Below are 57,671 nucleotides of genomic sequence, written 5' to 3' on the forward strand. Positions count from 1 at the left end.
ACGGCACTACGTTCATAAATTCTAGTACCTGTCGCACGTGATCCTGTAAATGTAACGAAATGCGTATCTTTATGATCAACTAAGTAATCACCAATTTCTTTCGGATCACCAGGAACAAAGTTAACTACGCCTTTTGGTAATCCTGCTTCTTCTAAAATTTCCATTAATTTATAAGCGATATAAGGTGTATCCTCAGCAGGTTTCAATAACACTGTATTACCTGCCACAACTGGTGCTAAAGTTGTACCAGCCATAATCGCAAACGGGAAGTTCCACGGCGGAATTGTAACACCTGTACCAATTGATTTATAGAAATATTTATTGTGTTCACCTTCACGATCAAGTACTGGCTTACCTTGAGCCAAGTCCATCATTGAACGTGCATAGTATTCAATAAAATCAATACCTTCAGCTGCATCACCAACTGCTTCATCCCATGGCTTACCTGCTTCATAAACCATAATTGCTGCAATTTCCGCTTTTCGACGACGAATAATTGCCGAAACACGTAACATAAGCTCTGCACGATCATTTGCTGACCATGTTTTCCAAGATTTATAAGCTTCGTTTGCTGCTTTAAACGCATCTTCAACATCTTGTTTTGTTGCCTTTGATGCATTTGCAATCACTTGTGATGTGTCTGCAGGATTGATTGATTTAATTTTGTCATCTTTGAAAATCTTCTCTCCATTAATCACTAATGGTATGTCTTGACCTAATTCTTTTTCCACGTCTTTCAATGCTTTCTTAAACATATCCACATTTTCTTGGACTGAAAAATCGTAACCAGGTTCATTTTTAAATTCTACTACCATGTACACTTACCCCCTATAAATTTTGAAAGTGGTTTAACCCTTTGATTTAATGATATAACATCATTTAAACTCATTTTACTATGATTAAGGTTAGTTTTGCAATCGCTTTCATTTTTATACTTTATCACTTATTCTCAAGCATTTTGAAATTGATTGGTTACTTTTTAAAATTTATATGTGTCGCAACTGCTACTTTATCGTTTCGTCATTTAATGTTTCGGATGGTAGATCATTATCAATTTTACGAACGACTTTACAAGGGTTTCCAACCGCTAAGCTGTGTGGCGGAATATCTTTAGTGACAACACTACCAGCACCAATCACACTACCTTCTCCAATCGTCACCCCTGGTAGCACGGCTACATGACCGCCAAACCAAGTATTACTGCCAATATGAATGGGTCCGGCTTTTTCAAAACCTTCATTTCTATGATGAAAATTAAGTGGATGTGTCGCTGTGTAGAATCCACAATTAGGTCCTATAAAAACATTATCGCCAATTGTAATCTGTCCACCATCCATAAAATAACAATTGGTGTTTACATAGACATTTTTTCCTAGTTTAACGTTCCAACCATAATCTGTATCAAAAGGAATCGAAATACTTACATTGTCTGTTGTTGTTTGAAATAATTGATCAATTAATTCCTTTCTTTTATTTGTAGCACTCGGTCTTGTATGATTTAATTCAAAGCAAATATCTTTCGCTCGTGCACGTTCATTGATTAAGTCTTGATCAAAGTTTGCATCGTACCATTTTTCTGCTAACATTTTTTCTTTTTCAGTCATTACACCTTTCAACTCCTAATAACTTATTTACTTGTTTAAAAGTTAATCAAATAAACATTCGCCTATGCAACTAATACGCTATAACATTATGAAATCATGACCTTATCACCCTTATCTATACAATTCTCGCATCAAATACTGCTAAAGTAGTAGATAAATTCAATACTACAGACGCATTCATTTTTTAATCTATTAACGTACAATGTGAGTAAGAGAAATATAAAGGAGTATGATAGCGATGAGAATATTAATTACAGGCACAGTTGCTATCTTAATCATTTTAGGTTTGGTCAAAACGATACAAGATTACGAAATGACAAACGACACGAGTCGTCAGTTGTCAGACAACAAAGATGATGATAAAGTCATCCATCTTAATAATTTTAAAAATTTACATGCGAAAGAATTTAACCCATCTGATTTCTTTTAAGTCACCTAAGAATTGCAAATCCAGAAGTCATTTAAGTTTTACCTTTCATTCATACATCCTTTAATATTAATTACGACTTCTTTTATATAGATGCTAAATAGAGAGATTGTTGTGCAATGTTTGCACGGCAATCTCTCTTTTTCTTTTTAAAATTGGTAAAAGTAAAACGCAACGATTGACTTATATACCTATAGGGGGTACATTAGACGTGTAACAATGAATCACAGGGAGGCAATAATGTGGCTAATACGAAAAAAACAACATTAGATATCACTGGTATGACTTGTGCCGCATGTTCAAATCGTATCGAAAAGAAACTGAATAAACTTGATGACGTTAATGCCCAAGTGAATTTAACTACAGAGAAAGCAACTGTTGAGTATAACCCTAATCAACATGATGTCCAAGAATTTATTAATACGATTCAACATTTAGGTTACGGTGTCGCTGTAGAAACTGTCGAATTAGACATTACAGGTATGACTTGTGCTGCATGCTCAAGCCGTATTGAAAAAGTGTTAAATAAAATGGACGGCGTTCAAAATGCAACGGTCAATTTAACAACAGAGCAAGCTAAAGTTGACTATTATCCTGAAGAAACAGATGCTGATAAACTTGTCACTCGCATTCAAAAATTAGGTTATGACGCGTCTATTAAAGATAACAATAAAGATCAAACGTCACGCAAAGCGGAAGCGCTACAACATAAATTGATTAAGCTTATCATATCAACAGTATTATCTTTACCACTATTAATGTTAATGTTTGTGCATCTTTTCAATATGCATATACCAGCACTATTTACGAATCCATGGTTCCAATTTATTTTAGCTACACCTGTACAATTTATTATTGGATGGCAATTTTATGTAGGTGCTTATAAAAACTTAAGAAATGGTGGCGCCAATATGGATGTACTTGTTGCTGTTGGTACAAGTGCAGCATATTTTTACAGTATTTATGAAATGGTTCGTTGGCTAAATGGCTCAACAACGCAACCGCATTTATACTTTGAAACAAGCGCCGTACTAATTACCTTAATCTTATTCGGTAAGTATTTAGAAGCTCGAGCGAAGTCTCAAACAACCAATGCGCTTGGCGAATTATTAAGTTTACAAGCTAAAGAAGCACGCATTTTAAAAGATGGTAATGAAGTGATGATTCCTCTAAATGAAGTACATGTTGGAGATACACTTATCGTTAAGCCAGGTGAAAAGATACCTGTTGATGGCAAAATTATTAAAGGTATGACTGCCATCGACGAATCTATGTTAACAGGTGAATCTATTCCTGTTGAGAAGAATGTTGATGATACTGTAATTGGTTCAACGATGAACAAAAACGGTACTATTACTATGACAGCAACAAAAGTTGGCGGGGACACTGCGTTGGCAAATATTATTAAAGTTGTCGAAGAAGCTCAAAGTTCTAAAGCGCCGATTCAACGATTGGCAGATATTATTTCTGGTTATTTCGTTCCTATCGTTGTTGGTATCGCACTATTAACATTTATCGTGTGGATTACTTTAGTTACACCAGGTACATTTGAACCTGCACTTGTTGCGAGTATTTCCGTTCTCGTCATTGCTTGTCCATGCGCATTGGGACTTGCTACACCAACTTCTATTATGGTAGGTACTGGTCGCGCTGCTGAAAATGGTATTTTATTTAAAGGTGGCGAGTTTGTTGAACGCACACATCAAATTGATACCATCGTTTTAGATAAGACGGGTACCATTACAAATGGTCGTCCAGTCGTGACAGATTATCATGGTGACAATCAAACGCTACAACTACTTGCTACTGCTGAAAAAGATTCTGAACACCCATTGGCAGAAGCCATTGTCAATTATGCAAAAGAAAAGCAATTAATATTAACTGAGACAACAACATTTAAAGCAGTACCTGGCCATGGTATTGAAGCAACGATTGATCATCACCATATATTGGTTGGTAACCGTAAATTAATGGCTGACAATGATATTAGCTTGCCGAAGCATATTTCTGATGATTTAACACATTATGAACGAGATGGTAAAACTGCTATGCTCATTGCTGTTAATTATTCATTAACTGGTATCATCGCAGTGGCAGATACTGTAAAAGATCATGCCAAAGATGCTATAAAACAATTGCATGATATGGGCATTGAAGTTGCCATGTTAACTGGCGATAATAAAAACACTGCTCAAGCCATTGCAAAACAAGTAGGCATAGATACTGTTATTGCAGATATTTTACCAGAAGAAAAAGCTGCACAAATTACGAAACTACAGCAACAAGGTAAGAAGGTTGCGATGGTTGGTGACGGTGTAAATGATGCACCTGCATTAGTTAAAGCTGATATCGGTATCGCCATTGGTACAGGTACAGAAGTTGCCATTGAAGCAGCTGATATTACTATTCTTGGTGGCGACTTGATGCTTATTCCTAAAGCCATTTATGCAAGTAAAGCAACCATTCGTAATATTCGTCAAAATCTATTTTGGGCATTCGGCTATAATATTGCCGGTATCCCTATAGCTGCATTGGGCTTACTTGCGCCATGGGTTGCTGGTGCTGCAATGGCACTAAGTTCAGTAAGTGTTGTCACAAACGCACTTAGATTGAAAAAGATGCGATTAGAACCACGCCGTAAAGATGCCTAGATTCCTTAATAATGAAGGATTCGTTGGTGATTCTGAGATAGGCTAGTGATTGGCTCTATAATGTCGCGGTTTACAGTTGGATCTTCGCTCCAACTGCATAAGAGCCACTAATTATTATAAATAATAAGTGGCTCTAAAAGGAGGTGAATGCTATGTCACAAGAAATTTTAAATGTTGAAGGTATGAGCTGTGGTCACTGCAAAAGTGCTGTTGAATCTGCATTAAATAATATTGACGGTGTCACTTCAGCTGACGTTAACCTTGAAAATGGTCAAGTAAGTGTTCAATATGATGACAGTAAAGTTGCTGTATCTCAAATGAAAGACGCAATTGAAGATCAAGGTTACGATGTCGTTTAATTAGGCAATATTCAACGTCATCAACACCAAATTAAAAAATCGAACTGATGAGAATCCCAACAATCCAAATTATCTCATCAGTTCGATTTTTAATTTACTCGTAACCTAGTATCTCCAGTCTGCAATACATCTAATGTTGCATCTAATGCATCGACAATTAGATTTTTAACTGCAGCTTCAGTATAAAACGCAATATGTGGTGTTAATATGACATCTTCCCTGTCAATCAACGATTCTAACAATGGATCGTTCAGTGTTTTGCCCCTTTGATCACTTGGGAAAAGTTTGCGTTCAAATTCATACGTATCAAGTGCTGCACCTTTAATCACACCATTGTCTAATGCGTCTAATAACGCCTTAGTATCTACTAAAGAACCTCTCGCACAATTGACAAATACTGCGCCCTTTTTAAAATGTTTAAATAATTCAGCATTAAATAGGTAATGATTATATTTCGTTGCAGGTACATGTAATGTCACGATATCAGCACCTTCAACCGCTTCCTCAATCGTATCTTTGTAATCGACATACGTTGCAATTTTAGCATTAGGAAACGGGTCGTATGCGACCACATCACTTTGATAACCATTGGCAAATATATCGGCTACTACACGGCCAATTCGACCTGTACCAATAACAGCTACTTTTAAATCTTTAATGGATTTCGATAAAATAGTAGGTTCCCATCTAAAATCATGCTCTCGCACTTTCGTTTGAATTTGATTAAAATGACGAACCACATTAATAGCCTGGTTCACAGCAAACTCCGCAATTGAATTCGGAGAGTATGACGGCACATTTGACACAATCAAGTTATACTTGTTTGCTAACTCCAAATCATATGTATCAAATCCAGCACTACGTTGTGCGATTTGTTTAATACCTAGTTCATTTAATCGTTTATAAACATGCTCTGATAATGGTATTTGTTGTGATAGCGATAAGCCATCATAACCAGCGACACCTTCAACATTGTCATCAGTTAATGCTTCTTTAGTAATATCTACCTCAACATGATGTTTCTCTGCCCACGCCTTGATATAAGGCATATCTTCATCACGTACACTCATGATTTTAATTTTTGTCATTTTAACATCACCCTTAACTTTATTATTCATATAAATATGCTAGTTCTGTTAATCTTATTGCAGCTTCGTCTAATTTCTGGTCATCTAACGCCAATGAAATTCTCACGTAACGATTACCATTCTCTCCAAATGGTTTCCCTGGAGCAACAAGTATTGACTTCTCTTGCACTAAAAATTGCTCAAATTGCTCGCTGTCATAACCAGGCGGTGTTTCCAACCATACATATATGCCACCTTTAGCATGAACAAATGGCAAATCAGCTTTTGCAAGCATGGCTTCGAATCGGTCACGACGTGTTTTAAATACATTGCTTTGTTCTTCTAAAAAATCATCATAATGATTCAAAGCATATATTGCGGCATCTTGTAATGCACCAAACATCCCAGCATTTGTGTGCGTTTGGTACTTTTTCAAAGCTTGAATCATATCTTTATTACCAACTGCAAAACCGACTCTAAAACCTGACATGTTATAACCTTTAGACAAGGAATAAATTTCAATCGCAACATCTTTCCCATTTTCCGAAGCAAGTATACTAGGATTTTTAGCGTCGAAACCGAAAGCACCATAAGCAAAATCATGCACGATTTTAGTGTCTGTATCTTTAAATTTAGCTATCGCTTCATCAAAAACTTCTTTCGTAGCTGTCGATCCAGTTGGATTATTTGGATACGTTAAATAAATGAGTTTTGTTTTATCTATTATTTGTGAATCAACTTTGGACCAATCTGGCAAATAATGTGGCGGTTCTAAATTAAGCGGGACAGGCTTGCCATCAGCTAAAAGTACACCTGCTAAATAATCCGTGTAGCCTGGATCAGGTAGTAATACATAGTCTCCTGGATTGATAACACATGTTGGTACTGCCACTAATCCATTTTTTGTACCATATAAAATGCATACTTCATCTTCTTTATCTAACGTCACATTATATTGTCTTTGATAAAAATCTACAATAGCTTGCTTGAACGCTTCTTTACCATGAAAAGCACCATATTTTTGATTTTCAGGAATAGTTAGTGCTTTTTGAAAATGATCAATAATACCTTGTGGCGTGGGCCCATCAGGGATCCCAACTGCCATATTAATTAATGGCAATGGTCCATGTTCGATTTTACGTCCCATCGTTTTCCCGAAATAACTATCAGGGATATTTGCTAATTTGTTAGAGATCATCAAATTCCTCCTCTATCATTAAACATAGCCTGGGCGACTATCATAATCCTAACAACTTGTATCACTCTCATTTAGATGGTTACAATGACATCGCCATTCACCGTTATGTTCAACAGAACTTATGACACACGTTGTATTGAATGAATTTATTTTCATTTTAGGTAGGTACATTATTATTGTCAATATTAGGAATTTTCAGATTAATATGCACTCAATCGTTATGATTTAACTGTCATGCATATCCGCATGCGCAACCAGTTAGATATGCTTATATAAAGTATAACGCCCATCAAGGTACGTATTCAAACGTGAACCTTAACAGGCGTCATTCATTGTTAAATAAAACTTCTTAAGCACATACTTATTTCACTATGCCTTTTACGTTCCCCTTATACTTTTCTCACATCTTTCTCTTAGACTACTCCCTTATACGCCCCGCTCAATATCTTTAATCATTTCATCTACAGTTATTTTCGCACTCGTTAAGACAATAGGAACGCCTGCACCTGGATGCGTACTTGCACCTGCAAAATATAAATCTTTATAATCTCGCGATACATTTTGTGGACGATAATAATTACTTTGCGCTAAAGTTGGCATTAAACCGAATGCCGAACCAAATTTCGCATGATACGTTTGCTCAAAATCATTTGGCGTAAAGATTGTTTCTGAAACAATATGCGATTTTATATCTTCAAATACTTCAATCGTTGCTAATTTACGATAAATAATTTCCTTTATTTGTTGCGTCAAAGCTTCATCTGACCAATCGATTCCGCTACCTGTTTTAAGTTCCGGCGTCGGCATTAGCACATAAATACCAGTTTTGCCTTCTGGCGCAAGTGATTTATCAGCGACCGCTGGTACATACACATAAATAGAAGGATCATATGATAAACGTCCCTCAAATATTTCTTCAATATTGCCTCTAAAGTCATCTGAAAAAATAACATTATGAAGTCTCACTTGATCTGTCACATCAATATCTATACCGATATACATTAAAAATGCTGAACAAGAGTAATCTAAGTCTGCAATTTTATGTGGTGGATACTTTTTAATAGGTGCAAAATCTGGCATTAATGATTCCGCAACACTAGGGAAATCAGCCGTACATAAAATTTTATCAAATTTTCTTATGTCACCATTCACTTTTATCGCATCGGCCCGTTTGAATTTAGGATCAATAATAATTTGCTCAATTTCAGCATTTAGTTCAATATTAACGCCTAAGTCTTTATTTAATTGCGCTAGCCCTTGAGCCATGCCATACATACCGCCTTTAATAAAATGCACACCAAACATCATTTCAATCATAGGAATAATTGAATATAGTGACGGGCCTCGTTTTGGATCAATTCCTATGTATAACGTTTGAAACGCTAAAAGCTTTTGTATCTTTTCGTTATCAATATAATGTTCAATTAGCTGATCTGCATGATTTAACGTTTTTAACTTAGCACCTTGCACAAGTGACGTCATATTATAAAAGTCACTCGGTTTGCGATACGTTCTTTCTAAGAAATAGCGACGTGCAATTTCATATTTTTTATAAACATCCGTTAAAAAGGACATAAAACCATGCGTTGAACCAGGTTCTATACTTTCTAGCATTTGCTGTAATTCAGCTAAATCTGTAGGCACCGTTATACGATCATCGCGGTCAAAATACACATCGTAAATATAACGTAATTGTCTCAATTCAATATAATCTTCATAATTTTTACCACACATTGTAAATACATCTTTATAAACATCTGGCATCATGACAATTGTGGGGCCCATATCAAATGTAAAGCCGTCTTTCTTTAATTGATTCATACGCCCGCCTACATTATTATTTTTTTCAAATATTATCACTTCATGACCTTGAGAAGCAATACGGGCTGCCGCTGCTAATCCTGTGACACCTGCACCAATTACTGCAATCTTCATTATTCAACCACCTATATTCTATGATATTTACTATTTATTTCATGAAACAACTTTGCTTTTTTCCACTTATCCACAAAAACACGTTCATGTAATGTATAGTTAGCCTGTCTCACTTCGTCCAGTATTTCAATATATATACGTGCTGCTAATTCTATGATTGGTTGTGCTTCAATACTAAATACTTTGATTTGATCCATAACATCTTGAAAATCTTTTTCTGCGATAGCTGCATAATATTCCCATAAGTCAATATAATGATTATTAACACCATTTTGGTACACTTCAGCAATATCAACTTCATATTGCTTTAATCGTTGCTTACTAAAATATACCCGTTCATTGTCAAAATCTTCACCGACATCTCTTAATATATTAATCAATTGCAACGATTCACCAAGTCTTCTTGCGACATCGTATGTCTGATGTGTTTCATGATCACTTAAAATCGGCGTCAATACTTCACCTACTGTACCAGCAACACCATAACAATATCCGAATAATTCAGCGTCCGTTTCAAACATTGTAAAATGTTGATCTTTATATACAGTATCAATGAGATTATAAAAAGATTGAAAGGCGATATTTTTATGTTGTGCAACATGCTGAAGCGCCATCATGATTCTACGATCACTTTGAAAGTGATGATGTTCATATGGGTATTTTTCAATAGATTGTATATCTTCTTTTATTTGATTTAAAAATTGAATATCGCCATAAACATCTATACTGTCATCAATTTTACGACACACAGCATAAATTGCCCAAACCGCTTTTCTTTGATCTTCTGGTAACAAGTCAAAAGCGTAAGAAAAGCTTTTTGAATGTTTCTTCATGATTTTATGACAATATTTAAAATTCATATCCATCATTGTCATACTAGTCCTCCTATATTGAAATGCCATTACCTTGATTTATTGTTCTTTAGATATAGAATATTGACGACCTTTCCATTCAACTACACCATAACGATGCGTTTGTTTCCAAGATTGGATGAAAATTTTAGTAAAAAACATAAATAACAATGGATGACATACCATTAATAAATTAGAAAATTGGCCGACCCTTCGATGCAGATAAATAAATTGTGTAGTATAGCTCAAGTAAAGTGCTACCATTTTTCTTACAGACATTTGGCGATATTTTAAACTAAGACATAGCCCTAAAATACTCGCTATAGAACCGAACAACCACAACACAATTGCTGTCATGATCTTAGGCTTTGTGCCACCTGCCCCAGTTGACAAATGCTTTGTCCATCCTTCTTGTAATGACTGAAATCCTTCTTGATACATGCGAAATGCAACAAATGGAAACCCTTCATAAACTGTTACGGGCAATGATTGTGAAGTATATGCACTTCCTAAAGCAAATCCTTCAATAATATGACGGTTTGCACTTTTATGACCTCCAGTTGCATAATAATCTTCTTTATTTGTTAATGTCACCGGTCCAAATGCATGCTGGTTAGTCCGACCGTCGTCTAAGGTAGAAAATACATTCATACCAACGACTGTCATTAAATTAAATATCGCTGAAAACCCTTCGTAGAAACGCTTTGTTATATGATAAGGCTGTACGCTTAACAATCCTTTTTCACCTTGTAATTGATGCTGATTAATCAACGTTTCAACAGCATCTTTCCTTAAGAAAGTTACATCAGCATCTACAAAGGCAATACGATTCGTACATGCATGCGTCACACCTTGATAACAAGCATGTGATTTCCCATACCATTTGCCGTCAGTATCATCAACAACATCTACTACAGTCGCACCATATGAACGTGCTACACGTGCTGTTTCATCTGTCGATCCGTCATTCATAACAATGACATCTACTGGAACTTGCTGTTGTATTATCGAATGTAGTAAATGACCTATTCTTTTTTCTTCGTTTCTAGCCGGAATAATAATTGTTAATGCTTTATGATTGAAGTTCAGCGTTTTCGCCTTTAGCTGATGTCTACGATTAAATATCAATGCACCACACGCCATAGACATGGTCACTATTACTGTTAATATTCGTGATAACCATTTCATAGATATCACTTCCTATTCTTCGCTTCTCGCGCGTTTATTTTGTCTGCGACTTGTTGCCCACTTAATGTAACCATTGGTATGCCACCACCAGGATTTACTGATCCACCTACAAAGTACAAGTTTTCAAAATACTGACTTTCTTTAGGAAATTTAAATCCTTTGTTTTTCTTTTTATCTGCTACAACACCATATATTGCACCACGATTAGAACGATAATTTTTTTCAATATCCTCCGGTGTCCAAACATCTTCATAAATAATGTGTTTTCTTAAATCAGTAAGTCCCATCTTTTCTAATTTATCCAAAATTTTATCCCTAAACTTCGCATAATCTTCAGTGGTAAAAGGCTGATCTTGAATATATGGAATATGTGGTAAGACTTTGATATTTTCATAACCTACTGGCGCTTGTGTGTGATCAGTTTTATTCGTATTTACTAGATAAATGGTCGGATCATCTGGCAATACCTTTTCATGAAAAACTTGTTGATAATTGAGATAAGCATTTTCCGTAAAAAAGAAATTATGATGTGCTAATTGCGGGTATTGGCAAGCAACACCTAAATGCATCACATATCCTGAGCTTGCCGGCTCAAATTCCCTCTCTAATTTGTTTAATCGTTGAGTATCAAGGTGAATTAAATATTTATAAGTAGGTATGACTTCCATATTTGAAATAATATAATCTGCCTTTACAAACTCACCTGTATCTAATCTGACACCCGTCACACGTCTTTGATATGTTTTAATATTGTCCACACGTGCACCTGTATGAATTGTGACACCTTCTTCACGCGCTAGCTTTTCCAAGGCATTGGCTAAATGATGGATTCCACCTTCTACATACCAAAGGCCTTGCTCTTGTTGCATATGGAATAACATAGATAATACAGCTGGCGCATCGTATGATGAAGAACCTACATATTTGATAAAATAGCCTAACATTTGTCGCAAGTATGGATTCGAGATACGCTTGTCTATGGCCTGTTGCATAGTATGTACATAATCATAATTAATAAGAGCATTTAATGGCCCATGAAATTTAATAATTTGAGATAGTGTATCTAAACCATAGTTAAAATACCCTTTTTCAGTAATACGATCGATTCGTCTTGTATAATTCAAATAATTTTGCAGTTCCTCTATATCCTGTTTCGACAATATCGCATTATGCTGACCTGTTTCTTTAATACCTTCATACAAATCGATAGTCGTTCCATCTGGAAAAAAGCTACGCCATTGATGTGGCAATCGCTTGATTGTAACGTAGTCTGACATTTGCTTCTTGCTATATTCGAATAATTTTTCAAAAATATAAGGCATCGTTAAAATAGATGGACCTAAATCAAAGCCAAAGCCATCTGATTCATGACGATTCACTTTGCCTCCTATATGATTATTTTGTTCATATAATGAGACCGAATAGCCACTTTGTGCCATTCGAATTGCTGCAGAAATCCCACCTAAGCCACCACCAATAACGATGATATGTTTAGTCATGACGTTCACCTCTTCGTTTTAATATGCGTAGTAACTGCGTTAATCTCGGTCGATTATAGCGTTGCACAATAATGATTGGAACATTAGCTATCATTGCATAGAAAATATTTATATACTTTACTAAACGAGGGCCTTTATTGAATATGATGACTGGAAGTATCGATATCCAATGAATCAACTCTGCCCTCTTTGTCTCTATAATCATTTTTTCAATTTCATCAGTATTGATTGTCATTAAATGACGCTGATCATATATATTTTGATTAAGCTGATGACCATCTAAAATCTTATGTTTCCATTTTCTTACGTAAAACCATTTGTTCCAAAATTTTCCATGCTTCTCAAAGTTAAATGATTTAAATATTATGTACTTCTGACGAAAATACTTATCAGGAATTCTTGTACCTAAATTTGCTATATTTAGTTGAACAATTAACCAATACATACTACAAAAAAATGCTGTTTTAATATATTTTTTCATGGTTTTCATCTAAATTGAATCACTCTCAATCATACTGACATAGTATAAATTATCACTTTATTACTTAGTTCCCTAAAGATCAGTGAATAAACCGCTCTCATTTATATTTATATAAAACAAAAACGCCAATACTCTCATGTTAGAGAATATTGACGTCATTTGATTTACATTTGATTAATGAATGAAATTATATGAACCTGCTTGGTTTGCTGAAATTGTACGAGACGTAACCACACCAGCACCATGTCCATAGTTCATTTCTGAAACACGAACAGAACCGTTGCTGTTAACGCCTTCAACGTAAGCAACATGACCGTAATAGCCTTGTGTTGTTTGCATGATAGCACCAACTTTTGGTGTATTGTTCACTGTATAGCCAGATGATGCAGCTGCGTTAGCCCAATTACTTGCGTTACCCCATGTTGAACCAATTTTCCCACCAACACGATCAAATACATAATAAGTACATTGTCCTGAAGTATATAAGTTACTTCCTGATGCATAACCATTAGAAATTGAACGACCATTTGAAGATGGCGCTGCAGTTGTAGTCACATGAACATTATTACTTGTTGTGCTATAACTTGCACCTGAACCACCAGTATAATAGTTATTTGTTGCTGTTTGGCTATTGTTTGTATAGTTATTGTATTGATATGAATGATTATAGTAGTTATTGTAAGATGCATTGTTATAACTATAAGTATTGTAGTTGTTGTAGTAGTATGTGTTGTTTTGCGTTAATTGACTTGGATTCCAATTTCCTGTCCAAGTGTAATGATAATTACCTTGTGCATCAATTGTATACGTATAGCTGTATGATTGAGCGTCATTAGAATTATATCCATTGTTATTTTGTTCTGCGGCTTGTGCATCATGTCCTGCAAATGCGATAGTGGCAAGTCCTGCTGTAGCGATTGTAGCTGTAACGATTTTTTTCATAATTAAATATCCTCCCAATAATCAAAACACTCTATACATATAGTCATTAGCGACTCAATTATTTTAAATTTTATATTTTTTATTTTTTTACTATGCAAATAATTATAACTTTTATAGTTTTGCGACAAAACAAACTATAACAGAGATTAGGTGTCTTGCGGGCTTTGTTATCATAATGTAATCTGTTCCTAATAAAGCTTCATTGAATGTAATATACCAATTAGAATGTTTACAACACTTTTTCTGCACCGTTAACATGGGATTTGAAAATAAAAAAGCACTAAACTTTTAATGAAATACATCATTTTTGATAATAAATATCAGAAGTAATGTAATATTTCAAAAGTTTAGTGCATCAAGTTATTTCTTATTTGTAGCATGTGTTTCCATCGTTTTTACAATCAAATCAGTCAGCGCTTTACTACCTGCATATTCTAAGTGAATACCGTCATATGCAAAGTACTCCGGATGACCTGCAGAAGCTTTATACCAATCGACTAGATGTACATTAGAGCGCTTTTCAGCTGCCTCATAAATTAATTTATTTATTCTACCTTCATAATCTCTAGGTACTCTAATAGAAACTAAATATATGTCTGCTTTTCCAAAACTATCCAATAGTTCATTTAATTGATCTTTCGTAAATGCCCCATTTGTACCAAGCTCTACTACAACTTTTTGACCTTTTTTAGCATAGTCTTTATATTGCGATTTCACAATTGGTGTAGCATCAACGAGTTGCCGTCCAACTTTACCATCAATTTGTGCATTTGGTATTTTCTTAGTAAAGACATTACCAATATCCACCATGACCGAGTCACCAATTAATAGTGGTGATGACTTTTTAATATCCTCTTTGCTATTCGCTGTCTGCTTATCCTCTTGCTTATCTTTTTTAACGACTTTTTTCTTCGTTGTTTTAAATTCCGTCTTCTTCTCTTTCTTCTCAGTTTCATGTTGTTTGCCAAGTGCATCAAACTGTCCACTGAGCACAACGATAGACGGAACCAATAATAGGATAACTAACACTGTTCTAGCAAATTGCCCCTTCTTTTTAGGTAAAAATGCAAAAGCTTTAAATCCTTTTTTACGTATAGGTGTTTCAATAAAGCGATACGAAATTTCAGCCATTAACGCTGTTAACAAAATTTCTATAATATAAACGTATACCGGTATTTGTCCTTGTACGTAATAACTGTTCACAAAAACAATGATAGGATAATGCCATAAGTATAAGCTATATGATCGTTTACCTATAATTAGTAAAGGTTTCATACTTAAAAATTTAGCAAATAAACTAGAAGGATGTACCGCAATTGCAATAATGAATAAAGTTGCAAATGATATAATGTAAAATCCTCCATTATAGATCCATTGATCTTGGTCTCCAACTATAAAGAACAAAGTCATTAGAACCGCAAAACCAGATATCCCTATAATATCTAATGATACGACAATCTTTTTAGAAATATCTTTTTTCAAAGCAAACGGAGGCCAAATAAATGCTAATATACAACCAAGCAATAAAGTTTGCAGTCGTGTATCTGTCCCAAAATACACACGTGAATTATCTCCAGTGATGAAATGAATCACTATCATAAGTCCTAAAGAAATCAACGATACAATAAATAGCGTTTGAATAATATTTCTCGGTTTAAATCTATGTAATAAGAACGTGATAACCAATGGGAAAAGCAAGTAAAATTGTTCTTCAATGGCTAAAGACCATAAATGTTTGAGTGGTTCAATAGCAAATTGGTTAAAATAATCTACATTCTGTGAAATGTACCACCAGTTTGAAACATAGAATATAGCTGCAATAGCATCTCGTTTCATTTGTATAATCAATTCCGGTTTAAATATCAGTGTGAACGTAAGCACGACACAAATTAAAAACAACACTGCCGGAATGAGTCGTTTCAATCGTCGCTTCCAAAACTCTAGCAAATCAATTTTTTGCGTCCGATAATACTCACTTATCAACAAACTTGTTATTAAATAACCTGAAATAACGAAGAATGTATCTACTCCTAAAAAGCCCCCACTTAACCATTGTGCATTCAAGTGATAAATAATGATTCCTATAACTGCGAATGCCCTCAATCCATCTAATCCGGGTAAGTATCGCGGGGAATACATTTTTTCTAAACGTTTAAAGTCTTTTGTATCCATGTTAATAAACGCCCCATTTATTTTTCTCTATTTTGTAGCATATCACAATATTTTTGAAAATAAAATATTGCACTGATTTTCATTAATTGATTTAACCCTTAATTAAGATAGTTTTAAATTTTTTATTAAGTAGAAAACAATTATTACAGTTAATTTCATTACTGCAAACCACATATAAATTTGTCGATTTTACTACATAACATAGATTATCATAGATTCTTGAATTTTTAGCAAAATAACTGTTATTTTCATTATATTTTTACAAAAAAAGGTTCGTTTTATATTTTATGCATCTTACTGTAACAGAATCATTAAGATATGCTATTCGAATTTACTTTTTCAAAATTTATATAATGAATAAATTAACATGTATTGAAAAAAAGCGAAATGCAGCCTATCCTCTAATGTAAACCAAACGATATATCTCGTCAGACTTTATATTTAAACGCTATGTGTCACTTTTAAAATGAATATTACTAAGATTGTCATATCAATTATTATTGCATCGAATTAATCTTTTAAATTTCTGTAATAAAACCTATTATCTACATCTAATTTAGGAAAACTACTTGGTAAATCTCCTCGCTTAATTTCACGGAAGCCATTATTAGAATAAAAATACTGTGCACTAATAAATTTATCAATTGTTCCTAAATAAATACCATCGATATTTTGTTCTTTACATGTCATTATAACTTTATCTAAAAGTTTTTTACCTATTTTTAAATTCCTATAACCTTTATCAACAAACATTTTTTAAGTGCAGACATATTATTATCTAGTCTAATCAAACCTATAGTACCAACAATATTTTGATGATTGTTTATTGCAAGCCAAAATTGCCCTCCATTATTCAAATAGTTATGTTCGATGTTCTCCAAATCAGGTTGATCATCTCTATCAATTTTTATATTAAATTCATTTTTTTGAATCGATAAAATAAACTCGATTAGCTCTTCCTTATAAGACCTATTATATTCAATTATGTTTATAGCCATTTTTATCTCCTTTTTCATTTAATTTAATTATAAAATGTGCGTTTAGTTTGTATCTAGTGTACTCAGTACAGCCTCAAATGAAGTTTCATTCCACTTGGCACTTAATAAAGACAAGTATTTTAGCAGTAATACAATAAAGTCCAATAAATTTCCCTAACTTCAATATCCACTTTTTAAAAAATGTATTTTTAATTAATAAAAAAACTCTCCCCAATTTCTATGGGAAGAGCTATATATTTAATGTCTAAACATTACTTTTATTTATTATGAAGGAATTAGAATCCCCAAGCACCTAAACCTTGTGCTTTGTATGCTTTAACAGCTGCGTTGATTTGTTGGTCAACAGTGTTTGTTGGACCCCAACCTGGCATAGTTTGGAATAAACCTGAAGCACCTGATGGGTTGTAAGCATTTACTTGACCATTTGATTCACGAGCGATGATTGCAGCCCATGTAGAAGCTGAAACACCAGTACGTTGAGCCATGATTTGAGCTGCTGATGAACCAGTAGCACCTGCAGTATTACCATTGCTTAATCTCACTGAACTTGAAGTAGTTGAAGTGCTGTAGTTATGGTAAGTTGGAGCTGAAACAGCTTCAACGTTTGAGTTACTTGATTGTGCATTGTAGCTTACTGATTGTACATTTGAACCTTGGTTGTATGAAGTAGTGTAGTCTGCACCTGCAACGTTTGAGAAACCAGCAGTTTGACCATTAGCTGCTTCATAGCTCCATGACCATGTAGTACCATTTGAAGTGAAGTTATATTGGAAACCATCTTTTACAAAGTGGATGTCATATGCACCATCTTTGATTGGAGCTGCATTTAATTGATCTTGGTGATTATGCGCTAAGTCAACTAAGTGTGCTTGATCAACGTTTACTTCAGCAGCGTGTGCTTGATGTCCTGTACCTGCTGCGTAACCTGTTACACCTAATGCCACTGCTAATGATGATGCCATAATTGTCTTTTTCATAGTAAAAAATCCTCCAGTAATAATTGTAAGTTTATGTTTTTAGTAATTATATTTTGAATTTGAATGTCGTAATGCAAGTTTAAATTGTCTTTTATTTCTTTCAACGGTACTCACTATATCACAAAAAACCAGCCAGTAAATTACACTTTCTTTACAAAACATTACAATATCAAGTGTTATTTGTAATGTTGAAATATGGCTGTTTTATACTGTAATGTGAAATATGTGCCCTTTAGAATCCAATCAACCCTTGAAATAGTCTTTAACACATAAGATTTTTACTATATTTAGCTCAACTATTACAGCTTTCGTAATATTACAGATTGTATTTTTGTTACATAGCTGTAATATATCTGACATGTAACTTCTCTTATTTTCGTACATTAAACGCAATTAAAAAGCAATCAACACATATGTTTCTACACATGTATTGATTGCTATTATTGTTGTATATTCAAAGTTTTAAAACACACATCTTTTGTGAGTTGTCTTATCTTTTATTAGCGCAAATAAACTGCAGCTCAATTATATTGTTCAACTTCATTCTCGCAATTCACAATAACATTAAATAATTTTTGGTCTCATATTTTCAAAAAACATACTGTTATTATCCCATGAATTTAAAAATATCATTAGTATATAAACGAAACACTTTACGATAAATGATATCTGCAAGCCAAGCTGTTACAAATGGTACAACAAAGAACGCTACTACAATTAGTAAGACACTCAACCAAGCAGAATCAACCTCCATAAATTTAAATGCATTAATCGGTCCTACCATTCCTATAAAACCAAATCCAGCTGATTCTTTCGTTCCATGAATACCTACTAATGCTGATACCAAACCTGATACAATGGCTGTTGTCAATATTGGTAACATAAGAATTGGATATTTCACCATATTAGGTATCATCATTTTAACGCCTCCAAAGAAGACGGATAACGGCACCCCTAAACGATTCACTTTACTTGTACCAATTATCAATACTGCTTCAGTCGCGGAGATACCAATTGACGCTGATCCAGCTGCTAAACCTGTAATACCTATCGCAAAGGCAATGGCCACAGTTGATAGTGGCGAAATAATAATAAGACTAAATACCATTGAAATCAAAATACTCATGACAATCGGTTGTAATTCTGTAAAACCATTAACCATATTACCGATGGCTGTTGTAATCATTTTCGTATACGGCAATATTAAAACACCAATTGCACCTGAAATACCGCCAACAACTGTTGGGAATACAATCAATGCCATACTACCTACACGATGTTGAATAAGTAAAATGAACAACACTGCAATCGCTGCTGTAATCATTGTATTAATTAAATCACCAATACCCGTAATCATCCAAGCACCATTTTTAAACTGCGCTGCACCGCTTCCTACATATGCTGCACTTGCCACAACAGCAATTGCTAATGGCGATAGGTCAAATTTCATGGCAACCAATGCACCAATCAAAGCAGGTACTGTAAATTGAATTGCAACGACAACGCCTAATAACGTTTTAAAAATCGGATGATAATCCATAAAGTATTTAAAAATTTCTCCAAGTATCGCATTAGGAACTAAACCCGCAACAATACCTATGGCGACACCTGATAAAACTCTAAATATAAAATCTTTGGGTGTAATTGTTTTAATTGATGTCATAATATCATCCTTCCATTTATGTATATACATCTGTATGCAAATAATAAAGAGCCTTAAGTTATAAGCTGCCACTAGCTTAAATTCTAAGATGTGCATGCCGATGTTGTTATATTTAGGCTAGCAGTATCATCTATAACTCAAGACTATGAAAAATAGTATATCACAAAATTCTGAATTTTTAGATAAAGAAATTGGCAATTTTTCAAACATATTGTTACAATACACTTTTATTTTATCTTCATTTTTAAAATCCATTAATACAATAGAAGAAAGACATTCAAATGCTTACCAAAAAGGTACATTATTTGTTAGGAGCGTATCAGCACTTACATATCATCAACACAATTGACAATATAATAGAAGATACTGATAATAAGTGTTAAAACAACAGATGTTAGGTAGTGAACAAATGATGGAAAGTAAATCCATAGATCCAAGAATCGTTAGAACCAAACAATTGCTTGTCGATGCTTTTCTTAAAATTTCTAGAGAAAAGAAATTATCTCAAATTACAGTTAAAGATATCACTGATATTGCTACGCTAAATCGTGCAACATTTTACGCTCATTTCACTGATAAAGAAGACCTCCTAGACTACACATTATCTGTAACCATTTTAAAAGACTTGAATGATAACTTGAGCATTTCTAATGTCATTAATGAAAAGGTGCTGCGTAATATTTTCATTTCAATTGCGAGTTATATCAAAGATGCTGCAAAGTCTTGCGAATTAAATAGTGAAGCATTTTGCAACAAAGCACATCAACGTATTAATAATGAATTAGAAGATATTTTTGCGATTATGTTAGAAAACAGCTATCCGGAGCATCAACGAGATATCATTGTAAATAGTGCGAGTTTTTTAGCAGCTGGTATCTCAGGCTTAGCATTACATTGGTTTAACACGAGTCAAGAGACAGCCGATGTGTTTATCGATCGCAACCTTCCATTTTTAATTCATCATATAGCACATTTTTAATAAAACTTGGTATTTAGTCATGCATCTTGAAATCACTATGTGACTTAGGTTCATACTTGTACACACAATAAAATTTAACGTATTACGATTGATTAGCCGTGTCTAGGACATAAATCAACGTCCTATACTCTACAATGTCATATTAGCAGTCGTTAACTGAATGAAAATAAGCTTGTCATTAAAACATAAAGATTTTAGTGACAAGCATTTTGTTTTTGCGTACTTAAACAACACTTCAGGCAATATGTTGTTTAGGCAACAAATGATATGTGCGTGTTTATTGGCAAACGTACGACATAGTAGTATAGTATGTCTAAACAACATATGTTGCATAGTTGATATGCGTTGTTTAAATACTAAGATAGGAGGGATTGACGTGAGCGAGACAGATCAACCTCAGGGGTTTGAACGCACGCATAATATATTAAATATTAATCAGAGTAGTCTGGGTGTAGTGACATACATTACAAATAAATTAAAGTCGACGTTGAAGCAACACATAATAATTGCTCGTGGTAAAAAGCGAATCGACTATCGACTGTCGTATAACTTTTACACTACGTATTATGATAATGTAGAAATCAAGAAAATCGACTGTGAATATACCTATGCTATGCCCATTGCAATTTTAATAAGACACACGATGTCATTCGACAATGCTCATTTCTTTGCTCAGTTACGTCATCCTGTCTTATAAAACAACATTGCAGACATGTATATCAAACGACACTTCAATAACATCACTTTGCCATCGTACTACTATTAAAATCGTGTCTCAAACCCCTTATTTTAATTCCAAAAATCTGCTGGTCAAAAGACCGAGAAACTAAAAACATTACTGGATGTGTTGATAAATTATCTTATAGAAATAAACTCAAAATATATCAACACTTGATTCTAAGGAGGATATGACAATATGAAAATTTTAGATAGAATTAATGAACTTGCAAATAAAGAAAAAGTCCAACCACTTACTGTAGCTGAAAAACAAGAACAACATGCATTGCGTCAAGACTACTTAAGCATGATCCGAGGACAAGTATTAACAACATTTTCCACAATAAAAGTGGTTGATCCAATCGGTCAGGATGTCACACCAGACAAAGTTTATGATCTTCGCCAACAATACGGTTATATTCAAAATTAATATTTGCTCACGAGGTATTGCACTTAAGGTGCCAACTGACCTCATAAACAAAGCCCATACTGATTGAAGACACTAATGTGTCGCACCATGTCTCTTACGACATGTGCACATTAAACTTCATCTTTGTATGGGCTTTTTATTTATTCTTTTGAGAATTTCATTTTAGCAGACTAAAAAATTAAAATGGTGTCCATCAAGATCTTTGAACATTGCACCATAAAACCCTTGGCTTACTGTTGGTTCTTGAACGACTGCGCCACCCGCTTCTTTCACTTTATTCACCAACTGGTCAACTTCTTCATTTGTGTTCACACCTAGAGAAATCATCACTTCATTTGGTTCAGTATTAAGGCTTTGCTGACTTACATTTTGAAAATGCTTGTTTTCTATTAAAATTACGGTTGTTTGACCTATTTGAATACCGACCATTTTATCTAACATTTGTGGGTTTCTATTTATTTTAAATCCTAACGCTTTATAAAACTGTGCGCTCTTTTCTAAATCTTGCACATGCAAATTAAACCACATTGATTGAATCATGATTGCACCCCATTCATTACTTATTATAGTTTTGGACTTTAAGCCAATCACTTAATGATAATCTTGTTGGATTTATTTCAGCCATTAATTCAAAGTCTACTTCATAACCTTTTTCTTCCAACCATTGCTTTTCTGCAACACCACTAACAAATTCTCCTTCTATAACAGTAGATTTACCTGTCACTTCACTAAAAATTGTTGCTGCTTCACTTAATGTAACTTCATCGGAACCAATCTCTATTGATTGATGCGTAAAGCTTTGTGGATGTGCAAAAATATACGATGCAATTTTAGCTATATCAATAGAAGAAATCATTGTGAATTTTATATTCGGATTAATAAATTCTGGTAATGTAATACGTTCATCTTCGACTTTAGCAATGCGTAAAAAATTATCCATAAAGAATGATGGTTTGATAACTGTTGCATTTATATTAGATTCCATTAATCTATTTTCTATTTTTGCTAGTACTTCAAAGTGTGGGCCAGTTCGATTTCGATTAACCCCTCCCGCAGTACTATACACAATATGTTGAATATTTTCTTGCTCAGCTATTTCAATTATCTTCATACCTTGTCTTAATTCTTCGCTAACATCATCTTTAACGATTGGCTGAATACTGTATAAGCCATACTTCCCTTTCATCGCTGATTGCAAACTAACATTATCACTCAGATCACCTTCAACGATTGATAAATGCGGATGTCCTATGTCTGAAAGTTTACGATTATTCTTATTTCTAGTTAATGCACTTACATACCATCCATCCTCTAACAACTGTTTTACAACTGCATTACCTTGCTTCCCTGTTGCGCCTATTACTAAAATATCTTTCATTTTAGATCCACTCCTCTTTTTATCTTAAAAACCAATAGTCCTCTTTTTCACCTTTTAAATACGTATATGGTTCTGGTGTTTGTCCATTTCCTTTAATATTGTCGTTTATTACATCTCTGACATCCCATACTAAATGAATAAATCGTTGTAATTGATGACTAAAAATGCCTAGTGGCGCTGTCATAGCTAATACTTTTTCCACATCTTCTGTAGTGACATTCAGCTTTTCTGCAATCATTTGAACCGATAAAGTTGATGCTTCGAAATGTGCTTGCAACTCTTCGCACGTAATGCGTCTTTGCTCTTTATTTAAAGACATTATCAACACTCTTTTCTTTTATGATATTTAATAGTTATTGCAAATTCATTGCTAACTTTCTTAACACGTTTTATAATAAACGGAGAGTTATCCGTTTGTCAATTTTAGAGAATTTTAAGTAGGTGTAATTATGCGAAAAGATGCAAAAGAGAATAGGCAACGAATTGAAGAAATAGCGCACAAACTTTTTGATGAAGAAGGCGTTGAAAACATTAGTATGAATCGTATTGCTAAAGAACTTGGTATCGGTATGGGGACATTGTATCGACATTTCAAAGATAAAAGCGATTTATGCTACTACGTCATACAAAGAGACCTTGATATTTTTATCACTCATTTTAAGCAAATTAAAGATGACTATCATTCTAATTATGAGGTTATGCAAGTGTCGTTAGATTATCTTTTACAATTTAAAATCGATAATAAGGCACTACTGCAATGTATTGAAGCAGGCAACAATAAATTACGTTTTTACCAAAGCGCATTTTATCAAGAATTATTTGATTTTTATTATGACTTATTTAAAAGCGATGACGACACTTACACGAAGTTCAAAACAGATATGCTGTTGCAATCATTATCAACTAGTGTATTTGCCTTCCAAATAGAGCATCGCCATATTTCAATTGAAGCGTACAGAAATTATTTATTAAACATTTATTTAGATGAGGTGGAACGTAATGACTAAAATTGTGTTAATCACAGGAGGCAATAAAGGGTTAGGCTATGCAAGTGCAGAGGCACTTAAAGCATTGGGTTACAAAGTTTATATAGGTTCTCGGAATGATGTAAGAGGACAACAAGCATCACAAAAATTAGGTGTTCATTATGTACAGTTAGATGTTACAAGTGACTACTCAGTCAAAAATGCTTATAACATGATTGCTGAAAAAGAAGGCCGTCTTGATATCCTCATTAACAATGCAGGTATATCTGGTCAATTTTCAGCACCTTCCAAATTGACACCTCGTGACGTTGAAGAAGTATATCAAACGAATGTATTCGGTATCGTACGAATGATGAATACATTCGTCCCTCTCTTAGAAAAATCTGAACAACCTGTTGTCGTCAACGTATCAAGTGGTTTAGGTTCATTTGGAATGGTTACAAACCCCGAAACAGCTGAATCTAAAGTGAATTCATTAGCTTATTGTTCGTCTAAATCGGCAGTAACAATGCTAACGCTACAATACGCTAAAGGATTACCTGACATGCAAATCAATGCTGCTGATCCAGGCGCTACAAATACTGATTTAGTTGGTGATTTTAGTAATAATTCCAAACACGTTTCTGAAGGAATCAAGCCAATCATTCAATTAGCAACGATTGGTGCAGATGGCCCAACAGGTACATTTATTAATGGCGATGGAGAGATGCCTTGGTAGATCAATTTTATGTTACAAACATTGAAATTAGAGGTATATAAAAAATGCTTCTGCAATAGATGCAATAAACATGCAATACAATATGGAGGCGAAGTAAATGAAAAGTATTACGTTTGAAGAACATTATGTCATTGAAGATATTCAAAAAGAAACGATGAATGCGATATCAGCAGATCCTAAAGGTGTACCGATGAAAGTAATGTTAGAAGGCCTTGAAAAAAAGACAGGTTTTACAAATGCCGACGAATTATCACATCATGATGAACGTATCCAATTTATGAATAATCAAGACGTTCAAATTCAAGTCTTATCTTATGGAAATGGTTCTCCTTCAAATTTGGTTGGTCAGAAAGCCATTGAATTATGTCAAAAAGCAAATGATCAATTGGCAAACTATATTGCACAATATCCCAATCGCTTTGTAGGCTTTGCAACTTTACCTATCAATGAGCCTGAAGCCGCAGCGCGAGAATTCGAACGTTGCATCAATGATTTAGGATTCAAAGGTGCGCTCATTATGGGACGTGCACAAGATGGTTTTCTTGATCAAGACAAATATGACATTATTTTCAAAACAGCTGAAAATTTAGACGTACCGATTTATCTACATCCCGCGCCAGTTAACAGTGACATTTATCAATCATACTATAAAGGAAATTATCCTGAAGTAACTGCGGCAACATTTGCTTGTTTTGGTTATGGTTGGCACATTGATGTCGGAATTCATGCAATACATCTAGTATTATCTGGTATTTTTGATCGTTATCCAAAGTTAAATATGATTATTGGACATTGGGGTGAGTTTATCCCATTCTTCTTAGAACGTATGGATGAAGCTTTATTCGCTGAACATTTGAACCACCCTGTAAGCTATTACTTTAAAAATAATTTTTATATCACACCGAGTGGCATGTTAACGAAGCCACAGTTTGATTTAGTCAAGAAAGAAGTAGGTATTGATAGAATTCTTTATGCTGCTGATTATCCATATATTGAGCCTGAAAAATTAGGTGTATTTTTAGATGAACTGGGTTTAACAGATGAAGAAAAAGAGAAAATAAGTTATACAAATGGTGCTAAATTATTAGGTTTATCACCTAAAAATTAACAAATGGAGGTCATTGAATATGGAAACTTTAGAATTACAAGGCGCTAAATTACGATACCACCAAGTCGGACAAGGACCCGTGCTCATCTTTATTCCTGGTGCAAACGGTACCGGAGACATTTTTCTGCCTCTTGCAGAACAGTTAAAAGACCATTTTACTGTTGTAGCCGTTGATCGTCGTGATTATGGAGAAAGCGAGTTAACTGAACCACTTCCTGATTCCGCTTCAAACCCTGACAGTGATTATCGTGTCAAACGCGACGCACAGGACATTGCCGAACTTGCAAAGTCATTAAGTGATGAACCTGTCTATATATTAGGTTCAAGTTCAGGTTCAATCGTTGCGATGCATGTGTTAAAAGATTACCCTGAAGTCGTTAAAAAGATTGCATTTCACGAACCACCAATTAATACATTTTTACCAGACAGTACTTATTGGAAAGATAAAAATGATGACATTGTGCATCAAATTTTAACAGAAGGCTTAGAAAAAGGCATGAAAACATTTGGCGAAACATTAAATATCGCACCAATTGATGCAAAAATGATGTCTCAACCTGCTGATACTGAAGAAGGACGTATAGAACAGTACAAACGTACGATGTTCTGGTCAGAATTTGAAATTAGACAATATACGCATTCAGATATTACTTTGGATGATTTCACAAAATACAGCGATAAAATCACCCTACTAAATGGGACAGATTCTAGAGGATCCTTCCCACAAGATGTTAACTTTTATATAAATAAAGAAACTGGCATACCTATTGTAGATATTCCAGGCGGTCACTTAGGTTATATTCAAAAACCTGAAGGCTTTGCTGATGTATTATTAAATATGTGGGGTTAATTGATTGTTCTCTAATAAAACAGCTTGGACAGTTTTCAAATTATATTTGATGGCTGACCAAGCTTATTTTTATTTACGCTTAAACGTTCAAATCAACTCGTTATTATACATGAAGGCATGTTAACCATTCTCTTCCACTGAAAACACTACTGTTCCAAACATTGATAGTCTTCTTTTGAAATACCCTTTCCGATAAGCACCAAATATTCTGGCACTTTTTTTGAAAATGCTACAGGTGTTAATTCATATTGTCCTTGTGTAAATTGAATGAGATACGTATGTGTGGTGTCTTCAAATGTCATAAACCCTTTCAACCTATAAATATGAGACGGAAGGCATGCTAAACGTTTTATAAACTGTGCTTTAGTACATTTGACTGGTGATTGCACAAATTGATGATTTATTGTTTTGTGTAATGATTCATGTTTATTGTCAGAAGTTGCTGTCATTTGGCTAACTGATATTGGCAAAGTGACGCTGCCATGCATACCAACTTGTATATCGGCCTCTGGGTTAATAACTTCTAAATCTTTCAATAGTTTGCTCGTTGTTTCAACATCTGCTGAATCTATTTTATTAACAAATAAGACAGAACAATATGCTAATTGCTCATAAAATAAGCCTTGGATGTCTTTAGGGAATGATTTAATGTGTTTATACATGCTTGCGTCTATTACACCAATAATATGTGTAATTGTTGTAAACGGAGCTAAAATAGGCGTTAAACAAGCATCTAAGACAGAGACTGGTTCTGCAATCCCACTACATTCAATAAATACAATGTCTGGTTGCTCTTTTAAATATAATTGATGTAACTGTTCTGATACATCTGCTTTCATTGCGCAACAGATACACCCCTCTGTCAGTTCACTTAAAGGTATGTCTTCAGATACTAAGGCACCATCAACACTCATTTTCCCAAATTCATTCATGATGACTGCTGGTTTCAGCGATTCCTTTAATGATTCAGCGAGCAAATGATTTAAGACAGTCGTTTTACCGCCACCTAAAAACCCACCTATAATAACTATTTTCATCTGCGACTCTCCTCTTATACTTCATATGAATAGCATATTCCAAGATAGATCTCCTATTGACTGACATGACTCTATATTCAGTTATAGTTCATTTTTTTAAATAATCAGCATTACTATTTTAACAATGATGCCTACACCAATAACTAAAGACAATGATGTCACCATTTGCTTTCCAATTAATTTTAGTGCTGACTGACCACCTAAATGTTTCAAAAGCATCGTCATTGTGACCGAGCACGCTGTAAATGTTGAACTAAAAAACACAAGTAGTAGTAACTGTGTTGCTGTCATTCCTTGTAATAAGGCGCCTTGATGCAAATTAAACAAGAGCATGCCGTCTTTTCGAATCATTGAAAATAAAATCCCTGGTGACAATTCTGAAGAGATGCCTAATAACGATAATATAGGTGTAAATATTTGTGATAAAACATTCAAAATTGGCGTTAGTGATAAAATACTAACAATAAGACAGATTGTGATAAAAATAGGTAGCGCTTGAACGATAAACATTTGTATATTTTGCCACATTTGTAGCAACATTTGACGTATATTTGGCATATGTAATTGCCTATCATAAGGTAGCGGAACACTAAGTTGTTGATCATTCTTTTTCAACCATATCCTATTATGTAAGATGCCACCTAAAAGTACTAATATTAAGTACGGCATAAATAGCCATGACTTTCCAGCTACACTAAAAATAGATAATGTCGCACCTATTTGATAACTACAAGAACTACCAAAGCTTATTAAACTCATACACTGTGTCTTCGTGCAGGTATGGCATTGGTGTGCTGCTTGTGAAATAGCTGCTGCATTACATCCAAATCCTTCTAATAGTGGCACGATATCATTACCTTGTAATCCTATCCGTAACATTGATGGTTCAATTGCCCATATCATCCATGATTTGAATCCTGTTTGATCAATTATAGCAGTTGATAAACTAATCAATATTACAACCGGCAATGCCCATACGAGCGAATATGTTCCAAGTGATAGCACACCATAATCACCAAATAATATATGCTGTAATATATCGTGATTGAGCAATGTTGTTTGAGTTAAATATTCTATCCATGCTGATACATACTGATTTTGAAACCAATCTGAAAATTGATAAGCGATACCGATTGGTAATGCAAACATTAAAAATATCAACAACCAGGCTAAAAATGTCGCACTTATTTTAGGTCTTAAATGTCGTCGCTCATGTTGAAATAGTGTCAATTGTTCTATCACATGTTCACTCGCTATAGGCGAAGAAACTACACTTTCTGCCAATGAAATATCTAATTTCTGTTTTATGATTAATAATCTTAATTTCGCTTTTTCTGTTGCGGTAAGTTTATCCGCATGACTAATAACCAAATAATGAGGTTCATTAGGTATGGGCGTATAATGCCCAGTTCTCATATCATATTTCACTTCTAACATGTGCATGACACTTCACAACATGAATAATCATCTAAATACATTTGATTTTTTTGATAATTTTCAATGACATCTTGTTTAGCTGGTAAGCCTTCCCGCTGTGTTAAAAGATGAGCAAGTACTGCAAATCGCGCTCTGAATTTATAGATATAGCATAATTTGGCATTATCATTTTCAACTGTTGCACCAATCATAAAAATATTCGGATAACGTGTCGATTCATCATGTGTTGTTAATTTAATATCTTGATTTGTTGTCACAAATAATTGTTGAACGATTGGATTTTTTGTTGCATCAAAGCCAGTTGCTAGTATTGGTTCATGAGGCGTATGCACACTTTGTCCGCTATCAAAACTGATATGATACTGTCCATTGTTAAAATCAATATCTTTAACTGTATAATGTACATTCATTTCGATGCGAGCACCTTGCTTAATGACATTACCTAGTCGCTGACGTGTATAAGGTGACAATCTAACACTAGGATCAGCATCCGGATCATTTAAACCGGTTGTGCTAGTATAAAGTGCGATGTCAGAGCCATTTTTTGCAAGTTGATATGCAGCATCAAAGCCACTTTCATTACCTCCGATAACCACATATTGCCCCTTATTAAAGTTATCAAAGTCTTCAATTTCACTATAATGAATACCATATTTAAATGGCTTTTTAGGGAAATTATAATCACCTGTTGCGACAAAGATATAATCCGCGTGATATGTCTCTGTTGTCGTTGCAATCGTATAATATGCATCATCTACAGATATATTTGTGACAACTGTATTTTCAAAGATATTCAGCTCGTAATGGTTGGCAACCACTTGTAAATATTCAGCATATGTTTCTCCGGAAATATGTTCTTCATTAAATGTAAATGCTGGTGAAGTATCCATGGAAATTGCATTCATATCAGGCATGCCAAATCCATTAGACGTAAATGATGGCGTGATCGTACGGGTCGATTTCGGCCAATGTTTAAATGAATGTCCTACTGTTCCTTTTTCTAAAATAATGACATCTGTTATACCGAAATCTTTTAAGGTAATGGCCATACCTATACCTGCAGCACCGGCACCGATAATAGCCACTTTATGATGTTGCATATTAACACTCCCTCAATGATCTATTTCAAGTTATTGTTTTTGATTATAAATCGTAATAATTACGATTTATAAAGTATAGACCTATCCTTGAGAAATTTCAATATTAAAAGAAAAACTTCCGTTATTGTAGAGAATTCATCTACATTTCGGAAGTTGGCATGTGTCTTTTTTATTAAATTTAAAGATGCTACGGTTAGTTCAAATGATTATGAATGACATTTCATGGTATCATCCAGCCTCAGTACTTGGAGATAACATTTTGGCGGTGAGACAGAAATCATATTTTTACAAAATTTATTGGGGTGTAACTTCTCCACGTTGTATTTCACTATCCAAATTTTGTTTCATATTTTCAAACAACTCTTGAAATCTAACCTCATCTTGATCAGAATAACCTTTAAAAATAACTGAATCTATATTTTCTTCGTTAAAATAATAAATTTCATCTTCCACAACACCAATCGGATATTTACATGCAGAATAGTCAAACATATACTTTTGATTTTCAATTTCTACAATTGGTCCTCTATTAATAATCATTAACTTTTGCGAACCTTCTTTTAAATAAATAATGCTTCCTATTGTTTCCATTTATTTTCCTCCTTTGTCACCGTCTCAATTTCAACATTCCTTCGCATTTCCAAGTCAATCATCTCTTCTTCCGCTTTACGAATGCCATGTTGAATTTGCTGTTGCTGCTCGTATAACGCTTCCGTTGAACGTCGTTTCGCAAAATGAAATTCATCGCGGAACTGTTCCATACGACTAGCCATATTGCTACTATAATAACGCTCACCTAAATGTTGATATAATTGATCTATCGAATGATTAAGCGCATCACTTTCATCTATCAATGCTTTAACCTCTCGCTTTTCATCATATAAGTCATCCATTTGCTTATGTTTCGCTGTGATTATTTTATTGATTTCATCCAGTTTATTCGACATCATTTCACCACGTTTTAATTTTTACCAATTTCATTACCAATCATTACGTCAGTTTGGTCAAAAGCCTCACCAACTTTTTGTATATTATCGCTCGCAGTTCGTATTGCTTCAGCAACAGATTGATTCTTACTCATCAAATCATCTATCACACTATGAGCATTATTATTTCCACTTACTGTTGTACTTTCATCTTTATCCGGTTTCGACACATTATTACATGTTTCAACAGCGCTTTTAATAGATGATGATGCACTATTAGTCTTGAAAATATCACTTTGAACTGTACTCATCATTTACACATCTCTCCATTTAAATTATTTTAAAATTATTAGAAACTGTATCAATATATGATATTCAAACATTCAATTATACTTAAATATTGTTTTATGATTATATTCAAAATTATTGTATCAATAAATATGTATCATTCCTAGAATTTTATTGAACAAAAAGTTATAAAATCACTTTTATTGTAACTCAACCTTGTTTTACATTACAGAAATTAACAATAGCGATTAAAATTTTATTTTCCAACAATAAAAAAGCACAAATATTTTTATTGAGGCAGCTGAAGGCCTTCTCATAGCAAAAATATCTGTGCATATTATTATCTCAATCTAACGTAATAACTAACTTGTTGTATCTTGTAAAATCTTATCCATAGAATGCGCAACACTATCACGGTACATCTCACCAAATTTCAATAAATGGACCATCAATAAATATAAACGATAAAATTCAAGTCTATAGGATGCACCTTTTGCGAGTGGATAATGTTTATTATACGCATCATAAAATTCACTCGTAAAACCACCAAATACCGTTGTAATACCGATATCGAATTCTCTGTCACCATATAATGGCGCTGGATCAAATAACGCCGGACGACCATCTTGTAAGAACATATAATTACCACCCCATAGGTCACCATGTAATAAAGACGGTTTACTTTGATGCTTTTCTAATTCCGCCACAATTTGACGTCGCACTTTGTCATATACTTTGATATCGTTGGCATCCCATAGCCCTCTATTTAGCAACTCATCTTTCAAATGGTCCATGCGCTTGTCGACAAAAATGGTACACCAATCGTCTTGCCAATGATTATCAAAAGAAATATCGCCACCTTCATAAGGTAATGAGAAGCCAAATTTGCCTTCTTCTTGTTGCTGACTGTGTAATTGAGCTACGAGTTGCCCTAATTGGCGTTGACTCCCTGAAGCCCCTTCTTCTAAATACGTCATCACTAAATACGCATCACCGTTAACCTCGCCACTTGCAATTACTCTAGGTGCCGTGATACCTGCACGTTCAAATTCATTTAAACCTGCAATTTCTGCAGCATAAAATGATTCTTTACGTCCACGTTGGACAAGTAAGAAAAATGTATCCGTATCTGTTTCGACTCGATATGCTTCGTTTACATCACCACCACTCACTGGTGAAATCTCTTTAATATCTTTTAAAGGTAAATGCTCTAACCATTGTTCATTCATACAAACACCTTCCAATCTACTTACTTTATATTATAATATTGCCTAATTAGGATGATTTAATCTTAAAAACGTTATTCAAACTTGCGTCAATTTTCAAAACTTTTTAGTTTTAACTAGGAAATTATGTAGGGAAATGCTAGTCTATTAAAAGAATATATTTCACATATATTAAGTTGAGGATAGTAAGCCTCAAATATAATGAAATAGGAGCATACTCATGTACAAATTAATTAAACCTTTCTTATTCAAAATCGAACCCGAAAAAGCACACGGACTAACTATCGATGCATTAAAAACGTTACAAAAGTTTCCGGTTTTATTCCCAGTCGTCGATAAACTATTTACTTATAAGAATCCAACGTTATCACAAACGATACAAGGTAATACGTACGACAATCCAATTGGCTTAGCAGCTGGTTTCGACAAATCTTGCGAAGTACCAAAAGCATTGGAACACCTTGGATTCGGTGCTTTAGAATTAGGTGGTATCACACCTAAACCTCAACCGGGTAACCCTCAACCACGCATGTTTAGATTATTAGAAGATGACGCCTTGATAAATCGAATGGGCTTCAATAATATTGGTATGAACAAAGCACTAAGTCATTTGCGTAAAAATGCTTATCAAGTACCTGTTGGTATCAATGTTGGTGTGAATAAAATGACACCTTATGAAGCGCGTTATCAAGATTATATAAAAGTCATTGATACGTTTAAACACGACGTTTCATTTTTCACAGTCAATATCAGTTCTCCAAATACTGAAAACCTTCAAAATTTCCATGATAAAGATGAATTTTCAATGTTATGTCAAGCTTTGACAACATTTAAAAAACAACATGATGTAACAGTGCCAATTTATTTAAAACTAACGTCTGATATGGATTTCGATGGCTTAAAAGCACTATTACCAGCGATTACTGAGACATTTGACGGTATCATCTTAGCAAACACAACGCGACAACGAGATGGTTTAACTTCTGCTAATAAAGTCGAAGAAGGCGGTTTGAGTGGTCGTCCATTATTTGAACGTAATTTAAAATTGATTAAGTATGCTTATCAGCAAACAAATGGTGAATTTTTAATTATAGGTACAGGCGGCGTATTCAGTACTGAAGATGCAATCAAAATGATGCGTCACGGTGCGTCACTTATTCAAATTTATTCATCACTTGTTATTGAAGGCCCAGGTTTAACTAAGAAAATGAACAAAGGCATCGCACGTTACTTAAAAGATCATCATTTTGACAATGTCAGTGATATTATAGGACTAGATGCCTAATCCAACATAGTCAAATAATACTTTAAAACTTGCTGAATCGTCTTATTAAAATTATGATATAACTCAAGAAGATATATTTATCACCATTTTTCAAAATAATGGCTTAAATATCACATATCATTAAATATAGCGTTTTATAACGGAGGCGTTTGTTATGACTAAAGAAACAGATAATAAAAAAACAGTAGCGACTTCTGACAACAAAGACACACAGCAACAAAATCAACCTGAAGAAGATGAACGTCAAGGTTTGAATGGTTATCGTAAAACAGATCTTGATTTAGAAATCGAGCAAGAGCTACGTGAAATGATGAAAACAGGAGAAAATGAAACGAAAAATGACTATAAAAAGTTTAAAGTGTTTTCACTTATTTCAACACTTGTCATTGTCATTTTAGCAATTATAAGATTTGTTCATAAAATGATGTAATTAGAGTGAGACATTGTTTTATGTCTCAGGATCCAGTTATTCATTATATCTACAATATTTACGATTATATAAATAACCCGAGATTTTAGTATGATTCATTTCACTAAAATCTCGGGTTTCTATTTGATAATTTTTAATGGGATATGGCATGTATACGTTCTTGCCTTTTATCTCATTTCCAATGATTAATCTGGATATTGTTCTAAAAATGCTTTCGCTTCTTTATTAACTGTTTTAAAATCAATACCTTGTTGCATCGCTGCAAAGACACATCCACAATAACACTGCCTAAAGATATTATAGTCATTACACATTTCTATGGAACGCTCATAACCTTTACTTTTCTTAAAATCACTTGGCAAATAGTTCACATCGTATATTTTTTGGACATCCATACCAAGTTCATTGATTAATTGTGCGTTCTTTTTAGGTGATAATGTGATTGCACTGCCAAAATAATCATAGCCATGTTCTACAGCTGCTTTCGCTACAATATCCAAACGCATTTCAAAACAAGCGGTACAACGTAAGCCGCCTTCTTTTTCATCAGCTAATTCTTTATCCTTCACCATTTTCACAAACTTATGCGGTTCATAAGGTGCTTCAATATACTTCACATTCGCACCAGTCTTGCGATTAAAATCTTCCACAAATTGTTCTTGCACTTTAGCACGTCGTAAATATTCATTTTTCGGATGAATATTTGAATTCGCGAAATAAATTGCAATGTCTGCATATTGTGTTAAAAACTCTAATGTATATGTACTACAAGGTGCACAACAACTATGCAATAAGATTTTAGGTCTGATTGCTTCTCTTTCCCACTGCCCGATTAATTTCTTCAACACCTTGTCATAATTAATTTTTTGATTTTTCATTTTACTGATAATAGGTTCAGCATTAATCATGATTTAACCTCCCACATTTAATCATTAATTTCTATTATATATGATTCATATTAAATGTCAGTCAAAAAAGTTAGAAATTCATTTTAATGCATTTATATTTCGAAAATCCCTTATGTATCTAAAAGCATTTTTTAAACTTGAATTTTAAAACACTAAACAACACATACGTCTCTGTGTCATTTTCATTTTTTGTATGTCATATATATGTTTACTTCATTTAAATCAATTTCATCTTACAATTTATCGTGTATTTTACAAAAGATTGACTTCAATTCATCGTAAAAGTTATACTTTTGCCATTTTTTAATGTAACATGGTGTTAGTAATAAAAATAATACATTGAGGTGTTTTATATGACAGCATTATTCCCTTATATCGCTTTTGAAAATTCAAAAGAAGCCATTGCATATTACGAAGAAGTATTTGGTGCAACTGACGTTAAACGTTTAGAAGTTGGCGAAGAACAAGCGTCACATTTTGGCATGACTAAGGAAGAAGCGCAAGAAGCAACTATGCATGCTGAGTTTGAAGTGCTTGGCGTAAAAGTGCTATGTTCTGATTCTTTTGGTCGCGCTGACAAAATTAATAATGGCATATCATTATTAATTGATTATGATGTTAACAATAAGGAAGATGCTGATAAAGTTGAAGCATTCTATGAGCAAATTAAAGATCATTCTTCAATTGAAATAGAATTACCGTTTGCTGACCAATTCTGGGGTGGCAAAATGGGCGTCTTTACCGATAAATACGGTGTTCGTTGGATGTTACATGGTCAAGACTATACTGCAATCCAACAATAATGTTATTGATAAAGATATCATTTAATAAGCTTATGTTATTTAGCAAGGCAAGCCACTCTCGATTCATGGCTTGCCTTATTTTATTGTATATTTTTAATTATCGTTGCTGGCCCTTGATTGACAATCGTATTAAAATGCCTTATTAAGTCAACTTTGTCTATACGGTTTGGATCTTCTACCCAATGTCTTATAAAAGACAATCCCGCACCTGAAACATAACTCATGAAATAAGAAAATGGTATACCATTAATTTGATCATTTTCATTTTTATAACGTTGTAAATGACACATAATTAAATCATAAAGTTTTTCGTGGATATTTGAATCTTTACCCATACGAAACATCAATTGATAAAATGCGATGTCTTTTTCTATCATTTCTATTAAAACGGTCATAATTTGATGTATGTTATCCGTGGATAACTTAACTGCTCCATTTAACTTCTCATCATGAATGAAGTCTCTTATTTCCTCCAACTGCTGGTCCTCTAATTTTTCAAGCAAATCATACTTATCATAATAATGCGTATAAAATGTACTACGGTTAACATCAGCTAAATCTGCAATTTGTTGCACAGTAATCTCTTCTAATTGGTGTTGATGTAAAAGTTCAATAAATGCATTTCTCATTGCAACTTGTGATTTTCTAATACGTCGATCTATAGTCATTTGTATCAAGTCCTCCCCAATGATTATAAACAATTATAAATGTTATTTTCATTATCCTACAAATCTCCAACATTGATGATTGGCACACAATGTTTACCTGTTTAATATAGGTGATACAAACAAACAGAAAAAGGTGATAACAATGAACCAACATTTACTAGGAAATCCAAAATTAACTGTAACTCATGTCAATGAAGTGAAAGCCGGTATTAACCACATCGTTGTCGACAGTGTTCAATATGGAAATCAAGAAATGATTATGGAAAAAGATGTCACTGTGGAAATGCGCGATGGCGAAAAATTATATATTAATATTTTCAGACCAAATAAAGATGGCAAATTCCCTGTAGTTATGTCTGCAGATACTTATGGTAAAGATAATAAGCCTAAAATCACCAATATGGGTGCCCTTTGGCCAACATTAGGCGCCATTCCGACATCTAGTTTTACACCTGAAGAATCACCAGACCCAGGATTTTGGGTGCCAAATGATTATGTTGTAGTTAAAGTTGCATTACGCGGTAGTGACAAATCAAAAGGCGTCTTATCTCCATGGTCAAAAAGAGAAGCGGAAGATTATTACGAAGTGATTGAATGGGCAGCAAATCAGTCATGGAGTAATGGAAATATCGGGACAAATGGTGTTTCTTATCTTGCGGTGACTCAATGGTGGGTCGCATCATTAAATCCACCACATTTAAAAGCAATGATTCCTTGGGAAGGCTTAAATGATATGTATAGAGAAGTAGCCTTTCATGGAGGTATACCGGATACTGGCTTTTATCGTTTCTGGACTCAAGGTATTTTTGCGAGATGGACAGATAATCCAAATATCGAAGACTTGATTCAAGCACAACAAGAACACCCTTTGTTCGATGATTTTTGGAAACAGCATCAAGTGCAATTATCACAAATTAAAGCACCTCTACTAACATGTGCTAGTTGGTCTACACAAGGTTTGCACAACCGTGGCTCTTTTGAAGGATTTAAACAAGCTGTATCAGAAGAAAAATGGCTATATGTGCATGGACGTAAAGAGTGGGAAAGTTACTACGCTAGAGAAAATCTCGAACGCCAAAAATCATTCTTTGATTTTTACCTTAAAGAAGAAAATAACGATTGGAAAGATACGCCTCATGTCATTTATGAAGTTAGAGATCAATTTTATAAAGGCGAATTCAAATCAGCGTCAGCGTTCCCTTTACCTAACACAGAATATACACCATTGTATTTGAATGCTGAAAATCACACATTGAATCATGCAAAGATTAGTAGCGCGCATGTCGCACAATATGACTCTGAAGATAAACAACAAGATGTAAGTTTTAAATATACGTTTGACAAAGATACTGAGTTAGTTGGAAACATGAACTTAAAACTATGGGTAAGCACTAAAGACTCAGATGATATGGATTTATTTGCAGGTATTAAAAAGTTAGATCGTCGTGGTAATGAAGTTAACTTCCCTGATTTTAATCATATTGAAAATGGTCAAGTAGCTACTGGTTGGTTACGCGTATCACATCGTGAATTAGATCAAGAAAAATCCTCAATCGCGCAACCTTGGCATAAACATGAAACAGAATTAAAGTTGTCACAAGATGAGATTGTACCTGTTGAAATCGAATTGTTACCTTCAGGCACGCTATTTAAACAAGGCGAAACATTGGAAGTTGTTGTAAAGGGTAGTGAAATTGTAATTGGTAATAGTACTCCTGGCATGAAAACACGTTATGAACATGAAGAAACCGTAAATAAAGGCATGCACATGATTTATACTGGTGGTAAATATGATTCACAATTAATCATTCCTATCGTTAATTGATATGCAGCAATTACGGTCGCTTTTGATTAAAAGTGACATAGTGATAGGACTGTATAACAAGAGAAAGCCACACGCTTGGAATCTTAAACCAAGGTGTGGCCCTTTTTATTATTGATGGCTATTTAATTTTATAACACTATCGTATTTTCTTTTTCATGAATCATTTCAATAATGACATTGTCTTCATTCATTACTGCTACTTTAGGTGCATGGTTTTTAATTTCTTCTTCATTCAACTGTGCATAAGTCATGATTATGACTACATCGCCTACTTCAACAAGTCTTGACGCTGCACCGTTTAAACAAATTTTACCACTACCTCTTTCACCAGCTATTACGTATGTTTCAAAACGTGCACCATTATTATTATTCACGATGGCTACTTTTTCATTTGGCAAGATGTCTACCGCTTCCAATATATCTGAATCAATCGTAATGCTACCTACATAATTTAAATTTGACTCAGTCACTCTTGCTCTATGAATTTTAGCATTCATCATTGTTCTTATCACTTTATTCAGCTCCAATTATTATATTATCTATTAAACGCGCTTTTGAAAATTTAACAGCTAACGAGATAAATATGCGTCCAGTTATTTCGTGTTGTTCTACTAATTGAGGATAACTATAAACAGCAACTTCTTCAATGCGTCCACTTATATGTGATTCAAGATATTCAGTAACCCTGTCTATAATTACTTTACTTTGACGTTCACCGTCTTGATACAACGCTTGTGCTAATAGCAAACTTTTACTTAAATGTACCGCTTCTTGTCGTTCTTGCTCCGTTAAATAAACATTTCTTGAACTTTTCGCCAAACCATCTGCTTCTCGAACGATATCAATACCAATAATTTCAACGGCATGATTGAAGTCTTTTACCATTTGCTCGACAATAGCCAATTGCTGGGCATCTTTTTTACCAAAATAAGCATAATCCGGCATAACAATATTAAATAGCTTATTAACTACTGTTACCACCCCATCAAAATGCCCTGGACGCTTCGCTCCTTCTAACACATCAGCTAATGGGCCTACTTTGACATCAATACCTAATTCACCTGGATACATATCTTCTACTGCAGGATGAAAAACAATGTCCGCTCCTACTTCTGATACTAATTCTAAATCTTTATCAATTTGTCTCGGATAAGCATCGAAATCTTCGTTTGGACCAAATTGTAATGGATTAACAAATACACTCACAATTGTAATATCATTTGTACTAACTGATTCGCGTACCATCGTTAAATGTCCATCATGTAAGGCACCCATTGTTGGGATAAAACCAATCGTTGTGCCTGAGCGTTTGGCTGCTTTAACAATGTGTTGCATCTCTTTTACCGTAGTAATCAGCTTAGTCATTGTTATTAACCTCATTCATAATTTTCTTTTTATACGTATATTCTTCTGATGGAAATGCACCAGATTTAACTTCTTGATCGTATTGTTTTAAACCATCCACACCAACACTAAAATCAGCAAATTGCTTCACAAATTTCGCTTTATGTTCAACACCATAATTTAACATATCGTGATAAACCAATACTTGACCATCTGTACCTTTTCCTGCACCAATACCAATGACTGGAATTGTTAAGTGCTTGCTAATTTCTTCTGCTAAATCATTTGGAATTGCTTCAAGTACTAACGCTACTGCACCAGCTTGTTCTACATTTTTCGCATCTAAAATAAGTTGCTCCGCTGCTTCTTTCGTTGCACCTTGTAATTTATACCCCATAACGCCAACACTTTGAGGTGTTAATCCTAAATGTGCAACAACAGGAATACCAATTGCCGTTGCTTTTTCAATAAATGGTGTAATATGCGCTCCTTCTGCTTTAATTGCATTTGCATTCGTCTCCTGATAAAGCTTTAGAGCATGATTTAAGTCTTGTGTCATAGAGATGCCTACTGCACCAATCGGCATATCAACAACTACAAATGTATTTGGTGCGCCTCTTCTTACTGCACGACCGTGATGAATCATATCTGCTAACGTCACTTGTACGGTACTTTCATAACCTAATACAGTCATACCAAGTGAATCCCCAACAAGAATCATATCAATACCCGCTGCTTCCACTTGTTTAGCACTTGGAAAATCATAAGCTGTTACCATAGAAATTTTAGTTTGCTTTTGTTTCATATCTATTAATTGACTTACTGTTTTCAATGTTATTCAACCTCTTTTTGCAGTATTATTAGAAATAGTATAATGAATCTTTTATAGAAAGGAAAGAAGAAGATGTTATCAGTTGCGATTATCGGCCCAGGCGCTGTCGGTACAACTATTGCCTATGAATTACAACAATCATTGCCTCATACAACGCTTATCGGGAGACACGCCAAAACAATAACATATTATACTGTACCACATGCACCTGCACAAGATATTGTTGTGAAAGGTTATGAAGATGTCACAAACACATTTGATGTTATTATTATTGCAGTCAAAACACATCAACTTGATGCAGTTATTCCTCATTTAACTCATCTTGCACATGAGGACACGCTCATCATTTTAGCCCAAAATGGTTATGGTCAACTCGAACATATTTCATTTAAAAACGTATGCCAAGCAGTTGTCTATATAAGTGGTCAAAAGAAAGGCGATGTTGTTACGCACTTCAGAGATTATCAATTACGTATACAAGATAATGCATTAACACGACAATTTAGAGATTTGGTCCAAGACAGTCAAATCGACATTGTATTAGAAGCAAATATTCAACAAGCTATTTGGTATAAATTGTTAGTTAACTTGGGCATTAATTCTATCACAGCACTCGGGAGACAGACAGTTGCAATCATGCATAATCCTGAAATACGTACACTGTGTAGACAGCTATTACTAGATGGTTGTCGTGTTGCACAGGCAGAGGGGTTAGACTTTTCAGAACAAACTGTCGATACTATTATGACTATATATCAAGGTTATCCCGACGAAATGGGAACGAGCATGTATTACGACATTGTGCATCAGCAACCTCTTGAAGTCGAAGCGATTCAAGGCTTTATTTATCGACGTGCACGTGAACACAATCTTGACACCCCATATCTTGATACTATTTATAGCTTTTTACGCGCGTATCAACAAAATATGTAAGCACATATATAATATAAAAAGACCTTAACGATGCATTTAGAACCACCTGTTCCTAATATCGCTAAGGTCTTTTAATTATATTAGACTATTCAGCTTCTCTAATTTCTTCTGCCACATCTTTATAGTCTATTTTCGCTTTAACAAACGTCTCGTTATTTACCGGGAAATGTTGTTGGAATGTTTCAAAGTTTTGTATCTCAACGACAACGTCATCCACTTCAAAGTCAAGAACATGTCCACCATAAGCTCTTTCATCATCCGCAAAATGTATATGAAAACCAGCAGACCCTACGCCATGAAATAATTCTGGTGTAAAAAATCCAACAATGGCACCACGAATATCTTGTCTTTTTTCCTCAGGTTGTCTGCGTGCTGAATCAATCAAACGTGTATATGGCGGTTGCTGAGCAGGCATCATTCGTACATGCATATGTTTAAATGTGCCATAAATTTTAACAGCCGAAAATAAATTCTCACTTAACATTTCATTTTTAATTTGTGCAAATACATCATCTTGTGATAATTGTTGCAATGGAAATGTCTTACTCGCTTTAAAATTAGTAATCGATGCATACGGTACTTTCTCATCGCCTTTTAATTCTATAAATTCTTTATGCTCGTTAGCATGATATGCCTTTCCGTCTAAAAATATTACTTCGCCATCAGACCCTGTTAACGTTGCAATCCCTAAATTCCCATGTTCTAACAATTCATTAATTGTAGCTGTGCCTTCTAGTAAGCCAGCCATTAACGTACCTAATGTACCATGTTGATACAAGACATTCGTCATTCCAAAACCATCTCCCTATAGTTATTCCTCGTTGTCATGCTCTACTTCGTGATTAATGCAGAACTACTTTCCTTTATACTCAATGACGCCTCAACATTTTTATTCATGTCACTAAATTTTCACGAGTCATAATACTTTATTCAATTATTATTTTACGCAAAAGTATTGCCTCTATCAATGCTTGCTAAAAAAATGGACCTATCAGTGCCACGTGTTACTGCAACACTAATAGATCCTCTTACCATTAATATATTTCTAATTAATACTTAAAATAGGCTTAGTCTTCTAATAAATATTTAATTGAATCAAATGTATCTTCTAATGTTTTAACAGATTTATCGAACAACGCTTGTTCTTCGGCACTTAATGGCATTTCATAAATTTTAACTGCGCCATGTTGGTTAACTAATGTTGGTACACCTAGGTAAACGCCTTTGTGACCACCATATTGACCATCTAATTGTATAGAAACATTTAAGACATTATTTTCATTATTTAAAATGGCTTTTGAAATGCGCATCAATGCTAATGCAATACCATAGTATGTTGACCCTTTAGCTTGGATAATTTCATAAGCAGCGTCACGTGTATTCACATAAATTTCTTCCGCTTTAGCTTCGCTACCAGTTTGTTCTTTTAATGTGTCATATACTGAAATACCTGCTACATTTGCTTGTGACCAAACTGCAAGTTCAGTATCACCATGCTCGCCAATAATACTAGCGTCAACACTTGAAGGTGCAACACCAAGTTCTTGGCTAATTAAATATTGTAAACGTGCACTGTCCAATACAGTACCTGAACCGATAACACGCTCTGCTGGTAATCCAGTATATTCTTTTACAAATCTTGTTAAAATGTCTACAGGGTTTGCCGCGATTAAGAAATATCCATCAAAGCCACTATCCATAACACTCTTAACGATGCTCTTCATAATCTTAGTATTTTTTTCAACTAATTGTAAACGTGTTTCACCTGGCTTTTGAGGTGCACCAGCTGTAATAACAACTAAATCTGCATCTTTACAGTCTTCGTATTCACCTGCTTTCACATCAACTGGTGAAGGACTGTGGACTGTACCATGGTTTAAATCTTGAACATCTGCTTTTACTTTGTCTTTTGCAATGTCAATAATTACAAATTCATCAGCAACACCTTGCGTAACCATTGCAAAGGCATAGCTTGATCCTACAGATCCATCTCCGATTAATACAACCTTTTTACCAAATGTTTTCATAATTATGTCTCCTAACCTAATTGAATTTATTTTACACGTGACTACACGTAAAAATATCTATACTGAAATTAAAGATTAACAATTTTATTTTATTATAATATTATGCTACCAAATTACAAACATAAAACTGAGATGTAAGCGGAGTCAAATTACACTCTATCGCCAATAAATATTGATATCTCAAGCTTTAGCACGTAATTTGAAATTTGTGACAATTTTTAGCATTCTAAAATTGCGTAACGACGCTATTTAAAGGCTTTAACAAACTATTGAGCTTTCTATTTTTTTCATTTTAAAAAGGATGGCTATTCGACTTAAATGACTTACTATATAACCTCCTATTTTCCGCCTTACCCTCATCATATTTGATGCATCATTTTATAGTCAAAGAATTACATTTCATACAAACTAGCCAATCAGACATAAACATGAAATTGATTTTAAAAATATAATGTGCAAAATTGTTAGAAAATTAGCAAAAAATAGTACTTATTCATTTAATATCTGTTATAATCAGTTTTATCATTTAAAAAATCTATGGATGTTATCAAGACAAGTCATTAATACGTAACATAAAGTTGTGATTTTTCAGAATTTTTAGACAAAATATTGATTATTTGTGCTATGATATAACATATTAAAAAACACCGTATAGAATTGTTTATGAATGTTTGGGAGGAAAGTTTATGGGAAGTTTTTTCAATAAAATAGCACGAAAAGAGGATCCGGCTATCTATCAAAATAAAGATGGTCATTTAAAGCGTACACTTCGGGTGCGTGATTTCTTAGCTTTAGGTGTAGGAACAATTGTATCGACATCTATCTTTACGCTACCTGGCATTGTTGCTGCAGAACATGCAGGACCGGCCGTTGCGTTATCATTCTTACTCGCTGCTATTGTTGCTGGTTTAGTTGCATTTACTTATGCAGAAATGGCTGCCGCTATGCCATTTGCAGGTTCAGCCTATTCTTGGGTCAATGTATTATTTGGTGAATTTTTTGGATGGGTTGCCGGTTGGGCTCTATTAGCTGAATATTTTATCGCCGTAGCCTTTGTTGCATCAGGATTCTCAGCGAATTTACGCGGACTTGTGAAACCAATTGGCATCGAATTACCTGCAGCATTATCAAATCCATTTGGTACGAATGGCGGTTTTATCGATATTATTGCTGCTATCGTTATTTTATTAACTGCATTATTACTATCACGTGGTATGTCGGAAGCAGCACGTATGGAAAATATTTTAGTTATTTTAAAAGTATTAGCTATTATTTTATTTGTCATCGTAGGTTTAACAGCAATAAATGTTAGTAACTATGTGCCATTTATTCCAGAACACAAAGTAACTGCTACAGGTGACTTTGGTGGTTGGCAAGGCATATATGCTGGTGTTTCAATGATTTTCTTAGCGTATATCGGTTTCGATTCTATCGCAGCAAACTCAGCAGAAGCACTTGACCCTCAAAAGACAATGCCTAGAGGTATTCTTGGTTCTTTAAGTGTTGCTATCGTATTATTTATTGCTGTAGCACTTGTGTTAGTTGGTATGTTCCATTACTCACAATACGCAAACAATGCTGAACCTGTTGGTTGGGCTTTACGTCAAAGTGGTCATGGTGTTGTAGCAGCTATTGTTCAAGCTATCTCTGTTATCGGTATGTTTACAGCATTAATTGGTATGATGTTAGCAGGCTCACGTTTACTTTATTCATTTGGACGTGACGGCTTATTACCTTCATGGTTAAGCCATTTAAACGACAAACATTTACCTAATCGCGCACTAGTTATACTTACTATTATTGGTGTTTTAATTGGTTCTATGTTCCCATTCGCATTTTTAGCACAATTAATTTCAGCCGGTACACTTGTTGCATTTATGTTCGTTTCATTAGCAATGTATCGTTTGAGAAAGCGTGAAGGTAAAGATCTACCAATTCCTGCATTTAAATTACCTTTATATCCTGTGTTACCAGCAGTTACATTTGTTTTAGTATTGCTAGTATTCTGGGGATTAGGATTCGAAGCGAAATTATACACTTTAATTTGGTTTATTGTTGGTATCATTCTATATTTAAGTTATGGACTTAGACATTCTAAGAAAAATGACGTAGCTGAATACCACCCACCAAAATAAAAATCAAAAAAATCATTTCCCATCTGATTAACATCCAGATGTGGAAATGATTTTTTATTTTATATTAAGATAATCGCTATTACCAACCTTGTCCAGATATGTCATATTGATCTAAGTTACCTGCTTCCAAAGCAGTCAGTGCATCTTCTATAGTGTTTAACGCCGTGTCTAATTGCTCATATGTTATCACCAATGGCGGTTGGAATCGCAACACATTTCCTGCTACAGCTATAATAACTACGCCATGCTCAAAGCAGTAATTACAAATTTTAAGTGCCGCACTGGCATCACGTGTTTTGAGTTTTTTGTCGGAAACAATATCAATACCAATGCTCAGACCTTTACCTCTAACATCGCCTACACTATTGTATTTAGATACCCATTGATCCATTCGTTTCCTAACATATTCCCCTTTTTCCGCACTAGCCTGAAGAAGCAACTGATCTTCAATCATTTGAATTGTGGCTAATGCAGCTTCACAACTAACTGGATTAGCACCTGTTGTAAATAAATGTGCTGGTGCTTCTAAACAATTCATAATCTCTTTGCGTCCAACAATTGCTGACATAGGCATACCACCTGCTAAGGATTTTCCGAAAGTGATTAAATCAGGCGTAAAATTAAAATGCGAGACTGAACTCCATGTACCTGTTCGCCCAAAACCTTGTTGAATATCATCGACAGCGATTAAAATACCATGTTCACGACAAATCTTTTCTAACGCTTCAAAATACCCTGGAACTGGTTCTAAAAGTCCACCATCGCCTTGTATCGTTTCAATAACAATACATGCTACTTCGTCAGCAGGTACATATTTCGCAAACATTTCTTTTAAGGGTGCTAAATATTCTTCTACTGAATTAGCTTGTGGCTGCTCGTACATACCACGATATTTATCTGGAAACGGAATATGATAAAAACCATTCAATAACGGACCATAATGTTTGCGCATATTTAAACTAATAGCTGACATAGACAATGAGCCAAAAGTTGAACCATGATATGCATTAGTGAAACTAATGATATAAGGACGCCCTGTATATGCTCTGGCAAATTTAATGATGCCATCATTTGCGTCTGATCCGGTTAATCCGAAGGTCACTCTTTTTTCAAAATCTCCAGGTGTAATCTCACAAAGCTTCTTAGCTAAACGTACCAACGGTTCATGATACATATATGCTGGTGTATAATGAATAAATTTATCAACTTGTGCCTTTATCGCTTCTGTTACTTCTCTAGGTGCATGACCTACGTTTTGAGAACTCGCACTCGATAACAAATCGATATATGTCTTCCCCTCAATATCAACCAATGTTGCTCCATATCCATGATCAATCACTAACGGATAATATTTAATACGTCCTGATTTCGCAAAATAATGTTCATCCTCTTGAATTAATTGATGTGCTTTACTCATATACATTCCCCTCCCATTGACAGTATTAATGTGCAAGCAAAGTGGCCTCTCTTAAATCGATTATAAAATCCGATTTAAAATCCTGCTCAAATACCGTCATGCCTCTATGAATACTATCCAATATACTAATAAAATTCAGATTTGAAAATATATTCTGATAATTAAGAATTTTATATCAATCTACTTTGTTTATGCGCATAATTTTGTTCGATTAGGGAATTGTTTACTATATTCCATTTGACTCTGAGGTGATACGAATGCGTTTAAAAGTATTGTTCCATTTCATTGCTGCTATTTTCATATCATTCATGTTGCTATGGATGACCATGTTGTTTGACTTAATAAGCAATCAATCACATTTAAAAGCTTTATTATTGAATTTAGATTTTCTAATTCCTTCTGATAATACACCATATATTCTAGAAATAATATGTCACTTACTAATTGGTAGCGTCATTTATTTTGTATTTGTGTTGCTGTTTCATACTTCTAAAAGGCTTTACTATCTATGTTATATCCCTTTATTTTTCTTATTTATAGCATTGTATCCCTTTTTAGTATTTATTGCGCAACGTCCAATTTTTCAATTTAGTGTGACAGAATTAATCGGTTGGATTATTACACATATTTTCTTTATGTCATTAATAGCGTTAGTCATACCTAGAATAAAATAATATTTTTAATTAAACTGACAATTATTTTTCACATTTTATACACTTTTCAAGGTTTATGACTTGAGAAATGTTCTCATTTTTATCATACTGGAGGTGTATTGAAAAGTTAAGGAGTGGAAAGTATGAATAAAGAGCAATTAGAAAAAATGAAAAATGGAAAAGGCTTTATTGCCGCATTAGACCAAAGTGGTGGTAGTACACCAAAAGCACTTAAAGAATATGGTGTAAACGAAGATCAATATAGCAATGAAGACGAAATGTTCCAACTTGTTCACGATATGCGTACACGTGTGGTAACTTCACCTTCATTCTCACCAGATAAAATTTTGGGTGCTATTCTTTTCGAACAAACAATGGATCGCGAAGTAGAAGGCAAATACACTGCAGATTACTTAGCTGATAAAGGTGTTGTTCCGTTCTTAAAAGTAGACAAAGGTCTTGCTGAAGAGCAAAATGGTGTTCAATTAATGAAACCAATCGACAACTTAGACAGTTTATTAGACCGTGCAAACGAACGTCACATTTTTGGTACAAAAATGCGTTCTAACATTTTAGAATTAAATGAGCAAGGTATCAAAGACGTTGTTGAACAACAATTTGAAGTTGCTAAACAAATTATTGCTAAAGGTTTAGTTCCAATTATCGAACCAGAAGTTAATATTAATGCAAAAGACAAAGCTGAAATTGAAAAAGTATTAAAAGCTGAACTTAAAAAAGGTTTAGATAACTTAAATGCTGATCAATTAGTAATGTTGAAATTAACAATTCCTACTGAACCAAACTTATACAAAGAGTTAGCTGAACATCCTAATGTTGTTCGTGTCGTTGTATTATCAGGTGGTTACAGCAGAGAAAAAGCAAATGAATTACTTAAAGATAACGATGAACTTATCGCAAGTTTCTCACGTGCATTAGCTAGTGATTTAAGAGCTGATCAATCTAAAGAAGAATTCGATAAAGCTTTAGGTGATGCTGTAGAATCAATCTACGACGCATCTGTAAACAAAAACTAATTTATACATTAAACGTATTTTTTGATATAAACTACTAAAAAGGACTCATACATGTGCTTTAAGGGCATTGTGTATGAGTCTTTTTTGATTAAAGTTGATTTTGCCGTATGTATTAGATTACGTAAAAAAAATCGGACAGCTGAAAAATCTTTAAGATTTCTCAGTTGCCCGATTTTAAATATAGCTATTAGAATTTAGTTTTCGTAGTAACCTAATTCTAAGTCTTTTGAAGTTTGTTTACGGATTTTTCTCATTAATTTTTCGTCTTCAATTAATGATTCACCGTATGATGGAATCATTTTCTTAATTTTAGGTGCCCATTCAGTTTTGTATTCAGGGAAGTTACGTTCTAATACTTCTAACGCAACTGAAACTGAAGTTGAAGCCCCTGGTGATTCACCTAATAATGCGATTACAGTGTGGTCTTGTGAGTTAACCACTTCTGTACCGAATTGGATGAATCCTTTACCGTGTTCAGGTGTATCTTTGATAACTTGTACACGTTTACCAGCAGTGTATAATTGCCAATCTTCATTACGTGCTTCTGGATAGAAAGTACGTAAGTGGTTCATACAACCTTCTTTTGTCATAATTACTTGGTCAAATGAGTATTTAATTAAAGGTAAGTTTTTAACTGCTGCTGCTAATAAAGTTGTAATGTTGTATGTTTTAACAGACTTGAATAAATCTAAGTTAGAACCATTTTTCAAGAATTTAGGTCCAACATTAGCAAATGGTCCAAATAACAATGTTCTTTGGCCGTCAATGTAACGCGTATCTAAATGAGGTACAGTCATTGGTGGTGTACCAGGTGGCTCTTTACCATAAACTTTGGCATCGTGTTGTTCAATAACTTGTGGGTTTGTACAAGCTAAGAATTGACCACTGATAGGGAATCCACCCAAATGTTTACTTTCAGGGATACCTGTTTTTTGTAATAATGGAATCGCTCCACCGCCAGCACCGATGAATACATAGTCAGTTACTTGTTTGAATTTCTCACCAGTTAGGCGATTTTTAACAGTAACTTCCCATTGACCATTTGATAATTGTTCAAAATCAACAACTTCATGGTTAAATTGCACTGTAGCATTTGGATGTGCTTCAATGCTTTTAGCCATTTTACGTGTTAATTCACCGAAGTTTACATCTGTACCTTCGTCAATTTTACTTGCCGCCATGATACCAGGGTTATCTTCACGGCCTTTCATCATCAATGGAATCCATTTTTTCATTACTTCGATGTCTTCAGTATATTCGATATTATCGAACATAGGGAAAGCTTTCATCGCTTCGTAACGATCTTTTAAGAATTTAACATTGTTTTTACCTCTAACATAACTGATGTGTGGTAATGGATTGATAAATTCTCTTGGGTTCTCGATGCTACCGCTTTTCACTAAGTGACCCCAGAATTGTTTTGAAATCTCAAACTCTTCGTTAATCACTTTCGCTTTTTCGATGTCGATAGAACCATCAGGTTGTAAAACTGTGTAGTTCAACTCACATAATGCTGCATGACCCGTACCAGCATTATTTCTTTCGTTTGAACTTTCGATTGCAGGACGATCCAAGCGTTCGTAAACGTGGATATTCCAGTCTGGCTCAATTTCTTTTAACATTGAACCAAATGTTGTGCTAAGTACACCGGCTCCAATTAAAACGATGTCTTTACTATTAGACTTAGCCATTGGTTTCACCTCTCCAAAAATTGTAAATGTGTATCATCAATATGAAAGTTACATAAAACTGACATATTTCTTTAAAATATCAACGCCATAGATAACTTCCTGTTTTAATTGATACGCTGTAACAAAATACTATAGTTAGTGCTTACATGTATATGTTAAAGCAAGCAGTGGTAAATGTAAATTATAATTATTCATTAACTTTGCAATATATTAAATCTTTTATTCATAGAAGATAAATATCAAATCGATCATAATTATTTGACAACAAATAGCTAACGATTGTTTTAATCTACATTTGGCTTATAGCATTTTAAACCTATACTCTATTTTGATACAATATAAGTGTAAAATCAATCATAAAAAGGAGATTCAATATCTGCATCCAAGAAAAACATCACAATTACCTTTAATATTGAAAATTATTTTGAATCTTTCACTTATAGGCATTGTGATTATCGTTTTTACACATGCTGGGTTTAAGTTTAATGCCGGTGATAGTAATGTATTTTTATTAAACTGGGATATTCGAGGTTTAACATCTTATATTTTCTCATTCTTAATACTGGTTGCGCTTGTTTCTAAACTAATTTTATTATTTATAACTAGACGACAAAGAACATCATAAATAAACAAGCAGTCCAGTGCGTATCATCATACCTTACGCATTGGACTGCTTTGCTATGTTTATTGATTGCTATCTTTTTGTTGTTGCCATTTTTCTATTTCAGCATCTCGTAGTTCAACACGACGAATTTTACCTGAGTTTGTTTTTGGTAAGTCGTCAACGAATTCAATCTCTCTCGGATATTTATATGGTGCAACTTCATTTTTAACAAATTGTTGTAGTTCTTTAACTAACGTATCATCACCCGCAGTATGGTCCTGTAAAATAACGAATGCTTTAACAATATTTCCTCGTATATCATGAGGCTTTGCTACTACAGCACATTCTTTAACGGCTGGATGATTCGTTAACGCATCTTCAACTTCAAAAGGCCCAATCGTATAGCCTGAACTAATAATAATGTCATCTCGACGTCCTTCAAACCAGAAATAACCATCATCATCTACATGAGCTAAGTCACCAGTGATGTAGTATTTACCTGTTTGCGCTTTCGCCGTACGTTCTGGCTCTTTATAATACCCTTTAAAAAGTGCTGGCAAATCAAGTGGTACTGCAATATTCCCTTTCGTATTAGCAGGTACGCTATTCCCCTCATCATCTACTACAGTGACCGAACTACCCGGAATGCCTTTACCCATTGATCCAATCCTCTGTGGTGTATCTTTTAAAAAGCCTATAAGCAAGGTACTTTCAGTCTGGCCATATCCATCTCTTACAGTTAAATTAAAGTATTTCTTGAATTGTTCAACTACTTCTCGATTTAGTGGCTCACCTGCAGAAACGGCACTATGTAAATGCGTTAAGTCATAATCATTTAAGTTCTGTAATTTAGCCATCATACGATATTCTGTCGGTGTACAACATAAAACATTAATTTGATATTTTTGAAGCAATTCTAAGTATGTTTCAGGACTGAATCTTCCATTAAATACAAAAGCAGTTGCGCCTGAACCTAATACAGATAAGAAAGGACTCCACACCCACTTTTGCCAACCTGGTGCTGCTGTTGCCCAAACTAAGTCATCTTCATTAATACATAACCAATGTTTTGGTGCCATTTGTAAATGTGCAAATCCCCATCCATGACAATGTGTAACGGCTTTAGGATTGCCAGTTGTACCAGATGTATATGACAGAATCGCCATATCATCACGCGTCGTATCTGCCATTTCTAGTTTGTTACTTGCGTTTTCTTTTTCAGCTTCAAGTGAAATCCATCCATCTTTTTGACCGGCAATAACAAATTTAGTTAACGCATCATATTCTTTAATTTTTTCAAATTCAACTGTGAATGGCTCTAGTGCAATAACTGCATTTATTTCACCGTGCGTGATACGGTATTGTAAATCTTTAGTTCTTAGCATTTCAGAACATGGAATGATTGCAACACCTAATTTTAAAGCAGCAATATATAATTCATACGTCGCAATAGATCGTGGCATCATAATGAGTACTTTATCGCCTTTAGATAAACCGTGCGATGCTAAAACATTACCTACTTTATTAGACTGTTCAATGAGCTGTTGGTAAGTGACTGATATATCTTCGCCTTCAGTATTATGATATAGAATTGCCTTTTTATCTGGTATGTGGCTATATTTTTCGATTTCCGAAATAATGTTATATTTTTCAGGCGCGAATAGAGCTGACTTTTGCATAACTAACTTCCTTTCATACATCCACTTTTCCTGTGATGAACATTGTAATTTTATAAATGAATTATATATATCATACGCCTATCTTTACAGAATTTTCAATTAAATAGGGTTAAATACCAAAGTCCTCGACACTACACTTTGACATGACGTAGCATTCAAGGACTTTCAAATGATTGAGGGTTGATATCTCGGGCTAGACCATATCAGCTAATTCAATACGAATATTGTATGATAATTCACGATTAATTATTTTTACATCTGCACCTTTCGAAGTGCCACGATGCTTGTGTGTATGCTTGTACTCAGCTGAATTTTGCCAATGATAAAATGCTTGCCTATTTTCCCACAGCGTAATAATGATATAGTGTCTACCAGCTGTTCTAGGTCTTAAAAATCTTAATGCTTTAAATCCATCAACGTTTTTTAAATGCTTATTACGTTGCAAAAATTTTTGCTCGAATGTTTCTTCTTGTCCTTCGTTAATATATAAATGATTTAACACACATAATGAATCATTTGATAAATCATTTATCGCTTCTAGCACATCGTAATATGCAGTGTCATTATTTTTTTGTATTGTGAGACAATCATCCAGTTCTTCTATTACATAACTTCTATATTCATCATAAATTTTCATAATAAATGCCTTCATTTCATTTATATTTTTGGTCATATTACTTTATATCTATTACTAATTCATTCCCGTATTTATTAATTACAATCATAGTTTGGCTTCTTTTTAAAAGATAAGACTTTGTAAAAAGTATTAATATTTCATGCAAATGGGGACAGGAGTCGCCCACTATTTTTGTGTCTTCAATTTCATGATCATTATTTAACATTAGTCATGAAAATAGCCGACAACTTCATCTGTGAAATCACCGGCCTTTTATTTTAGCTAACTTTATTTCTGATTTTACGATTTTAATTGATCATATAGAGAAAGTGATCTTTTTACAATTTCTAAAAACTCATGATCTATATTGGACATTTGATGAAAATAAGACAAAATGTTTTCTGTTAGCTTCTCTTGTTTTGGGAATGAATCATCTTCTTTAATCCAAATCGCTAATTCGCCTAATGGTGTTTTATCATCTTTAAATGTTTGTATATATTCGTAAAAGCTCATAGTATTCCTTCTCTCAATTTACTTATATAAATCCTACCACGAAAGCTTTCAAGAAAACACAATTAAATGTCTATTTAGTGAACTTTTTAAGGTTGTGCACTCTTTTAATGTCTGCCAATTAGGTCAATTAATCATCACAATGTACAATTAACTCTATTTTCAGTTCATATACTCACACACCGTTTTTGAACAACACATTAACTTCTCATTTAGATAAAACGCAAAAAAGCCTGGCACCAATACAATAGATGCCAGACTAAGAGTCTACTATATAAATTTATTTAGCGTATGGTTTTACTTCGATTGCACCTTCATTTTCATCATGAACACCATGCTTATAATAATCAATATATTGTGGCTCTAAAGGCTTTCTGCCACGTATAATGTCTGCTGCTTTTTCAGCTAACATTAAAACAGGTGCGTGTATATTGCCATTTGTCGTACGTGGCATAGCTGATGCATCAACTACACGTAAATTTTCCATACCGTGGACTTTCATTGTTAACGGGTCAACTACTGCCATTGGATCTGAAGCAGGACCCATTTTAGCACTACAAGATGGGTGTAATGCTGTTTCACCATCTCTACGAACCCAATCAAGAATTTCTTCGTCTGTTTGCACTTCTGGTCCTGGTGAAATTTCTCCACCATTGAATGGATCCATTGCTTTTTGAGATAAGATATTTCTTGCTACACGAATTGCTTCTACCCATTCTTTTTTATCTTCTTCTGTTGATAAATAATTAAAGCGGATACTTGGTTTTTCGAATGGATCTTTAGATTTGATTTTCAAGCTACCACGAGAGTTTGAATACATTGGTCCTACGTGAACTTGATAACCATGTGCGACCGCTGCCTTTTGACCATCATATCTTACAGCTATTGGTAAGAAATGGAACATTAAGTTAGGATAATCAACTTCGTTATTTGAACGTACAAATCCGCCACCTTCAAAATGGTTAGATGCTGCTGCACCTGTACGTGTGAAAATCCATTGTAAACCAATAAATGGCATGCGCTTGATATCTAAGCTTGGCTGTAATGATACAGGTTCCTTACATTTATGTTGAATGTATACCTCTAAGTGATCTTCAAAGTTTTCACCCACACCAGGTAAATGAACACGTGGCTCAATGCCTTTTGATTTTAGGAACTCTGAATCACCTATACCAGATAATTGTAGTAATTGTGGCGTATTGAATGCCCCACCAGACAAAATGACTTCTTTAGCATCGATGGTATGTAGTTTGCCATTTTTCTTATACGTAACACCAGTTGCTCTTCTACCTTCATAATGAATTTCAGTTACAAAGGCACGTGTTTCAACGGTTAAGTTTTTACGCTTCATCGCTGGATGTAAATATGCTCTTGAAGCTGACATTCGGCGACCACGATGTACTTGACTATCGAACGGTCCAAAACCTTCTTGTCTAAATCCATTCACATCAGGTGTTTTATGATAGCCTGCTTCAACACCTGCATCAAAGAATGACTGGAATAAAGGATTCGTTGCTGGCCCTCGTTTTAACTTAATTGGTCCATCATGGCCTCTAAATTTATCATAAGGCGCTGCACCGTATGTTTTTTCTAATTTTTTAAAATACGGTAAACAGTGCGCAAAATCCCAAGTTTCCATACCTTCTGGTTCTGCCCAGCCTTCATAGTCCATTGGATTACCACGTTGGTAAATCATGCCATTAATCGAACTTGATCCACCTAAAACTTTACCTCGGGCATGTGCTACTTTACGACCGCCCATATGTGGTTCTTCATCTGTTGAATAAATCCAATCGTAAAATTTATTGCCTGAAGGGAACATTAACGCAGCAGGCATTTGGATAAATAAATCCCAAAAATAATCACTGCGACCCGCTTCTAATACTAAGACTTCTTTATCTTTATCTTCACTCAGACGATTACCTAGTACAGAACCTGCACTGCCTCCTCCAATGATGACATAATCATATGATTTGTTTTTGTTACTCATCGTTATGACCTCCAAAGTTTGTTGTATTTCAAAGTGAGTATTGCATGAAATATTTGTTAGTGGCTGATTGGTTATCGTTGAATTGCTAAACTTAGCTAACCAAAACACTCGATTTTCCTTTTACGATTGTTACTAACAGTCATGAAATAATCTATGATTCATTTTGCGTTTAGTCCAAATTATCAATCAACATTTCGCCACTTATACAAAACAAAGTGAGTGTCTTGTGTTCTTACAATGGCACTCACCTTATCTAATTTTTATTTGCTAAACCAATTCACTAATTGTGGATTTGTATTTGTTAAAATGTGTTTTGAAACAAGGTACTCTTCTAAGCCTTCTTTGCCTAATTCTCTACCGATACCTGATTGTTTGTATCCACCCCATGGCGCTTGTGCAAAATATGGATGGAAATCATTAATCCACACCGTTCCAAGTTTCAACTTGTTAGCAACGCGTTGCGCTTTTCCAATATCTTTAGAAAATACAGCACCTGCTAAACCATATATAGAATCATTCGCTAATTGAATCGCTTCTTGTTCAGTTTCAAAGCCTTCTACAGTAACGACAGGTCCGAAAACCTCTTCTTGTACAATACGCATTGACGTATCACAATTTGTAATGACTGTTGGCTCGAAGAATAGACCATCTTTTAAATCGTCTCTATCTGGACGTTTACCACCAACAGCAATTGTTGCGCCTTCTGCTTTAGCTACATCCATATAAGATTCGATCTTATTACGATGTTCTGTTGAAATCACTGGTCCCATTTCAGTATCAGCATCAAAACCATTACCTAATTTGATTTTTTTCACGCGATCAATAAGTGCTTGCTCAAATTTGTCTTTAATACTGTTTTGTACTAATATTCTTGATCCTGCTGAACAAACTTGACCTGCATGGAAATATCCACCATTTAACGCTTGGTCTACTGCCAATTCAAAATCAGCATCATCAAAGATAATGTTTGGATTTTTACCGCCAAGTTCCAAGGCAATATTCGTAACATTATTAGCAGCATTTTTCATAATATGCTTACCAGTCTCAATGCCACCTGTAAATGATACAAGGTCAACCTCTTTATGACCTGACATT

The 57,671-nt window shown here is 34.3% G+C and carries 57 protein-coding genes and 2 pseudogenes (2 of these 59 cut by a window edge); 19 read left to right on the plus strand and 40 right to left on the minus strand.

Annotated features, from left to right (window positions below; genetic code table 11):
* Window positions 1-815, minus strand: the 5' portion of a protein-coding gene (gene pruA, locus IDG63_RS01395; RefSeq protein ID WP_000259692.1) for an L-glutamate gamma-semialdehyde dehydrogenase. 730 nt of this gene lie to the left of the window's left edge; only the first 815 of its 1,545 coding nucleotides appear in the window; its start codon is at window positions 813-815; its stop codon lies beyond the left edge, outside the window.
* Window positions 816-1,004: 189 nt separating this feature from the next.
* Window positions 1,005-1,604 carry a sugar O-acetyltransferase gene (locus tag IDG63_RS01400; protein WP_000136491.1) on the minus strand — a complete coding sequence of 200 codons (600 nt, stop codon included), beginning with the start codon at window positions 1,602-1,604 and terminating at the stop codon, window positions 1,005-1,007.
* A gap of 238 nt (window positions 1,605-1,842) precedes the next feature.
* On the opposite strand from IDG63_RS01400, the gene cwrA reads away from it, so the two are divergent.
* The 3 genes from cwrA (at window position 1,843) to copZ (ending at window position 5,041) form a co-directional block, all read left to right on the plus strand.
* Window positions 1,843-2,034 carry a cell wall inhibition responsive protein CwrA gene (cwrA, locus tag IDG63_RS01405; RefSeq protein ID WP_001221404.1) on the plus strand — a complete coding sequence of 64 codons (192 nt, stop codon included), beginning with the start codon at window positions 1,843-1,845 and terminating at the stop codon, window positions 2,032-2,034.
* Between the two features lie 239 nt (window positions 2,035-2,273).
* On the plus strand, window positions 2,274-4,682 hold the full coding sequence (locus IDG63_RS01410; protein WP_000024148.1) for a heavy metal translocating P-type ATPase: 2,409 nt from the start codon (window positions 2,274-2,276) through the stop codon (window positions 4,680-4,682).
* A 152-nt stretch (window positions 4,683-4,834) separates the two neighbouring features.
* Entirely contained in the window at window positions 4,835-5,041 is a 207-nt protein-coding gene (gene copZ / locus IDG63_RS01415; protein WP_000076661.1) for a copper chaperone CopZ, read from the plus strand.
* A gap of 89 nt (window positions 5,042-5,130) precedes the next feature.
* Here the strand turns inward: copZ and IDG63_RS01420 are convergent, their stop codons facing one another.
* The 13 genes and pseudogenes from IDG63_RS01420 to IDG63_RS01480 all read right to left on the minus strand — a co-directional run bounded on the left by IDG63_RS01420 (window position 5,131) and on the right by IDG63_RS01480 (window position 20,237).
* On the minus strand, window positions 5,131-6,129 hold the full coding sequence (locus IDG63_RS01420) for a D-lactate dehydrogenase (protein WP_000161366.1): 999 nt from the start codon (window positions 6,127-6,129) through the stop codon (window positions 5,131-5,133).
* 22 nt (window positions 6,130-6,151) lie between these two features.
* On the minus strand, window positions 6,152-7,306 hold the full coding sequence (locus tag IDG63_RS01425) for an aminotransferase class I/II-fold pyridoxal phosphate-dependent enzyme (protein ID WP_000625056.1): 1,155 nt from the start codon (window positions 7,304-7,306) through the stop codon (window positions 6,152-6,154).
* 426 nt (window positions 7,307-7,732) lie between these two features.
* Window positions 7,733-9,241 (minus strand): phytoene desaturase family protein, encoded by a 1,509-nt coding sequence (locus IDG63_RS01430; RefSeq protein WP_000686162.1) that lies wholly within the window; start codon window positions 9,239-9,241, stop codon window positions 7,733-7,735.
* Between the two features lie 11 nt (window positions 9,242-9,252).
* Complete coding sequence (crtM, locus tag IDG63_RS01435; RefSeq protein WP_000178309.1) at window positions 9,253-10,116, minus strand: 4,4'-diapophytoene synthase CrtM; 864 nt, start codon at window positions 10,114-10,116, stop codon at window positions 9,253-9,255.
* A gap of 36 nt (window positions 10,117-10,152) precedes the next feature.
* Complete coding sequence (gene crtQ / locus IDG63_RS01440) at window positions 10,153-11,280, minus strand: 4,4'-diaponeurosporenoate glycosyltransferase (RefSeq protein ID WP_000871729.1); 1,128 nt, start codon at window positions 11,278-11,280, stop codon at window positions 10,153-10,155.
* A gap of 5 nt (window positions 11,281-11,285) precedes the next feature.
* Window positions 11,286-12,779 carry a phytoene desaturase family protein gene (locus IDG63_RS01445; RefSeq protein ID WP_000160455.1) on the minus strand — a complete coding sequence of 498 codons (1,494 nt, stop codon included), beginning with the start codon at window positions 12,777-12,779 and terminating at the stop codon, window positions 11,286-11,288.
* Window positions 12,772-13,260 (minus strand): glycosyl-4,4'-diaponeurosporenoate acyltransferase, encoded by a 489-nt coding sequence (gene crtO, locus IDG63_RS01450; protein ID WP_001795496.1) that lies wholly within the window; start codon window positions 13,258-13,260, stop codon window positions 12,772-12,774. Before crtO ends, IDG63_RS01445 begins: the two co-directional genes overlap by 8 nt.
* A 174-nt stretch (window positions 13,261-13,434) precedes the next feature.
* Complete coding sequence (locus tag IDG63_RS01455) at window positions 13,435-14,202, minus strand: CHAP domain-containing protein (protein ID WP_000725225.1); 768 nt, start codon at window positions 14,200-14,202, stop codon at window positions 13,435-13,437.
* Between the two features lie 360 nt (window positions 14,203-14,562).
* Window positions 14,563-16,374, minus strand: a complete 1,812-nt coding sequence (locus IDG63_RS01460; protein WP_000379822.1) for an acyltransferase family protein — start codon at window positions 16,372-16,374, stop codon at window positions 14,563-14,565.
* A 510-nt stretch (window positions 16,375-16,884) separates the two neighbouring features.
* Window positions 16,885-17,372 (minus strand): annotated as a pseudogene (locus IDG63_RS01465) (GNAT family N-acetyltransferase).
* 275 nt (window positions 17,373-17,647) lie between these two features.
* A complete protein-coding gene (gene isaA / locus IDG63_RS01470; RefSeq protein WP_000751267.1) occupies window positions 17,648-18,349 on the minus strand; it encodes a lytic transglycosylase IsaA in 702 nt (233 codons plus the stop codon).
* A 607-nt stretch (window positions 18,350-18,956) separates the two neighbouring features.
* Window positions 18,957-20,012, minus strand: a complete 1,056-nt coding sequence (locus tag IDG63_RS01475) for a PTS sugar transporter subunit IIC (RefSeq protein ID WP_000200684.1) — start codon at window positions 20,010-20,012, stop codon at window positions 18,957-18,959.
* Between the two features lie 126 nt (window positions 20,013-20,138).
* Window positions 20,139-20,237 (minus strand): hypothetical protein, encoded by a 99-nt coding sequence (locus IDG63_RS01480; protein WP_223181132.1) that lies wholly within the window; start codon window positions 20,235-20,237, stop codon window positions 20,139-20,141.
* Between the two features lie 184 nt (window positions 20,238-20,421).
* On the opposite strand from IDG63_RS01480, the gene IDG63_RS01485 reads away from it, so the two are divergent.
* The 3 genes from IDG63_RS01485 (at window position 20,422) to IDG63_RS01495 (ending at window position 22,138) form a co-directional block, all read left to right on the plus strand.
* Entirely contained in the window at window positions 20,422-20,991 is a 570-nt protein-coding gene (locus IDG63_RS01485; protein WP_001789900.1) for a TetR/AcrR family transcriptional regulator, read from the plus strand.
* Window positions 20,992-21,151: 160 nt separating this feature from the next.
* The gene (locus tag IDG63_RS01490) at window positions 21,152-21,688 is read left to right on the plus strand and encodes a hypothetical protein (protein ID WP_206176345.1); all 537 of its coding nucleotides are present in this window, start codon (window positions 21,152-21,154) and stop codon (window positions 21,686-21,688) included.
* 219 nt (window positions 21,689-21,907) lie between these two features.
* Entirely contained in the window at window positions 21,908-22,138 is a 231-nt protein-coding gene (locus tag IDG63_RS01495; RefSeq protein ID WP_000697134.1) for a DUF896 domain-containing protein, read from the plus strand.
* A gap of 162 nt (window positions 22,139-22,300) precedes the next feature.
* Here IDG63_RS01495 and IDG63_RS01500 read toward each other — a convergent pair whose 3' ends face one another.
* From IDG63_RS01500 to IDG63_RS01510, 3 genes are read right to left on the minus strand one after another with little or no spacing between them, the layout of a single operon-like run.
* Window positions 22,301-22,678: a VOC family protein gene (locus tag IDG63_RS01500; protein WP_000616225.1), complete on the minus strand. Its 378-nt coding sequence runs from the start codon at window positions 22,676-22,678 to the stop codon at window positions 22,301-22,303.
* A gap of 16 nt (window positions 22,679-22,694) precedes the next feature.
* Window positions 22,695-23,516 carry an NmrA/HSCARG family protein gene (locus tag IDG63_RS01505; RefSeq protein ID WP_000651837.1) on the minus strand — a complete coding sequence of 274 codons (822 nt, stop codon included), beginning with the start codon at window positions 23,514-23,516 and terminating at the stop codon, window positions 22,695-22,697.
* A 19-nt stretch (window positions 23,517-23,535) separates the two neighbouring features.
* Window positions 23,536-23,835, minus strand: coding sequence for a DUF2316 family protein (locus IDG63_RS01510; RefSeq protein WP_000055859.1), 300 nt, complete (start codon window positions 23,833-23,835; stop codon window positions 23,536-23,538).
* Window positions 23,836-23,965: 130 nt separating this feature from the next.
* Between IDG63_RS01510 and IDG63_RS01515 the strand changes: the two genes are divergently transcribed.
* From IDG63_RS01515 to IDG63_RS01530, 4 genes are all read left to right on the plus strand, one after another.
* Entirely contained in the window at window positions 23,966-24,523 is a 558-nt protein-coding gene (locus IDG63_RS01515; protein WP_001224187.1) for a TetR/AcrR family transcriptional regulator, read from the plus strand.
* On the plus strand, window positions 24,516-25,220 hold the full coding sequence (locus IDG63_RS01520; RefSeq protein WP_000161827.1) for an SDR family NAD(P)-dependent oxidoreductase: 705 nt from the start codon (window positions 24,516-24,518) through the stop codon (window positions 25,218-25,220). The genes IDG63_RS01515 and IDG63_RS01520 overlap by 8 nt, the downstream gene beginning before the upstream one ends.
* A gap of 97 nt (window positions 25,221-25,317) precedes the next feature.
* Window positions 25,318-26,328 (plus strand): amidohydrolase family protein, encoded by a 1,011-nt coding sequence (locus tag IDG63_RS01525; RefSeq protein ID WP_000836418.1) that lies wholly within the window; start codon window positions 25,318-25,320, stop codon window positions 26,326-26,328.
* A 19-nt stretch (window positions 26,329-26,347) separates the two neighbouring features.
* A complete protein-coding gene (locus tag IDG63_RS01530) occupies window positions 26,348-27,178 on the plus strand; it encodes an alpha/beta hydrolase (protein ID WP_000448905.1) in 831 nt (276 codons plus the stop codon).
* Window positions 27,179-27,324: 146 nt separating this feature from the next.
* Here the strand turns inward: IDG63_RS01530 and IDG63_RS01535 are convergent, their stop codons facing one another.
* From IDG63_RS01535 to IDG63_RS01565, 7 genes are all read right to left on the minus strand, one after another.
* Window positions 27,325-28,215: a CobW family GTP-binding protein gene (locus IDG63_RS01535; RefSeq protein WP_000706509.1), complete on the minus strand. Its 891-nt coding sequence runs from the start codon at window positions 28,213-28,215 to the stop codon at window positions 27,325-27,327.
* Window positions 28,216-28,311: 96 nt separating this feature from the next.
* Window positions 28,312-29,652 carry a nucleoside recognition domain-containing protein gene (locus tag IDG63_RS01540; RefSeq protein ID WP_000895191.1) on the minus strand — a complete coding sequence of 447 codons (1,341 nt, stop codon included), beginning with the start codon at window positions 29,650-29,652 and terminating at the stop codon, window positions 28,312-28,314.
* Window positions 29,646-30,752 carry an NAD(P)/FAD-dependent oxidoreductase gene (locus tag IDG63_RS01545; RefSeq protein ID WP_001163758.1) on the minus strand — a complete coding sequence of 369 codons (1,107 nt, stop codon included), beginning with the start codon at window positions 30,750-30,752 and terminating at the stop codon, window positions 29,646-29,648. Before IDG63_RS01545 ends, IDG63_RS01540 begins: the two co-directional genes overlap by 7 nt.
* A 294-nt stretch (window positions 30,753-31,046) precedes the next feature.
* Window positions 31,047-31,343, minus strand: coding sequence for a DUF4176 domain-containing protein (locus IDG63_RS01550; protein ID WP_000447709.1), 297 nt, complete (start codon window positions 31,341-31,343; stop codon window positions 31,047-31,049).
* Entirely contained in the window at window positions 31,331-31,699 is a 369-nt protein-coding gene (locus tag IDG63_RS01555) for a hypothetical protein (RefSeq protein ID WP_000066356.1), read from the minus strand. Before IDG63_RS01555 ends, IDG63_RS01550 begins: the two co-directional genes overlap by 13 nt.
* Window positions 31,700-31,713: 14 nt before the next feature.
* Window positions 31,714-31,992: a TIGR04197 family type VII secretion effector gene (locus IDG63_RS01560; protein ID WP_000987949.1), complete on the minus strand. Its 279-nt coding sequence runs from the start codon at window positions 31,990-31,992 to the stop codon at window positions 31,714-31,716.
* Window positions 31,993-32,328: 336 nt separating this feature from the next.
* Window positions 32,329-33,195, minus strand: coding sequence for a fructosamine kinase family protein (locus IDG63_RS01565; protein WP_001005515.1), 867 nt, complete (start codon window positions 33,193-33,195; stop codon window positions 32,329-32,331).
* 217 nt (window positions 33,196-33,412) lie between these two features.
* On the opposite strand from IDG63_RS01565, the gene IDG63_RS01570 reads away from it, so the two are divergent.
* Complete coding sequence (locus IDG63_RS01570; RefSeq protein WP_000277419.1) at window positions 33,413-34,477, plus strand: quinone-dependent dihydroorotate dehydrogenase; 1,065 nt, start codon at window positions 33,413-33,415, stop codon at window positions 34,475-34,477.
* Window positions 34,478-34,631: 154 nt separating this feature from the next.
* Window positions 34,632-34,907 carry a hypothetical protein gene (locus tag IDG63_RS01575; RefSeq protein WP_000159837.1) on the plus strand — a complete coding sequence of 92 codons (276 nt, stop codon included), beginning with the start codon at window positions 34,632-34,634 and terminating at the stop codon, window positions 34,905-34,907.
* Between the two features lie 185 nt (window positions 34,908-35,092).
* Here the strand turns inward: IDG63_RS01575 and IDG63_RS01580 are convergent, their stop codons facing one another.
* Window positions 35,093-35,815, minus strand: coding sequence for an epoxyqueuosine reductase QueH (locus IDG63_RS01580; protein ID WP_000606210.1), 723 nt, complete (start codon window positions 35,813-35,815; stop codon window positions 35,093-35,095).
* 353 nt (window positions 35,816-36,168) lie between these two features.
* On the opposite strand from IDG63_RS01580, the gene IDG63_RS01585 reads away from it, so the two are divergent.
* Window positions 36,169-36,618 (plus strand): VOC family protein, encoded by a 450-nt coding sequence (locus IDG63_RS01585; protein WP_000125697.1) that lies wholly within the window; start codon window positions 36,169-36,171, stop codon window positions 36,616-36,618.
* Window positions 36,619-36,698: 80 nt separating this feature from the next.
* Here IDG63_RS01585 and IDG63_RS01590 read toward each other — a convergent pair whose 3' ends face one another.
* Window positions 36,699-37,286 carry a TetR/AcrR family transcriptional regulator gene (locus IDG63_RS01590; protein ID WP_000151112.1) on the minus strand — a complete coding sequence of 196 codons (588 nt, stop codon included), beginning with the start codon at window positions 37,284-37,286 and terminating at the stop codon, window positions 36,699-36,701.
* Window positions 37,264-37,372 (minus strand): annotated as a pseudogene (locus tag IDG63_RS01595) (hypothetical protein). Before IDG63_RS01595 ends, IDG63_RS01590 begins: the two are co-directional and overlap by 23 nt.
* A 56-nt stretch (window positions 37,373-37,428) precedes the next feature.
* Here IDG63_RS01595 and IDG63_RS01600 point away from each other — a divergent pair.
* Window positions 37,429-39,111 (plus strand): CocE/NonD family hydrolase, encoded by a 1,683-nt coding sequence (locus IDG63_RS01600; protein ID WP_086095911.1) that lies wholly within the window; start codon window positions 37,429-37,431, stop codon window positions 39,109-39,111.
* Window positions 39,112-39,239: 128 nt separating this feature from the next.
* On the opposite strand, the gene panD is transcribed toward IDG63_RS01600, so the two are convergent.
* From panD to panB, 3 genes are read right to left on the minus strand one after another with little or no spacing between them, the layout of a single operon-like run.
* A complete protein-coding gene (panD, locus tag IDG63_RS01605) occupies window positions 39,240-39,623 on the minus strand; it encodes an aspartate 1-decarboxylase (RefSeq protein ID WP_000621532.1) in 384 nt (127 codons plus the stop codon).
* Between the two features lies 1 nt (window position 39,624).
* A complete protein-coding gene (panC, locus tag IDG63_RS01610; protein WP_000163735.1) occupies window positions 39,625-40,476 on the minus strand; it encodes a pantoate--beta-alanine ligase in 852 nt (283 codons plus the stop codon).
* A complete protein-coding gene (gene panB, locus IDG63_RS01615; protein ID WP_000860047.1) occupies window positions 40,469-41,287 on the minus strand; it encodes a 3-methyl-2-oxobutanoate hydroxymethyltransferase in 819 nt (272 codons plus the stop codon). The genes panC and panB overlap by 8 nt, the downstream gene beginning before the upstream one ends.
* 72 nt (window positions 41,288-41,359) lie before the next feature.
* On the opposite strand from panB, the gene IDG63_RS01620 reads away from it, so the two are divergent.
* Entirely contained in the window at window positions 41,360-42,220 is an 861-nt protein-coding gene (locus IDG63_RS01620; protein WP_000953566.1) for an oxidoreductase, read from the plus strand.
* A gap of 85 nt (window positions 42,221-42,305) precedes the next feature.
* Here IDG63_RS01620 and budA read toward each other — a convergent pair whose 3' ends face one another.
* Window positions 42,306-43,010, minus strand: a complete 705-nt coding sequence (budA, locus tag IDG63_RS01625; RefSeq protein ID WP_000186117.1) for an acetolactate decarboxylase — start codon at window positions 43,008-43,010, stop codon at window positions 42,306-42,308.
* A gap of 277 nt (window positions 43,011-43,287) precedes the next feature.
* Window positions 43,288-44,247, minus strand: a complete 960-nt coding sequence (locus IDG63_RS01630; protein WP_000846637.1) for an L-lactate dehydrogenase — start codon at window positions 44,245-44,247, stop codon at window positions 43,288-43,290.
* A 686-nt stretch (window positions 44,248-44,933) separates the two neighbouring features.
* On the opposite strand from IDG63_RS01630, the gene IDG63_RS01635 reads away from it, so the two are divergent.
* Window positions 44,934-46,382 carry an APC family permease gene (locus IDG63_RS01635; RefSeq protein WP_000534428.1) on the plus strand — a complete coding sequence of 483 codons (1,449 nt, stop codon included), beginning with the start codon at window positions 44,934-44,936 and terminating at the stop codon, window positions 46,380-46,382.
* A gap of 79 nt (window positions 46,383-46,461) precedes the next feature.
* On the opposite strand, the gene IDG63_RS01640 is transcribed toward IDG63_RS01635, so the two are convergent.
* Window positions 46,462-47,799 carry an aspartate aminotransferase family protein gene (locus tag IDG63_RS01640; protein WP_000030064.1) on the minus strand — a complete coding sequence of 446 codons (1,338 nt, stop codon included), beginning with the start codon at window positions 47,797-47,799 and terminating at the stop codon, window positions 46,462-46,464.
* A 257-nt stretch (window positions 47,800-48,056) separates the two neighbouring features.
* Between IDG63_RS01640 and IDG63_RS01645 the strand changes: the two genes are divergently transcribed.
* Window positions 48,057-48,473, plus strand: coding sequence for a hypothetical protein (locus IDG63_RS01645; protein ID WP_001641250.1), 417 nt, complete (start codon window positions 48,057-48,059; stop codon window positions 48,471-48,473).
* 122 nt (window positions 48,474-48,595) lie between these two features.
* A complete protein-coding gene (locus tag IDG63_RS01650) occupies window positions 48,596-49,486 on the plus strand; it encodes a fructose bisphosphate aldolase (RefSeq protein WP_001031406.1) in 891 nt (296 codons plus the stop codon).
* 194 nt (window positions 49,487-49,680) lie between these two features.
* On the opposite strand, the gene lqo is transcribed toward IDG63_RS01650, so the two are convergent.
* Window positions 49,681-51,177: an L-lactate dehydrogenase (quinone) gene (lqo, locus tag IDG63_RS01655; protein WP_001130051.1), complete on the minus strand. Its 1,497-nt coding sequence runs from the start codon at window positions 51,175-51,177 to the stop codon at window positions 49,681-49,683.
* A gap of 295 nt (window positions 51,178-51,472) precedes the next feature.
* Here lqo and IDG63_RS01660 point away from each other — a divergent pair, with 295 nt between their 5' ends.
* A complete protein-coding gene (locus tag IDG63_RS01660; RefSeq protein ID WP_031835118.1) occupies window positions 51,473-51,802 on the plus strand; it encodes a hypothetical protein in 330 nt (109 codons plus the stop codon).
* Between the two features lie 59 nt (window positions 51,803-51,861).
* Here the strand turns inward: IDG63_RS01660 and mbcS are convergent, their stop codons facing one another.
* From mbcS to betB, 5 genes are all read right to left on the minus strand, one after another.
* Complete coding sequence (gene mbcS, locus IDG63_RS01665) at window positions 51,862-53,460, minus strand: acyl-CoA synthetase MbcS (RefSeq protein WP_001172340.1); 1,599 nt, start codon at window positions 53,458-53,460, stop codon at window positions 51,862-51,864.
* A gap of 193 nt (window positions 53,461-53,653) precedes the next feature.
* Window positions 53,654-54,097 (minus strand): antibiotic biosynthesis monooxygenase family protein, encoded by a 444-nt coding sequence (locus IDG63_RS01670; RefSeq protein ID WP_000708240.1) that lies wholly within the window; start codon window positions 54,095-54,097, stop codon window positions 53,654-53,656.
* Window positions 54,098-54,376: 279 nt separating this feature from the next.
* On the minus strand, window positions 54,377-54,589 hold the full coding sequence (locus tag IDG63_RS01675) for a sterile alpha motif-like domain-containing protein (protein WP_000011688.1): 213 nt from the start codon (window positions 54,587-54,589) through the stop codon (window positions 54,377-54,379).
* A 277-nt stretch (window positions 54,590-54,866) separates the two neighbouring features.
* A complete protein-coding gene (gene betA, locus IDG63_RS01680; RefSeq protein WP_000066517.1) occupies window positions 54,867-56,576 on the minus strand; it encodes a choline dehydrogenase in 1,710 nt (569 codons plus the stop codon).
* Between the two features lie 260 nt (window positions 56,577-56,836).
* Window positions 56,837-57,671 carry the 3' portion of a betaine-aldehyde dehydrogenase gene (gene betB, locus IDG63_RS01685; protein WP_000421695.1) on the minus strand. Its footprint extends 656 nt past the window's final position, so 835 of the gene's 1,491 nt are visible here — the last part of the coding sequence; its start codon lies off the right edge, out of view — the gene reads right to left on this strand; the stop codon is at window positions 56,837-56,839.

The sequence above is a fragment of the Staphylococcus sp. EG-SA-14 genome, assembly GCF_017151935.1.
Classification (GTDB): domain Bacteria; phylum Bacillota; class Bacilli; order Staphylococcales; family Staphylococcaceae; genus Staphylococcus; species Staphylococcus aureus.

Coding starts and splice junctions, on each gene's coding strand:
- IDG63_RS01400 (WP_000136491.1), bottom strand. CDS start 1,604: ATGACTGAAAAAGAAAAAATGTTAGCAGAAAAATGGTACGATGCAAAC.
- cwrA (WP_001221404.1), top strand. CDS start 1,843: ATGAGAATATTAATTACAGGCACAGTTGCTATCTTAATCATTTTAGGT.
- copZ (WP_000076661.1), top strand. CDS start 4,835: ATGTCACAAGAAATTTTAAATGTTGAAGGTATGAGCTGTGGTCACTGC.
- IDG63_RS01420 (WP_000161366.1), bottom strand. CDS start 6,129: ATGACAAAAATTAAAATCATGAGTGTACGTGATGAAGATATGCCTTAT.
- IDG63_RS01425 (WP_000625056.1), bottom strand. CDS start 7,306: ATGATCTCTAACAAATTAGCAAATATCCCTGATAGTTATTTCGGGAAA.
- IDG63_RS01430 (WP_000686162.1), bottom strand. CDS start 9,241: ATGAAGATTGCAGTAATTGGTGCAGGTGTCACAGGATTAGCAGCGGCA.
- crtM (WP_000178309.1), bottom strand. CDS start 10,116: ATGACAATGATGGATATGAATTTTAAATATTGTCATAAAATCATGAAG.
- crtQ (WP_000871729.1), bottom strand. CDS start 11,280: ATGAAATGGTTATCACGAATATTAACAGTAATAGTGACCATGTCTATG.
- IDG63_RS01445 (WP_000160455.1), bottom strand. CDS start 12,779: ATGACTAAACATATCATCGTTATTGGTGGTGGCTTAGGTGGGATTTCT.
- crtO (WP_001795496.1), bottom strand. CDS start 13,260: ATGAAAAAATATATTAAAACAGCATTTTTTTGTAGTATGTATTGGTTA.
- IDG63_RS01455 (WP_000725225.1), bottom strand. CDS start 14,202: ATGAAAAAAATCGTTACAGCTACAATCGCTACAGCAGGACTTGCCACT.
- IDG63_RS01460 (WP_000379822.1), bottom strand. CDS start 16,374: ATGGATACAAAAGACTTTAAACGTTTAGAAAAAATGTATTCCCCGCGA.
- isaA (WP_000751267.1), bottom strand. CDS start 18,349: ATGAAAAAGACAATTATGGCATCATCATTAGCAGTGGCATTAGGTGTA.
- IDG63_RS01475 (WP_000200684.1), bottom strand. CDS start 20,012: ATGACATCAATTAAAACAATTACACCCAAAGATTTTATATTTAGAGTT.
- IDG63_RS01485 (WP_001789900.1), top strand. CDS start 20,422: ATGATGGAAAGTAAATCCATAGATCCAAGAATCGTTAGAACCAAACAA.
- IDG63_RS01490 (WP_206176345.1), top strand. CDS start 21,152: ATGAAAATAAGCTTGTCATTAAAACATAAAGATTTTAGTGACAAGCAT.
- IDG63_RS01495 (WP_000697134.1), top strand. CDS start 21,908: ATGAAAATTTTAGATAGAATTAATGAACTTGCAAATAAAGAAAAAGTC.
- IDG63_RS01500 (WP_000616225.1), bottom strand. CDS start 22,678: ATGATTCAATCAATGTGGTTTAATTTGCATGTGCAAGATTTAGAAAAG.
- IDG63_RS01505 (WP_000651837.1), bottom strand. CDS start 23,516: ATGAAAGATATTTTAGTAATAGGCGCAACAGGGAAGCAAGGTAATGCA.
- IDG63_RS01510 (WP_000055859.1), bottom strand. CDS start 23,835: ATGTCTTTAAATAAAGAGCAAAGACGCATTACGTGCGAAGAGTTGCAA.
- IDG63_RS01515 (WP_001224187.1), top strand. CDS start 23,966: ATGCGAAAAGATGCAAAAGAGAATAGGCAACGAATTGAAGAAATAGCG.
- IDG63_RS01520 (WP_000161827.1), top strand. CDS start 24,516: ATGACTAAAATTGTGTTAATCACAGGAGGCAATAAAGGGTTAGGCTAT.
- IDG63_RS01525 (WP_000836418.1), top strand. CDS start 25,318: ATGAAAAGTATTACGTTTGAAGAACATTATGTCATTGAAGATATTCAA.
- IDG63_RS01530 (WP_000448905.1), top strand. CDS start 26,348: ATGGAAACTTTAGAATTACAAGGCGCTAAATTACGATACCACCAAGTC.
- IDG63_RS01535 (WP_000706509.1), bottom strand. CDS start 28,215: ATGAAAATAGTTATTATAGGTGGGTTTTTAGGTGGCGGTAAAACGACT.
- IDG63_RS01540 (WP_000895191.1), bottom strand. CDS start 29,652: ATGTTAGAAGTGAAATATGATATGAGAACTGGGCATTATACGCCCATA.
- IDG63_RS01545 (WP_001163758.1), bottom strand. CDS start 30,752: ATGCAACATCATAAAGTGGCTATTATCGGTGCCGGTGCTGCAGGTATA.
- IDG63_RS01550 (WP_000447709.1), bottom strand. CDS start 31,343: ATGGAAACAATAGGAAGCATTATTTATTTAAAAGAAGGTTCGCAAAAG.
- IDG63_RS01555 (WP_000066356.1), bottom strand. CDS start 31,699: ATGTCGAATAAACTGGATGAAATCAATAAAATAATCACAGCGAAACAT.
- IDG63_RS01560 (WP_000987949.1), bottom strand. CDS start 31,992: ATGATGAGTACAGTTCAAAGTGATATTTTCAAGACTAATAGTGCATCA.
- IDG63_RS01565 (WP_001005515.1), bottom strand. CDS start 33,195: ATGAATGAACAATGGTTAGAGCATTTACCTTTAAAAGATATTAAAGAG.
- IDG63_RS01570 (WP_000277419.1), top strand. CDS start 33,413: ATGTACAAATTAATTAAACCTTTCTTATTCAAAATCGAACCCGAAAAA.
- IDG63_RS01575 (WP_000159837.1), top strand. CDS start 34,632: ATGACTAAAGAAACAGATAATAAAAAAACAGTAGCGACTTCTGACAAC.
- IDG63_RS01580 (WP_000606210.1), bottom strand. CDS start 35,815: ATGATTAATGCTGAACCTATTATCAGTAAAATGAAAAATCAAAAAATT.
- IDG63_RS01585 (WP_000125697.1), top strand. CDS start 36,169: ATGACAGCATTATTCCCTTATATCGCTTTTGAAAATTCAAAAGAAGCC.
- IDG63_RS01590 (WP_000151112.1), bottom strand. CDS start 37,286: ATGACTATAGATCGACGTATTAGAAAATCACAAGTTGCAATGAGAAAT.
- IDG63_RS01600 (WP_086095911.1), top strand. CDS start 37,429: ATGAACCAACATTTACTAGGAAATCCAAAATTAACTGTAACTCATGTC.
- panC (WP_000163735.1), bottom strand. CDS start 40,476: ATGACTAAGCTGATTACTACGGTAAAAGAGATGCAACACATTGTTAAA.
- IDG63_RS01620 (WP_000953566.1), top strand. CDS start 41,360: ATGTTATCAGTTGCGATTATCGGCCCAGGCGCTGTCGGTACAACTATT.
- budA (WP_000186117.1), bottom strand. CDS start 43,010: ATGACGAATGTCTTGTATCAACATGGTACATTAGGTACGTTAATGGCT.
- IDG63_RS01630 (WP_000846637.1), bottom strand. CDS start 44,247: ATGAAAACATTTGGTAAAAAGGTTGTATTAATCGGAGATGGATCTGTA.
- IDG63_RS01635 (WP_000534428.1), top strand. CDS start 44,934: ATGGGAAGTTTTTTCAATAAAATAGCACGAAAAGAGGATCCGGCTATC.
- IDG63_RS01640 (WP_000030064.1), bottom strand. CDS start 47,799: ATGAGTAAAGCACATCAATTAATTCAAGAGGATGAACATTATTTTGCG.
- IDG63_RS01645 (WP_001641250.1), top strand. CDS start 48,057: ATGCGTTTAAAAGTATTGTTCCATTTCATTGCTGCTATTTTCATATCA.
- IDG63_RS01650 (WP_001031406.1), top strand. CDS start 48,596: ATGAATAAAGAGCAATTAGAAAAAATGAAAAATGGAAAAGGCTTTATT.
- lqo (WP_001130051.1), bottom strand. CDS start 51,177: ATGGCTAAGTCTAATAGTAAAGACATCGTTTTAATTGGAGCCGGTGTA.
- mbcS (WP_001172340.1), bottom strand. CDS start 53,460: ATGCAAAAGTCAGCTCTATTCGCGCCTGAAAAATATAACATTATTTCG.
- IDG63_RS01670 (WP_000708240.1), bottom strand. CDS start 54,097: ATGAAAATTTATGATGAATATAGAAGTTATGTAATAGAAGAACTGGAT.
- IDG63_RS01675 (WP_000011688.1), bottom strand. CDS start 54,589: ATGAGCTTTTACGAATATATACAAACATTTAAAGATGATAAAACACCA.
- betA (WP_000066517.1), bottom strand. CDS start 56,576: ATGAGTAACAAAAACAAATCATATGATTATGTCATCATTGGAGGAGGC.